The organism is Aureimonas sp. AU4 (assembly GCF_001463765.1).
Classification (GTDB): Bacteria; Pseudomonadota; Alphaproteobacteria; order Rhizobiales; family Rhizobiaceae; genus Aureimonas.
The window spans coordinates 1-55,612 of the sequence record NZ_BBWK01000019.1 but is presented as its reverse complement, the minus strand read 5'-3'; the positions used below and the strand labels follow the sequence as shown (position 1 = coordinate 55,612).

The 55,612-nt window shown below is 71.0% G+C and carries 51 protein-coding genes and 1 pseudogene (1 of these 52 cut by a window edge); 23 read left to right on the top strand and 29 right to left on the bottom strand.

Translation table 11 applies throughout. The annotated features are described in order from the left end of the window. The 4 genes from AUL35_RS07265 to AUL35_RS07250 all read right to left on the bottom strand — a co-directional run. A protein-coding gene (locus tag AUL35_RS07265) for a carbohydrate ABC transporter permease (RefSeq protein ID WP_062013528.1) crosses the window boundary here: on the bottom strand, positions 1-259 show its 5' end (the start). The gene continues 584 nt to the left of window position 1, outside the view; the window shows 259 of its 843 coding nt (coding positions 1-259); it begins with the start codon at positions 257-259; its stop codon lies beyond the left edge, outside the window. A gap of 10 nt (positions 260-269) precedes the next feature. Continuing rightward, positions 270-1,211 carry a carbohydrate ABC transporter permease gene (locus AUL35_RS07260; RefSeq protein ID WP_062013526.1) on the bottom strand — a complete coding sequence of 314 codons (942 nt, stop codon included), beginning with the start codon at positions 1,209-1,211 and terminating at the stop codon, positions 270-272. A 44-nt stretch (positions 1,212-1,255) separates the two neighbouring features. Further along, positions 1,256-2,542, bottom strand: a complete 1,287-nt coding sequence (locus AUL35_RS07255; protein WP_082666175.1) for a sugar ABC transporter substrate-binding protein — start codon at positions 2,540-2,542, stop codon at positions 1,256-1,258. Positions 2,543-2,615: 73 nt separating this feature from the next. After that, a complete protein-coding gene (locus AUL35_RS07250; protein WP_192847063.1) occupies positions 2,616-3,653 on the bottom strand; it encodes a LacI family DNA-binding transcriptional regulator in 1,038 nt (345 codons plus the stop codon). Between the two features lie 320 nt (positions 3,654-3,973). Here AUL35_RS07250 and AUL35_RS07245 point away from each other — a divergent pair, with 320 nt between their 5' ends. The 10 genes from AUL35_RS07245 (at position 3,974) to AUL35_RS07200 (ending at position 13,985) form a co-directional block, all read left to right on the top strand. Further along, a complete protein-coding gene (locus AUL35_RS07245) occupies positions 3,974-4,501 on the top strand; it encodes a CYTH domain-containing protein (protein ID WP_062013520.1) in 528 nt (175 codons plus the stop codon). Between the two features lie 85 nt (positions 4,502-4,586). Beyond that, on the top strand, positions 4,587-4,784 hold the full coding sequence (locus tag AUL35_RS07240) for a hypothetical protein (protein WP_062013518.1): 198 nt from the start codon (positions 4,587-4,589) through the stop codon (positions 4,782-4,784). 666 nt (positions 4,785-5,450) lie between these two features. Then, positions 5,451-6,563 (top strand): iron-containing alcohol dehydrogenase, encoded by a 1,113-nt coding sequence (locus AUL35_RS07235; protein WP_062013516.1) that lies wholly within the window; start codon positions 5,451-5,453, stop codon positions 6,561-6,563. Positions 6,564-6,611: 48 nt separating this feature from the next. Continuing rightward, positions 6,612-7,646: an aldo/keto reductase gene (locus AUL35_RS07230; protein ID WP_062013514.1), complete on the top strand. Its 1,035-nt coding sequence runs from the start codon at positions 6,612-6,614 to the stop codon at positions 7,644-7,646. Positions 7,647-7,776: 130 nt separating this feature from the next. Next, positions 7,777-8,631 (top strand): amidohydrolase, encoded by an 855-nt coding sequence (locus AUL35_RS07225; RefSeq protein WP_082666174.1) that lies wholly within the window; start codon positions 7,777-7,779, stop codon positions 8,629-8,631. A 49-nt stretch (positions 8,632-8,680) separates the two neighbouring features. Beyond that, positions 8,681-9,406 carry an SDR family oxidoreductase gene (locus AUL35_RS07220; protein WP_062013512.1) on the top strand — a complete coding sequence of 242 codons (726 nt, stop codon included), beginning with the start codon at positions 8,681-8,683 and terminating at the stop codon, positions 9,404-9,406. Beyond that, positions 9,396-10,904: a sugar ABC transporter ATP-binding protein gene (locus AUL35_RS07215; RefSeq protein WP_062013510.1), complete on the top strand. Its 1,509-nt coding sequence runs from the start codon at positions 9,396-9,398 to the stop codon at positions 10,902-10,904. The genes AUL35_RS07220 and AUL35_RS07215 overlap by 11 nt, the downstream gene beginning before the upstream one ends. Further along, positions 10,901-11,854 carry an ABC transporter permease gene (locus AUL35_RS07210; RefSeq protein WP_062013509.1) on the top strand — a complete coding sequence of 318 codons (954 nt, stop codon included), beginning with the start codon at positions 10,901-10,903 and terminating at the stop codon, positions 11,852-11,854. Before AUL35_RS07215 ends, AUL35_RS07210 begins: the two co-directional genes overlap by 4 nt. A 14-nt stretch (positions 11,855-11,868) precedes the next feature. After that, positions 11,869-12,813 (top strand): ABC transporter permease, encoded by a 945-nt coding sequence (locus AUL35_RS07205; RefSeq protein WP_062013507.1) that lies wholly within the window; start codon positions 11,869-11,871, stop codon positions 12,811-12,813. A 68-nt stretch (positions 12,814-12,881) separates the two neighbouring features. After that, complete coding sequence (locus AUL35_RS07200; RefSeq protein ID WP_062013505.1) at positions 12,882-13,985, top strand: substrate-binding domain-containing protein; 1,104 nt, start codon at positions 12,882-12,884, stop codon at positions 13,983-13,985. Positions 13,986-14,057: 72 nt separating this feature from the next. On the opposite strand, the gene AUL35_RS07195 is transcribed toward AUL35_RS07200, so the two are convergent. After that, positions 14,058-15,311 carry a D-amino acid dehydrogenase gene (locus AUL35_RS07195; RefSeq protein WP_062013503.1) on the bottom strand — a complete coding sequence of 418 codons (1,254 nt, stop codon included), beginning with the start codon at positions 15,309-15,311 and terminating at the stop codon, positions 14,058-14,060. 157 nt (positions 15,312-15,468) lie between these two features. Then, complete coding sequence (locus tag AUL35_RS07190; protein ID WP_062013501.1) at positions 15,469-15,867, bottom strand: RidA family protein; 399 nt, start codon at positions 15,865-15,867, stop codon at positions 15,469-15,471. A 192-nt stretch (positions 15,868-16,059) separates the two neighbouring features. Between AUL35_RS07190 and AUL35_RS07185 the strand changes: the two genes are divergently transcribed. After that, positions 16,060-16,638, top strand: coding sequence for a TetR/AcrR family transcriptional regulator (locus AUL35_RS07185; protein ID WP_062013499.1), 579 nt, complete (start codon positions 16,060-16,062; stop codon positions 16,636-16,638). Between the two features lie 26 nt (positions 16,639-16,664). On the opposite strand, the gene AUL35_RS07180 is transcribed toward AUL35_RS07185, so the two are convergent. From AUL35_RS07180 to AUL35_RS07150, 7 genes are all read right to left on the bottom strand, one after another. After that, positions 16,665-18,740, bottom strand: a complete 2,076-nt coding sequence (locus AUL35_RS07180) for a methyl-accepting chemotaxis protein (protein ID WP_244493689.1) — start codon at positions 18,738-18,740, stop codon at positions 16,665-16,667. Between the two features lie 94 nt (positions 18,741-18,834). Continuing rightward, a complete protein-coding gene (locus tag AUL35_RS07175) occupies positions 18,835-19,614 on the bottom strand; it encodes an SDR family oxidoreductase (RefSeq protein WP_062013495.1) in 780 nt (259 codons plus the stop codon). A 5-nt stretch (positions 19,615-19,619) separates the two neighbouring features. Next, positions 19,620-20,768 (bottom strand): galactonate dehydratase, encoded by a 1,149-nt coding sequence (gene dgoD, locus AUL35_RS07170; RefSeq protein ID WP_062013493.1) that lies wholly within the window; start codon positions 20,766-20,768, stop codon positions 19,620-19,622. After that, positions 20,765-21,658 carry an aldose 1-epimerase gene (locus tag AUL35_RS07165; RefSeq protein WP_062013491.1) on the bottom strand — a complete coding sequence of 298 codons (894 nt, stop codon included), beginning with the start codon at positions 21,656-21,658 and terminating at the stop codon, positions 20,765-20,767. The genes dgoD and AUL35_RS07165 overlap by 4 nt, the downstream gene beginning before the upstream one ends. A gap of 5 nt (positions 21,659-21,663) precedes the next feature. After that, positions 21,664-22,614 carry an L-arabinose ABC transporter permease AraH gene (gene araH / locus AUL35_RS07160; protein ID WP_062013490.1) on the bottom strand — a complete coding sequence of 317 codons (951 nt, stop codon included), beginning with the start codon at positions 22,612-22,614 and terminating at the stop codon, positions 21,664-21,666. Between the two features lie 6 nt (positions 22,615-22,620). After that, positions 22,621-24,132: an L-arabinose ABC transporter ATP-binding protein AraG gene (gene araG, locus AUL35_RS07155; protein ID WP_062013488.1), complete on the bottom strand. Its 1,512-nt coding sequence runs from the start codon at positions 24,130-24,132 to the stop codon at positions 22,621-22,623. Positions 24,133-24,203: 71 nt separating this feature from the next. Next, on the bottom strand, positions 24,204-25,187 hold the full coding sequence (locus AUL35_RS07150; RefSeq protein WP_062013486.1) for an arabinose ABC transporter substrate-binding protein: 984 nt from the start codon (positions 25,185-25,187) through the stop codon (positions 24,204-24,206). Between the two features lie 161 nt (positions 25,188-25,348). Here AUL35_RS07150 and AUL35_RS07145 point away from each other — a divergent pair, with 161 nt between their 5' ends. Continuing rightward, the gene (locus AUL35_RS07145) at positions 25,349-26,080 is read left to right on the top strand and encodes a FadR/GntR family transcriptional regulator (RefSeq protein ID WP_062013484.1); all 732 of its coding nucleotides are present in this window, start codon (positions 25,349-25,351) and stop codon (positions 26,078-26,080) included. A gap of 15 nt (positions 26,081-26,095) precedes the next feature. On the opposite strand, the gene AUL35_RS07140 is transcribed toward AUL35_RS07145, so the two are convergent. Together AUL35_RS07140 and AUL35_RS07135 are read right to left on the bottom strand one after the other, a co-directional pair. Continuing rightward, positions 26,096-26,575, bottom strand: a complete 480-nt coding sequence (locus AUL35_RS07140) for a nucleoside deaminase (RefSeq protein WP_062013482.1) — start codon at positions 26,573-26,575, stop codon at positions 26,096-26,098. A gap of 84 nt (positions 26,576-26,659) precedes the next feature. Further along, positions 26,660-27,628 (bottom strand): sugar-binding transcriptional regulator, encoded by a 969-nt coding sequence (locus tag AUL35_RS07135; protein ID WP_062013480.1) that lies wholly within the window; start codon positions 27,626-27,628, stop codon positions 26,660-26,662. Positions 27,629-27,746: 118 nt separating this feature from the next. Here AUL35_RS07135 and AUL35_RS07130 point away from each other — a divergent pair, with 118 nt between their 5' ends. Genes AUL35_RS07130 through AUL35_RS07120 form a run of 3 tightly spaced genes read left to right on the top strand, consistent with a single transcriptional unit; the run spans position 27,747 to position 30,203 of the window. Continuing rightward, the gene (locus AUL35_RS07130) at positions 27,747-28,433 is read left to right on the top strand and encodes a transaldolase family protein (protein WP_062013478.1); all 687 of its coding nucleotides are present in this window, start codon (positions 27,747-27,749) and stop codon (positions 28,431-28,433) included. Beyond that, the gene (locus tag AUL35_RS07125) at positions 28,430-29,218 is read left to right on the top strand and encodes an L-iditol 2-dehydrogenase (RefSeq protein WP_062013476.1); all 789 of its coding nucleotides are present in this window, start codon (positions 28,430-28,432) and stop codon (positions 29,216-29,218) included. The genes AUL35_RS07130 and AUL35_RS07125 overlap by 4 nt, the downstream gene beginning before the upstream one ends. 52 nt (positions 29,219-29,270) lie before the next feature. Then, positions 29,271-30,203: a carbohydrate kinase gene (locus AUL35_RS07120; protein WP_062013473.1), complete on the top strand. Its 933-nt coding sequence runs from the start codon at positions 29,271-29,273 to the stop codon at positions 30,201-30,203. Between the two features lie 9 nt (positions 30,204-30,212). Here the strand turns inward: AUL35_RS07120 and AUL35_RS07115 are convergent, their stop codons facing one another. Continuing rightward, positions 30,213-31,100 carry a LysR family transcriptional regulator gene (locus tag AUL35_RS07115; protein ID WP_062013471.1) on the bottom strand — a complete coding sequence of 296 codons (888 nt, stop codon included), beginning with the start codon at positions 31,098-31,100 and terminating at the stop codon, positions 30,213-30,215. A 173-nt stretch (positions 31,101-31,273) separates the two neighbouring features. On the opposite strand from AUL35_RS07115, the gene AUL35_RS07110 reads away from it, so the two are divergent. Together AUL35_RS07110 and AUL35_RS07105 are read left to right on the top strand one after the other, a co-directional pair. Beyond that, positions 31,274-31,747, top strand: a complete 474-nt coding sequence (locus AUL35_RS07110) for an AtaL-like protein (protein ID WP_062013469.1) — start codon at positions 31,274-31,276, stop codon at positions 31,745-31,747. A gap of 62 nt (positions 31,748-31,809) precedes the next feature. Further along, positions 31,810-32,478, top strand: a complete 669-nt coding sequence (locus AUL35_RS07105; RefSeq protein ID WP_062013468.1) for an NAD(P)-dependent oxidoreductase — start codon at positions 31,810-31,812, stop codon at positions 32,476-32,478. 10 nt (positions 32,479-32,488) lie between these two features. Here the strand turns inward: AUL35_RS07105 and AUL35_RS07100 are convergent, their stop codons facing one another. Then, positions 32,489-33,382: an AraC family transcriptional regulator gene (locus AUL35_RS07100; RefSeq protein WP_062013467.1), complete on the bottom strand. Its 894-nt coding sequence runs from the start codon at positions 33,380-33,382 to the stop codon at positions 32,489-32,491. A gap of 160 nt (positions 33,383-33,542) precedes the next feature. On the opposite strand from AUL35_RS07100, the gene AUL35_RS07095 reads away from it, so the two are divergent. Continuing rightward, a complete protein-coding gene (locus AUL35_RS07095) occupies positions 33,543-34,511 on the top strand; it encodes an SDR family NAD(P)-dependent oxidoreductase (protein ID WP_062013466.1) in 969 nt (322 codons plus the stop codon). A gap of 16 nt (positions 34,512-34,527) precedes the next feature. Here AUL35_RS07095 and AUL35_RS22545 read toward each other — a convergent pair whose 3' ends face one another. The 6 genes and pseudogenes from AUL35_RS22545 to AUL35_RS07070 form a co-directional block, all read right to left on the bottom strand. After that, complete coding sequence (locus AUL35_RS22545) at positions 34,528-35,016, bottom strand: class I SAM-dependent methyltransferase (protein ID WP_280137329.1); 489 nt, start codon at positions 35,014-35,016, stop codon at positions 34,528-34,530. A gap of 4 nt (positions 35,017-35,020) precedes the next feature. After that, a pseudogene (locus tag AUL35_RS23175) lies at positions 35,021-35,224 on the bottom strand (methyltransferase domain-containing protein); the annotation flags it as partial. Between the two features lie 122 nt (positions 35,225-35,346). Continuing rightward, a complete protein-coding gene (locus AUL35_RS07085; RefSeq protein WP_062013464.1) occupies positions 35,347-35,775 on the bottom strand; it encodes a hypothetical protein in 429 nt (142 codons plus the stop codon). 116 nt (positions 35,776-35,891) lie between these two features. Next, a complete protein-coding gene (locus AUL35_RS07080) occupies positions 35,892-37,919 on the bottom strand; it encodes a GAF domain-containing protein (RefSeq protein WP_062013463.1) in 2,028 nt (675 codons plus the stop codon). 167 nt (positions 37,920-38,086) lie between these two features. Then, a complete protein-coding gene (gene arsC, locus AUL35_RS07075; RefSeq protein WP_062013461.1) occupies positions 38,087-38,500 on the bottom strand; it encodes an arsenate reductase (glutaredoxin) in 414 nt (137 codons plus the stop codon). Positions 38,501-38,582: 82 nt separating this feature from the next. After that, complete coding sequence (locus tag AUL35_RS07070; RefSeq protein WP_062013459.1) at positions 38,583-39,962, bottom strand: diguanylate cyclase domain-containing protein; 1,380 nt, start codon at positions 39,960-39,962, stop codon at positions 38,583-38,585. Between the two features lie 222 nt (positions 39,963-40,184). Here AUL35_RS07070 and AUL35_RS07065 point away from each other — a divergent pair, with 222 nt between their 5' ends. Further along, positions 40,185-41,342: an NAD(P)/FAD-dependent oxidoreductase gene (locus tag AUL35_RS07065; RefSeq protein WP_192847062.1), complete on the top strand. Its 1,158-nt coding sequence runs from the start codon at positions 40,185-40,187 to the stop codon at positions 41,340-41,342. 40 nt (positions 41,343-41,382) lie between these two features. On the opposite strand, the gene AUL35_RS07060 is transcribed toward AUL35_RS07065, so the two are convergent. Continuing rightward, entirely contained in the window at positions 41,383-42,393 is a 1,011-nt protein-coding gene (locus tag AUL35_RS07060; protein WP_062013456.1) for a UDP-glucuronic acid decarboxylase family protein, read from the bottom strand. Between the two features lie 353 nt (positions 42,394-42,746). On the opposite strand from AUL35_RS07060, the gene AUL35_RS07055 reads away from it, so the two are divergent. Further along, positions 42,747-43,493 (top strand): Crp/Fnr family transcriptional regulator, encoded by a 747-nt coding sequence (locus tag AUL35_RS07055; RefSeq protein WP_192847061.1) that lies wholly within the window; start codon positions 42,747-42,749, stop codon positions 43,491-43,493. 23 nt (positions 43,494-43,516) lie between these two features. Here the strand turns inward: AUL35_RS07055 and AUL35_RS07050 are convergent, their stop codons facing one another. Together AUL35_RS07050 and AUL35_RS07045 are read right to left on the bottom strand one after the other, a co-directional pair. Then, a complete protein-coding gene (locus AUL35_RS07050) occupies positions 43,517-44,776 on the bottom strand; it encodes an AGE family epimerase/isomerase (protein WP_192847060.1) in 1,260 nt (419 codons plus the stop codon). 169 nt (positions 44,777-44,945) lie between these two features. Next, complete coding sequence (locus AUL35_RS07045) at positions 44,946-46,805, bottom strand: right-handed parallel beta-helix repeat-containing protein (RefSeq protein ID WP_062013451.1); 1,860 nt, start codon at positions 46,803-46,805, stop codon at positions 44,946-44,948. Between the two features lie 432 nt (positions 46,806-47,237). On the opposite strand from AUL35_RS07045, the gene AUL35_RS07040 reads away from it, so the two are divergent. The 3 genes from AUL35_RS07040 to AUL35_RS07030 are packed head-to-tail and all read left to right on the top strand — an operon-like array spanning position 47,238 to position 51,223. Beyond that, positions 47,238-48,266 (top strand): NAD-dependent epimerase/dehydratase family protein, encoded by a 1,029-nt coding sequence (locus AUL35_RS07040; RefSeq protein WP_062013449.1) that lies wholly within the window; start codon positions 47,238-47,240, stop codon positions 48,264-48,266. Between the two features lie 36 nt (positions 48,267-48,302). Next, positions 48,303-49,736: a sugar transferase gene (locus tag AUL35_RS07035; protein WP_062013448.1), complete on the top strand. Its 1,434-nt coding sequence runs from the start codon at positions 48,303-48,305 to the stop codon at positions 49,734-49,736. Between the two features lie 59 nt (positions 49,737-49,795). Further along, positions 49,796-51,223, top strand: coding sequence for a UDP-glucose/GDP-mannose dehydrogenase family protein (locus AUL35_RS07030; protein ID WP_082666171.1), 1,428 nt, complete (start codon positions 49,796-49,798; stop codon positions 51,221-51,223). Positions 51,224-51,308: 85 nt separating this feature from the next. Here AUL35_RS07030 and AUL35_RS07025 read toward each other — a convergent pair whose 3' ends face one another. The 3 genes from AUL35_RS07025 to AUL35_RS22535 form a co-directional block, all read right to left on the bottom strand. Further along, positions 51,309-52,631: a lipopolysaccharide biosynthesis protein gene (locus tag AUL35_RS07025; protein ID WP_062013446.1), complete on the bottom strand. Its 1,323-nt coding sequence runs from the start codon at positions 52,629-52,631 to the stop codon at positions 51,309-51,311. After that, positions 52,628-53,980 carry an O-antigen ligase gene (locus AUL35_RS07020; protein ID WP_062013444.1) on the bottom strand — a complete coding sequence of 451 codons (1,353 nt, stop codon included), beginning with the start codon at positions 53,978-53,980 and terminating at the stop codon, positions 52,628-52,630. Before AUL35_RS07020 ends, AUL35_RS07025 begins: the two co-directional genes overlap by 4 nt. Beyond that, on the bottom strand, positions 53,977-55,612 hold a 1,636-nt coding region (locus tag AUL35_RS22535), incomplete at its 5' end, for a hypothetical protein (protein WP_062013442.1). The genes AUL35_RS07020 and AUL35_RS22535, both read right to left, overlap by 4 nt.

Genomic DNA, 55,612 nt, shown 5'->3' with positions numbered 1-55,612 from the left:
CGACCACCGCGATCACCGTGGAGTTCCAGGCCCAGTGGAGGAAGGGCATGGCGTCGAGGGCGGCGCGGAAGTTCACCCAGACCCAGCCGGTGGGAGCCAAGCTCGTTTCGCCCGAGAAGATCTCGTCGGCCGGACGGATCGCGGTCGCGAACATCCAGTAGACCGGGAAGAGCATGACGAGGGCGCCGGCCGCGAGCAGGAGCCAGAGGCCGAAGCGCTCGGCGCGGCGCGTGAGCGGACTTGCGTTCGAGACGATCATGGGGCGCTCCTCAGATGAACTGCTCGGTGCGGCGGTTCACGCGCCACTGGATCAGCGTGAAGACGAGCACGAGGGCGAAGAGCACGACACCCATGGCGCTGGCGTAGCCCATCTCCGAGGTCACGAAGGCGGCCTGGTAGATGTACTGGACGAGCATCGTCGTGGAGAAGCCCGGTCCACCGCCGGTCATCACGAAGATCAGGTCGAAGACCTGGAAGGAATGGATGACGTTGAGGATCAGGAGCAGGAACGTGGTCGGGCGCAGGAGCGGCCACGTGACGTAGCGGAACTGCTGCCAGCGCGTCGCGCCGTCGATGCGGGCTGCCTCGTAGTAGCTGGGCGAGATCGACTGGAGAGCCGCGAGATACACCACCATGCAGAAGCCGATGCGCGTCCACAGCGTGGTGATGATGATCGAGGGCAGGGCCCATTGCGTGGTGGAGAGCCAGGCGACGGGGCGGATGCCGAGATGGCCGAGGATGGCGTTGATGACGCCGTAGTTGTCGTTGAACAGCCACGCCGCGATCACGGCGGTCGCGACGCTGGAAATCACCACGGGCAGGAAGAAGGCGCTGCGCAGGAGCGTCCGGGCGAACAGCTCGCGGTTGAGCCCGATTGCGACGCCCAGGCCGATCGCAAGGCTCGTCGGCACGGTGGCGAGCGAGTAGAGCACCGTGTTGCCGAGCGCCTGCCAGAACTGCCGGTCGCTCAGGAGGCGCTCGTAGTTCTCGGTGCCGGTGTAGAGCGGCGTGTCGATCAGCGACCACTCGTGGAAGCTGATGAAGAAGGCGTAGAACAGCGGAAAGAAGATGAAGACGCTGAACAGGACGAGGTTCGGCGCGATGAAGACGTAAGGCGTCGCGCGCGCCTTGAAGCGTTGCCACCGGACGCCTTGGCGTCCGGTGGTGCGGGTTCCGGCCCGCTCCATGTCGAGTGTCGTGGCTTGCGTCATGGAGCGGTCCTTCCTCCGGTCGTTTGCGCGGACGGCTCTTGGGATCAGGCGACGAGGATGCGGCCTGCGTCGGCCGCGATGGTCTCGGCCGTTTGTTCGGGCGACTGGCCCGACGTGAAGGCAAGGTCGAGCTGATCGGCAAAGCGCGGGTTGAAGCGCCCCCAGGTCGGCAGCGTGACGGTGCGCACGAGGTGCTCGGGGATGGTCTTCGTCATCTCCACGAAGACGCGCATCTCGTCGGGGCGCAGCTTGTAGTCGATGCCCGCATCCACCAGCTGGCGGCGCACGGGCAGGAACTGCGCCTCGTTGACGAAGTCGCGCATGTTCGCCTCGTCGGTCAGAAAGCGCAGGAAGGCCGCCGCCGCCGCCGGGTCCTTGGCGTCGCGCGAGACCGCGACGCAGGTTCCGCCGAGATCGTCCGCCATCGCCTTGTCGCGCGGCAGATACGTGACGCCCCACTTGAAGCGGCTCGCCTGCGCCTGGACGAAGGGGATCTGCCAGTTTCCGTTCAGCATCATCGGGATGGTGCCGTTCACGAAGAGGTTCTGGATGCGCTCCGAGCTCTTGAGCGAGGTCGAGGGCGGCACGAGCCCGTCCTGGAACCAGCTCTGCGTCCAGCGGATCGTCTCGATGCCCGCGGGCTCCTGGATCGCGGAGGCCGAGAGGTCGTCGCTCAGGAGCTTGCCGCCGTGCTGGTAGAGATAGACCAGCCAGCGGTGCACCGCGCCGTTCTGCCAGCTCATGGCGAAGGGGTAGGAGCCGAGCTGCTTCTCCTTCAGCGCCTTGGCGTTCTCGATGAACCGTTCCCAGGTCCAGGCGTCGTCCAGCGACGTCGGCAGCGCGATGCCCGCCTGATCCAGCATGTCCGCATTGTAGTAGAGCGCGAACGTATCGGTGTGGTGAGGCAGCGCGAAGTGCGCGCCGTTCACCGAGACCGCGCTCCAGACCGCGGGCGTGAAGGACTCGCCCGTGTTGGCCTCCAGATAGGGGCTGAGGTCCACGGCGGCCTTGCCGGAGGCGTAGCGGCCGACCTGCTGGTAGGTGACGCGGAAGAGGTCGGGGGCCTGGCGACCGGCGAGCCGCGTGTCGACCTGCTGGTAGAACTGGGCGAAGGGCATGACGTCGAGGCGGATCGTCGTGCCGGGATTGGCGGCCTGATATTTTGCGATCACCGCATTGTAGGCTGCGACCTCGGCGTCGCTGCCCCAGACCGCGAACGTCATCTCGCGGCTCTGCGCGAGCGCCGGACGGGCCAGGCCCCCCGTGGCGAGGCCGGCGCCCAGCGCCAGGCTGGATTTCAGGATGCTGCGTCGATCGATCAATCGTGTCATGGGCTTCCTCCCGAAGCGTTCAGATGAAAAGGGTCGGGGCCGCCGCTTCCCCCCGGCGGGCCCTTGCGTCGTCTCAAGGGGCGGGATGCTCCAGCGCCCCGCAGGAGCCGCGCACCATGAGGCGCACGGGCAGGCGATGGGCCTCGCCGACGGCGGCGCCCTCTTCGATCGCGCGGATCAGCGTCTGCGCGGCCAGGCGCCCGAGCGCGCCGCGCGGGCTGTCGACCGTGGTCAACGGAGGCGCCGTGAAGGCGCCGATCGCCAAGCCGTCGAAGCCCACGACGGCGAAGTCGCCGGGCACGCGGAGCCCTCTCGCGCGGAGTTGGGACAGGACGCCGACCGCGAGCTGGTCGTTGTAGACGAAGGCCGCGGTGGGACGCTCGCCCCCCGCCAGCAGCAGCCTGTCGAGGGCCGCCGCGCCGCCTCCCATCGAGTTCTCGGTGACCACGACGAGATCGCCGTCGAAGGGAATTCCCGCCTCTTCCAGCGCCCGCCGGTAGCCGTCCATGCGGCTGCGCCCTTCGGCGGCAGGCCGCAGCCGCTCCGTCACGTGGCCGATGCGGCGGTGCCCGAGGCCGACGAGATGGCGCGTGGCGAGGTATCCGCCCTCCGCCAGGTCCACGCTGATCGAGCTGATCGCCGGATCGGGGCTCTCCTCCTGCAGGACGGCGACCGCCAGCCCGCGGGCGCGCAGGAGATTCAACTCCGGGGACGAGCAGTTGTCGTGACCGGCCACGATGATGCCGTCGCAAGCGGCGCCTTGAAGGAGGCTGGAGACACGAAATTCCTCGCCGGCCCGGATCGGAATGACGGCGACGGCGTAGCCGCTTTCGCGCGCGGCCTCCTGCGCGGCGTTCACGACGTCCGAGAAATAGGGATTGTCGATGGTCGGCAGAATCAGTGCGATCAGCTTCGTGCGGCGCTCGCGCAAGCTGCGGGCGGCGTGGTTCGGGGTGTAGCCAAGCTGCCGGGCCGCCTCGATGACCTTGTCGCGCGTATCGGGCGAGATGCGCGTGACGCCCGCCTTGCCGTTCAGGACCTGCGAGACCGTCGTCTGCGATACGCCGGCTAGACGCGCGACGTCAGCGCTGGTCGGCGCTCGCTTCGTCACGGATCGGGGTCTCGGCTTCATCATTTCGCGCTGCAGCATTGCTAAAACGTATTAGCAAGGTTGATGGAGCCCACGAGCTTTGTCAACTCACCAGCGCGCGAGACCGGATCCACCGGAAAGAAGGCCACCCCTCGTCGGGTCGGCGCAGGGCGAAGCGTGGCGCAATTTCGCTCGCGGGTTTGGATCAGGCGCCCACCCGACGCGTTGGGGTCGGCGGCGGCGACGGACTAGAGGAGGGGAGACTCCCCGGACCGTTCCGTCCCGTGTTAAAGACGCAGGCCGACTTTCGGCATTTCGGCCGGTACGGAGACGATGGCGGAATGCATTTGGAAATCGAGCGCAAGTTCCTGGTCACGGGCACCGGATGGCGCGAAGGGGCGACGAGCCGCAGGGCCTTGCGCGACGGCCTCGTCAGCCAGGGGGCCAACGGCAAGGTGCGCGTGAGGCTCGACGGCGATCGGGCCTGGCTGACCGTGAAGGGCGCGCGATCGGGCATCAGCCGAACCGAGTTCGAGTACGAGATCCCGGTCGCCGATGCCGAGCACATGTTCGCCAATGTCTGCAGCGGCTCGATGATCGAAAAGACTCGCTTCCTCGTGCCTCATGCGGGCCATGAATGGGAGGTGGACGTCTTTCAGGGGCCGCTCTCCGGGCTCGTCTGGGCCGAGGTCGAGCTCGAGAGCGAGACGCAGGCGATCACGCTGCCGCCCTGGGCCGGCCGGGAGGTGACGGGCGACCCGCGCTTTCGCCACGCGAACCTCCTGATGCTCTGCGCCCATGATCGCGGGCGGATCGGCCTGTCGGAGCTCCTGCGGGAAACGGGCGAGCGGCGCATGCGAGCGTCCTGACGGTCCCGCCGACGGGGCGGCCTTCATCGCGTTGTCATGGGGCTCAGGCATGGAGCCGCCTCACGCGAACCATCCAAGGCCCGTCATGCTCCGTCACTTCCTTGGCTTGTCCCTCCGCCCCTTCGGCGTCCGGAGCAACGGTCGCGGCCGGAGCGCGCACGAGCAGCATCTCATCGTCTCGATGCTCGACGAGGGCTGCTCCTACGCCGTGATCCGGCACCGGCTCGATGTACCGAGCTCGGCGATCGACGTCGCGATCCGCCATCGGGGCGACCGAGGCTGACGGGCACGGCGCAGACGCGAAGCCTTGGCCGGCGCGCCGCGCGGCGCGGGATCGGGCACCGCGCGCGACGGGCCTGAACGTCGCAAAGCAGATCGCCGGTGCCGCGAGAACAGCTCGGCAGCGCGCATCGACGGTCGGCAACGGGTTCGGGGCGAGGCGTCGGCGACGCGGCGGTTGCCGACGTTCCGGGCCCCGCCGTTCGTGCCGGGGATACGGGTCGAGAACCGCCACCGACGTCCGCCATATCGCACCCGAGGCCATCGTCCCGTTTTCGTGGTGAGAGCCGGGCGTCGGGCCGGGCCGGACACGCGTATAGCCATCACGCCTCATATATCTGTTCGGCCTTGGACGGTGACCTGATGATCAGGCGCGCCAACAGTCGGATGCTTGCAGTGCGGATCTGACACAACGAGTGTTCGCCAAACTCATATATCGGTTGACGATGTCAGCCGGGATTCGATACGTGTTGCGACAAGGCGGAGGGGAGGCCGCCAGCTCGAGGTCGAGACGGGGCATGGACCGCTCGGCGACCCGATCAGACCCCCGGAAATCGACGATGCCGAACGCGCGGGTCTCCCGCCGCGACGGTCTCCCCACGCTCCGGGCGACGCCCCGCAGGCGACCGTCCGCGCCCCTCAAGACAAGCCGATCCGAAAGCGTCTCGCCATGGCCCTCATCACGTACCTGACCCGCATCGAGTTCGACGAGGGCGCAATCTCCCGGCTTCCCGAAATCCTCGCCGGGCTCGGCGTGACGCGCCCGCTCGTCGTCACCGATCGGGGCCTCGTGGCGAGCGGACTCGTGGAGCGCGTGCTCGCCCTCTTCGCCGCGCGCCCGGCGGTGTTTTCCGAAACGCCCGCCAACCCGACCGAGGCTGCCGTCGATGCGGCCTTTCGCCAGTACGGTGCGGACGGGTGCGACGGCATCGTGGGCCTTGGCGGCGGCTCGTCGATCGATCTCGCCAAGGCCGTGCGCCTCCTGACAGGCCACGAAGGGCCCCTTGCGCAATACACGGCGGTGGAGGGCGGAGCCGCCAGGATCCACTCTCGCATCTGCCCGCTCGTCGCCGTGCCCACCACCTCGGGCACCGGCTCCGAGGTGGGGCGCGCGGCCGTGATCATCACGGCGGAGGGGCGCAAGCTCGGCATCGTCAGCCCCCACATGCTGCCGACCGTCGCGCTGTGCGATCCCGAACTGACCTACGGCCTGCCGCCCTTCCTGACGGCGGCCACCGGCATGGACGCCATCTCCCACTGCCTCGAGACCTTCATGGCCCCGTCCGTGAACCCTCCGGCCGACGCCATCGCGATCGACGGCCTGAAGCGCGGCATGGGCGCGATCCGCGAGGCGGTACGCGACGGCTCGAACCGCCAAGCTCGCTGGGACATGATGATGTGCGCGCTGGAGGGCGCGATGGCCTTCCAGAAGGGGCTCGGCGCCGTTCATGCCCTGACCCATCCGCTGGGCGCCTTGCGCGAGCTGAACCTTCACCACGGCACTCTCAACGCCGTGCTCATGCCAGCCGTCCTGCGCTTCAACCGCGAGGCGATCGGTGCGAAGTGGGAGGTCCTGTCCGGGATCCTCGGCGGCGAGCCCGACCGGGTGATCTGCGACCTTTCGAGAAGCATCGGCCTGCCGCCGGGCCTCACGGCCATGGGCGTCACCGAGCCGATGATGGAACGCGTTTCGGGCGAGGCGCTGAAGGACCATTGCCACGGTACCAACCCGCGCGTGCCGACCCGCGAGGAGTATCGCGAGCTTCTGCGCCAGTCGGCATGATACATCGGCCGAGACCGTTGATTCCCGCTTAACCCTTCGCAAGGCCGTATCTCCATGAAGGCATCCGACAAGCGACCGCTGAAGCGCGCCGGCATCGAGCTGACGGCGCTGGGCATGGGCACCGCGCCGCTCGGCGGGCTCTACGCGCCGGTCGCGCTCGCCGACGCGCGCGCCGCGCTCGACGCCGCCTGGGAGGCGGGCATCCGCCATTTCGACACCGCGCCCATGTACGGGCTCGGGCGCTGCGAGCACCTGACGGGCGGCTTGCTGCGCGAGGAGGACCCGTCGTCCTTCGCCGTCTCCACCAAGGTCGGCCGCCTCATGACCTTCGAGCGGCCGGGCCGCACGCTGCCGCCCGAGCCCCCGAAGAACGAGTTCGATTCGGGCTGGCACAACGGCCTCTCCTTCCGGGAGGTCTTCGACTACTCCCGCGACGCGATCCTGCGCTCCTACGACGACTCGCGGCAGCGGACGGGGCTGTCCAAACTCGACATCCTCTTCGTCCACGACATCGGCCGCGTCACCCACGGCGCGCTCCACGACCATCACTGGAACGCCTTGACGAAGGGCGGCGGCTTCCGGGCGCTGGAGGAGCTGCGCGCGGCGGGGCTCATCGCGGGCTTCGGCCTCGGCGTCAACGAGAACCAGGCCATCCTCGACGCGATGGAAGAGGCCGACCTCGACGTCTGCCTGCTGGCCGGCCGCTATACGCTGCTGGACGGGTCGGCCACGGACGCGCTCTTGCCCAAGGCTCTCGAGCGGGACGTGGCGCTGGTGGTCGGCGGCGTCTTCAACTCCGGCATCCTTGCCTCGTCCTCGGGCCGCAAGAAATACAACTACGTCGACGCGCCGGCCGAGATCGTCGCGAAGGCCGAAGCGCTGGAGGCAGCCTGCGCCGAGCATGGCGTGCCGCTCGCGGCCGCCGCCATCCAGTTCCCGATGCGCCATCCGGCCACCGGCAACGTGGTGATCGGCGCCCGGAGCGCCGCGCAGGTCCGCCAGAACGTCGAGTGGTTCGAGCAGCCCATTCCCGATGCCCTCTGGACCAGCCTCGAAAACAAGGGTCTGATCCCCTCGGCCTGAGTCGGGATCGCGTCTGGGAACATGCCATGCTGAAGACCATCGATCCGCCGCCCGGCGCCGTGTGTCCCGCCTCCGCCCAAGCGGGGACGGCAAGGCTTTCGCGGCACCGGCACGCGGGAGCGTTCCGCCCGTGAGCGCCCCGGCCGAGCCTTCCACGATCGACAGCCACCAGCATTTCTGGCGCGTCTCGCGCGGCGACTACGGCTGGATGGGCGAGCATGTGAAGCCGCTCCTGCGCGACTTCATGCCGGGTGACCTCGAGCCGCTCCTGCGCCGCGCCGGCATCGGGCGCACGATCATCGTCCAGGCGGCGGCGACCGAGGCCGAGACCGACTTCATCCTCGACATCGCCGCGCGCACCCCCTTCGTCGCGGGCGTCGTTGGCTGGCTCGACATGGAGGCGGACGACTTCGTCGGGCGCCTCGCGCATTACGGCCGCAACCCGCACTTCCTGGGCCTGCGGCCGATGCTGCAGGACCTGGACGACGACCGCTTCATCCTGCGCCCGCGCGTCCTCGACAACCTGAAGCGGGTCAGCGAAAGCGGGCTCGCCTTCGACATCCTGACCTTTCCGCGCCACCTGCCGCACGTCGCCGAAGCGCTCCACGAGGTGCCGGGGCTCCGCGCCGTGGTGGACCATCTCTCCAAGCCCTCGATCGCGGACGGGACGCTCGATCCCTGGCGCGACGACATCGCCGCGATCGCCGCCTTCCCGAACGTCTCCTGCAAGGTGTCGGGCATGGTGACCGAGGCGCGGGGCGACTGGGCGCTCGAGGACCTAGCCCCTTACGTCGACCACGTCGCCGCCTGCTTCGGCGAGGACCGGCTCCTGTTCGGGTCCGACTGGCCGGTGGCGACCCTCGCCGCGACCTACGGCGAGGTCGCCAACGCGGCGCGTGCGTTGCTCGGCCGCCGCTTCGGGCCGGAGGGCATGGAGAAGATCTTCGGCATCAACGCTCGTCGCTTCTATCGCCTGCCCGACTGAGGCGGGCGGGCAGACGGTTCAGGGGAGGAGTGACCGGGAGGGGATGGCAATGGGTTTCGAGGGCAGGACCGCGATCGTCACGGGCGCGGGCAAGGGGATAGGCCGGCGCACCGCCGAACTTCTGGCCGAACGGGGCGCGAGCGTCGTCGCGCTGTCGCGCTCGGCCGAGGATCTCGCCGCACTGGAGCGGGCGATCGACGCGCGGGGCATCGCCGTTGACCTCGCCGACGCCGCCGGGACGCGCGAGGCGGCGAGCCGGGCCCTGCCGGCCGACCTTCTCGTCAACTGCGCGGGCATCAACATCCTGGAGCCCTTCCTGGAGATGCGCGACGAGAGCTTCGATCTCGTCCAGGGCGTGAACGTGCGCGCCGCGGCCATCGTCTCGCAGGTCTTCGCGCGCGATCTCGTGCGGCGCGGGCAGCCGGGGGCCATCGTCAACGTCTCCTCGATCTCCTCCTTCCTCGGCTTTCGCGACCACGCCGCCTACTGCGCCTCGAAGGGGGCGATGGACGGGCTGACCCGCGTCATGGCGAACGAGCTCGGTCCCCACGGCATCCGCGTCAACTCGGTCGCCCCCGGCATCACGCTGACGGATCTGGCCCGCGTCGCCTGGGAGGCGCCGGAGAAGGGCGGACCCATGCTCGCCCGCACCCCGGTCGGCCGCTTCGCCGAGACCGGCGACGTCGCCGAGGTGATCCTGTTTCTCCTCAGCGACGCGGCGGCCATGATCGCCGGCACGACGCTTCCGATCGACGGAGGCTTCCTTGCCGTCTGAGCGCGTGCCGCTGGTCGCGCTGCGCGGGATCGAGAAGTCCTTCGGCCCGGTCTCCGTGCTGAAAGGGGTCGAGTTCGACCTCTATCCCGGCGAGGTCCACGCCCTGATGGGCGAGAACGGGGCCGGCAAGTCCACGATGATCCGCCTCATGTCGGGCGCCCACCAGCCCAACCGGGGAACGGTCGAGATCGACGGTGCGCCGACGCGCCTCTCCACCCCCGCCGACGCCAAGGCGGCGGGCATCGCCGTGGTGCACCAGGAACTCCTGCTCTTTCCCGCCATGACGGTGGCCGAGAACATCTTCCTCGGCCATGCGCCGCGCCGGGGCGGCGACCTTCTCGACTGGGGCGAGATGCGCCGTCGCGCCAGAGCCCTCCTCGACCGGCTCGACTGTCCCGAGCTCGACGTCGACGAGACGGTCTCGCGCCTGTCGGTCGCCAACCGGCAGCGCGTCGAGATCGCGCGCGCCCTGTCGCGCGATGCGCGCGTCCTGATCATGGACGAGCCGACCGCAGCCCTCGCCGAGGCCGACGTGCGCCGCCTTCTCGACGTCGTGCGCTCGCTCCGCGCGCAAGGCGTCGGCATCGTCTATGTCAGCCACCGCATGAACGAGATCTTCGAGATCTCGGATCGCGTCACGGTGCTGCGAGACGGGCGCACCATCGACACGCGCCCGACGGCCGAGGTGAGCGAGGCGAGCCTCGTGTCGATGATGGTGGGCCGCGACATCGATCAGCTCTTCCCCAAGGAGGCCGTGCCCGTCGGCGACACCGTCCTCGAGGTGCGAGGGCTGACGCATGGCGCCAAGGTTCGCGACATTTCGTTCAGCGTCCGGGCCGGCGAGATCCTCGGCATCGCCGGGCTCGTCGGCTCGGGCCGCACCGAGCTTGCCCAGACGATCTTCGGCGTGACGCCCGCGACCTCTGGCGAGATTCTGATCGACGGCAAGCCCGTCTCGGTCGGCAGCGTGAGGGAGGCGATCGACCATCGCATCGCCTACGTGCCCGAGGACCGCGCCCAGCACGGCCTCGTGCGGCCGCAGTCGATCCGCGAGAACGTCTCCATGGCGATCCTCGACCGACTGACGCGGCGCAGCGTGGTGGACACGACGCGCGAGCGCGAGCTCGCAGAGGATGCCATCCGCCGCTTCGCCATCCGGGCGCGGGGCCCCGGCCAGGTCGTCGCCCAGCTCTCGGGCGGCAACCAGCAGAAGGTCGTGATCGCCAAGTGGCTCGCCACCGACCCGCGCATCCTGATCCTCGACGAGCCGACGCGCGGCGTCGACGTCGGCGCCAAGACCGAGATCCACAAGCTCATGAACCAGCTCGCGGCCCAGGGGCTCGCCATCGTGATGATATCGAGCGAGCTGCCCGAGGTGCTCGGCATGAGCGACCGGGTGCTCGTGATGAACGGGGGACGCGTCTCGACGGTCCTCGACCGCGTCGATGCCACGCCCGAGACGGTGGGTGCCGCCATGATGACGGGGCACGCGGCATGAACGGGCCCTCGCTCGCCCGACGCCTCGCGGGCTCGGGTCAGGAGCTCCTGCTCCTCTTCGCCATCCTTGCGATCTTCCTCGTGGTCGGATGGCTCAATCCGCGCTTCGTCTCACCCAACAACCTGACCTCGATCTTCGTGGGCAACGCCTATGTGGCGGTGGCCGCGATCGGCATGTCGATGGTCATCATCTCCGGCCATATCGACGTCTCGGTCGGCGCCCTGATCGGCGTGCTCGCCACGATATCGGGGCTGCTCGTCACCAACGGCTATCCGGTCTGGGTGGCCTGGCTCCTGCCGGTCCTGATCGGCGGCCTCTGGAACGCCGGGCTCGGCGCCGTGATCGCCTATCTCAAGGTCCCCTCGATCATCGCGACGCTCGCCGTCCTGTCGATCCTGCGCGGCGGGCTGATCACGGCGACCGGCGGCGCCTGGATCTCGGGTCTTCCGCCCGAGTTCCAGCTCGCCCAGTTCCGCCTCCTCGGCGTTCCCTCGCCGGTGTGGTTCATGGTGGGCATGACGGCGGTCGCGGCCTTTCTCCTGCGCAACACCGCCTTCGGGCGATCGATCTACGCGGTGGGCGGCAACGGCGAGGCGGCCGAGGCCGAGGGCATTCCCTACAAGCGGACGATCGTGAAGGTCTTCGCGATCCACGGGCTGATCGCGGGCGTCGCCGCGATCCTCTTCGCCACGCAGCTCCAGGTCATCCAGTCCACCGTGCCGAACGGGCTGGAGCTCCTGATCATCACGGCCGCCGTGGTGGGCGGCGTGTCGATCCTGGGCGGCATCGGAACCGTGACGGGCGCGGCGCTCGCTGCGATCCTGTTCGCGGCGATCGGCTCCTCGCTGATCTTCCTCAACGTCTCGGCCTACTGGCTACGCGCCGTCCAGGGCGTCCTCATCCTCGGCACCGTGCTCATCGACATGGCGCGGCGCGGGCGAACCGGCTGAGAGGGGAGAGACCCATGACCCTGCGCTCCATGCTGCGCCACGAGACGCTTCTGGCCCTCATCCTCGCGGTCGCGCTCGCGATCCTCGCCTTCAACAACGACCGCTTCTTCACCGGCGCCAACCTTCTGAATCAGGGCCGGCTGATGACCGAGGTCGGGCTCATCGCCGTGGTGATGACCTTCGTCATCGTGACCGGCGGCATCGACCTGTCGGTCGGCTCGATCCTCGGGCTCTGCGCCATCCTGGTCGGCGTCTTCTGGAAGACGCTCGGCCTGCCGCTGCCGCTCGCCATGGCGCTGTGCCTCGTGGTCGGCACGCTGGCCGGCTTCGTGAACGGCGTCATCATCACGCGCTTCCGCGTGCCGCCGCTGATCGCGACGCTCGCGACCCTCGCGCTCTACCGGGGGCTTGCCGAGGGCATCAGCCAGGCGCAGTCGATCCGCGGCTATCCCACGTGGTTCTTCACGCTGGGCCAGGGCAGCGTCTTCGGCGTTCCCACGCAGCTCTGGCTGCTTCTGGCCACCGCGCTTCTCGGCTTCTTCATCCTGCGCTTCACCGCCTTCGGCCGGGCGACCTACGCCATCGGCAACAACGAGCGGGGCGCCGAGTTCTCCGGCATCGACGTCACGCGCACCAAGCTCCTGATCTACTCGGCGTCGGGCTTCATGTCGGCGCTGGCGGCGCTCGTCTTCGTCAGCCGCGTCTCGACCACGCGCTCCGACATGGGCTCGGGCATCGAGCTCGACGTCATCACCGCCGTGGTCCTTGGTGGTACCTCGATCTTCGGCGGGCGCGGCCTCGTGGTGGGTACGCTTCTCGGCCTCTGCCTCGTCCAGGTGCTCAAGAACGGCCTCGCCTTGTCGGGCGTGCGCGGCGACGGCACCATCGTCATCATCGGCGCGGTGCTGATCGCCGCCGTGCTGATCTCGAACTTCCTCAGTCGCTATTCCGGCGACTGAAGGGCGGCGCGCGGCCGGGAGGGCCGCGCGAGCGAAACGTCACTGTCTCAGGGAGGACACAAGACCCCATGCGCACCCTTCTGGCATTCCTCGTCGGAACCAGTCTTCTCACCGCACCCGCCATGGCGCAGACCGCCTGGACCGGCGGCGACGACCAGCCCGCCAACCCGCTCGCCTGCGACGCCTCGGTGTCGGCGGCCGCGCCCGGCGAATACAACGGCGGCATGCCGACCAACGCGCCCGACCGCAAGGGCAAGCCGCTGCGCGTCGTCGACATCCCGAAGCTCGTCGGCGTCGGCTACTTCGCCTCCACCGCGGCCGGCATCCAGGAAGCGGCCAAGGAGATCGGCTCCATGACCGTCACGACCGACGGTCCGACCAAGGCCAATATCGACGAGCAGATCACCTTTATCGACAACTACATCACGTCCGGCGTCGACGGCATCCTGTTTGCCGCCAACGACCCGGTGGCGATCGCCCCCGTGCTGAAGCGCGCGCTGGAAGCGGGCATCAACGTCGTCGGCTACGACGCCGAGGCCGAGGCCGACGCCCGCCAGTGGTTCGTCAACCAGGCCGAGCCGAACGGCGTCGCCAAGGCGATGATCGACCAGCTCGCCTCCGAGATCGGCGAGGAGGGCTCGTTCGCCATCGTCACCTCCACCTTCACCACGCCCAACCAGGCGCGCTGGATCACGGAGATGAGCGGCTATGCCGCCAAGTGCCACCCGAAGCTGAAGTTCCTGGAGACGGTCGAGGCGCAGGAAGACAACATCCTGTCCTTCAACCAGGCCCAGACCCTGATCAACAAGTACGGCGACGACCTGAAGGGCATCCTCGGCATGACCTCGGTCGCGACGCCGGCAGCCTCCGAGGCGGTGCAGCAGAACAAGCTGTGCGACAAGGTCTCGGTGGTGGGGCTCGCGCTGCCCAACGCGATGAAGCCCTACGTCAACGGCGGCTGCATCAAGTCGACGATCCTGTGGTCGACGGTCGACCTCGGCTACGCGGCGGGCATGGCGATGCGCGCGGTGGCGGACGGGACGCTGAAGCCCGGCGACAAGACCTTCAAGGCGGGCCGCCTCGGCGAGCTCCAGATCGTCAACCAGAGCCAGATCCTGCTCGGCGCCCCGAAGGTCTTCACCAAGGCCGACATCAACAACTTCGACTTCTGAGGAAACGAGGCGCCGCCCCCTCGGGCGGCGCTCGCATCGGTCGGGGCCGCGACGCGCGTCGCGGCCCCGACCTCAGCGACCGTAGCGCGCCATGCCGAGATCGCGCGCGTCGATGGCGGGCGCATGCGCCGAGACGAGGTCGGCGAGAAGCTGTCCCGAGCCGCAGCTCATGGTCCAGCCGAGCGTGCCGTGGCCGGTGTTGAGGAAGAGGCCCGGCAGCTTGGTCGGGCCGATCACCGGGGTCCCGTCCGGCGTCATCGGGCGAAGGCCCGACCAGAACGCCGCGCGGGACAGGTCGCCGCCCGGAAACAGATCGCCGACCGAGTGCTCCAGCGTGCGACGCCGTCGCTCGGGCCGGTCGTTGGTGAAGCCCGAGATCTCCGCCATGCCGCCGACGCGGATGCGGTCGCCGAGGCGCGTGATGGCGATCTTGTAGGTCTCGTCCATGACGGTCGATTCGGGCGCGCGCGACGCGTCCACGATCGGGATCGTCAGCGAGTAGCCCTTCACCGGATAGACCGGCAGGCGGACGCCGTGCTCGGCGACCAGCCCCGGCGAATGGGAGCCGAGCGCCACCACCACCGCGTCGGCCTTCACCGTGCCCGTATCCGTCTCGACGCCGCTCGCGCGACCGCCGTCGCTGAGGATGCGGCGCACGCCGACCCCCCATCGGAAGGCGACGCCCCGGTTCTCGGCCATCTCGGCCAGCGCGTTGGTGAACTTGAAGCAGTCGCCGGTCTCGTCCTGCGGGGTCTGGAGGCCGCCCACGAACTCCGCGCTCGTGTATGCCAGCGCCGGCTCGGCGCGGATGCAGCCGTCGCGGTCGAGGACGGCGAATGGGATGCCGTCCGCTTCCAGTGCCTTCTGGTCCTTGAGCGAGGCGTCGAGCTGCGCCTGCGTGCGGAAGAGCTGGAGCGTGCCCTTCATGCGCTGGTCGTAGACGATGTTGGTGTCGCGCCGCAGCTCGGCGAGGCACAGGCGGCTGTAGTCCGACAGGCGCAGCATGCGGCTCTTGTTGCGCGCATAGGCCGAGGAGGTGCAGTTGGCGAGCATCTGCGCCATCCAGCGCAGCATCGCCGCGTCGAGCTTGGGCCGCAGGACCAGCGGCGCATGCTCCATCATCAGCCACTTGATCGCCTTGCGCGGGATGCCCGGCGCGGCCCAGGGGCTGCAGTAGCCGAACGAGACCTCGCCCGCATTGGCGAAGCTCGTCTCCAGCGCCGGCCCCTCCTGCCGGTCGAGGACCACGACCTCGTGCCCCGCGCGCGCCAGATACCAGGCCGACGTGACGCCGATCACGCCGGCGCCCAGAACTACGACCTTCATGCCATGCCCTCCGACCGCTCGCGTCCGGAACGGAAGTGCCGAAGAGGCGCCGACAAGCGTCTCGGATCCGGCCCCCGCGAACCTCTCCCCCGGACGCGACCGGCTATCGATGGACCCGGGCGAGCGGCCGGGTCAAGACCGCCCGCAAGGGGCCGGCTCAGGCTCCTGTGGGAATTCGCGCGACGACCTTGATCTCGAAGTCGAAGCCCGCGAGCCAGGTGACCCCGACCGCCGTCCAGGTCGGGTAGGGAGCGTCGGGAAAGGCCTTGCTCTTGGCTGCCATCACGGCCGGGAGCTGTGCCTGCGGGTCGGTGTGGAACGTCGAGACGTCGATCACGTCGTCGAAGCCGCAGCCCGCGGCGGCGAGCACCGCCGCAAGGTTGCGGAACGCCTGCTCGACCTGGGCCTCGAAGCCCTGCACCGGCTCGCCGTCGAGCCCGCTGCCGACCTGGCCGGACACGAACAGGAGATCGCCGGACCGGATCGCGGCGGAATAGCCGTGCTTCTCGTAGAGCGCATGGCGGCCTTCGGGGAAGATGGCGTCGCGCTTTGTCATGTCGTGTCTCCGCTCGGCCGTCGGTTCGCGCATCGTGGCGCGCCGAACCGAAACGGCTTCGGTTTCGAATGATCTCGCGAAGTGATATACGAGGCGTATGTGAGATATTCGCATACGAAACGTATGTCAATTCGCATACGGGGCGTATGCCAACCGAGAGTCGATATGGCACCTAGCCGCCGAGCCGAAACGATGGGGGAAAACCGGGCGAGGCTTCTGGCCGCCGCGCGACGGGCCTTCGCGGCGACGGGCTTCGCCGCCGCCTCGATGGACGAGCTGACCGCCGAGGCAGGGCTGACGCGCGGCGCGCTCTATCACAGCTTCGGCGACAAGCGCGGTCTGCTCGCCGCCGTCGTGGCCGAGATCGACGGCGAGATGGCGGCGCGCGCCCGCGAGGCGGCGGCATCGGCGCCCAGCGCCTGGGACGCTCTGCTGGCGGAAGGGTCGGCCTATATCGGCATGGCGCTCGACCCGGAGGTCCGGCGCATCGTCCTTCTGGACGGACCGGCGTTCCTCGGGGACCCCTCGCAATGGCCGAGCCAGAACGGTTGCCTGGATCTGACGCGCCAGGCCGTGGCGCAGCTCCTGCGGGACGGGATCCTGCGCCCCGTCGATGTCGAGGCGGCCGCGCGCCTCCTGAACGGCGCCGCGCTCAACGCCGCGCTCTGGGTCGCGGCGAGCGACGCCCCGGAGGCGGTGCTGCCGCGGGCCGACGCGGCGTTTCGCCTGATGGCCTCGGGTCTCCTGCGCGAGCGGGATGGGCAGGGCTAAGGTCGCCCGCCTGCCCGCGCGGGTGCTCAGGCGCTCATGCGCTCGAAGCCGCCGTCGCCGTCGAGGTCCAGCGCCATCCCCTTGTCCGGCCCGGCCAAGGCTGCGACCGGCGGGCGCGCCGCGGGACGGTGCCGCTCGCCGAAGGCTGCGACCTTTTCCTGCAGGACACGCACGGACTCGCGCCGCTCGGCGGGTGGCTGGGCGGGCCGTGCCAGGGTCGCGGCGCCGATCCGGAAGAAGCCGGCGCGCTCGGTGAGGCGCGCGGCCTCGGCGGAGAGCTGGGTGGCGGTGGCCGACATCTGCGTCGCCGCGCCCGCATTGGCCTGCGTCACCTGGTCGAGCTGCTGGATCGCCTGGTTGATCTGCTCGGCGCCGACCGACTGCTCGCGGCAGGCCGCCGAGATCTCGGCCACCAGCTCCGAGGTGCGGCGGATGTCGGGCACGAGCTGCTGGAGAAGGGCGCCGGCCTCCTCGGCCACATGCAGCGTGTTCGAGGACAGGGTGCCGATCTCGCTCGCCGCCTCCTGGCTGCGCTCGGCGAGCTTGCGCACCTCCGAGGCCACGACCGCGAAGCCCTTGCCGTGGGAGCCCGCGCGCGCCGCCTCGATCGCGGCGTTCAGCGCGAGGAGGTCAGTCTGGCGCGCGATCTCCTGCACGATCGTGATCTTGTCGGCGATCGTGCGCATGGCCTCCACGGACTTGGCGACTGCCTCGCCCGAGCGCTCGGCGTTCAGCGAGGCCGCGCCCGCGATCCGCTCCGTCTGCGTCGCGTTCTCCGAGGTCTGGCGAACGTTGGCGGTCATCTGCTCGACGGCCGCCGAGGCTTCTTCCGAGGCCGCCGCCTGCTCGGTGGAGCCGGACGACAGGCGCTCGGCGGTCGCCGCCGACTGCGAGGAGCCCGAGGCCACGAGATCGGCCGAGGCTGCGACGTCGGACACAATCTCCCGCAGCTTGGCGGTCATCGACGCCATGGCGCGCTGGAGCTCGGACACCTCGTCGCTGCCCTTGGCCGCGATCTTGAGCGACAGGTCGCCCGTGCTGATCGCGTTGGCCGCCTCCACCGCATGGCGCAAGGGGCGCGCGATCATGCGCCGGCTGAAGAAGGCAAGCAGCGCGACCACCACGACGAGGCACGCGGCGACGCCGGCGAACATGGTGAGGGCCTGCCGGTCCGCCGGGCCGATGATCGCCGCCTGCGGCACGTCCACGACCATGATCCAGCCCGCGCTCAGCGCCGGCATGTCGAAGGGCAGGAACAGCCGCTGGAAGACCGTCCCGTCCGTGGCGACGAGCCCTTCCGCCGTGGTGGCGGTCCGGCTCTGGATGGCGGCCCGCAGCTCCGCGCTGCCGGCGCCGTCGCCGTAGGGCTTGGCGCGAAGGCCCGCGTCCGGGTTGCTGATCCAGTCGCCCTTGCCCGACAGGAGGGTGACCGAGCCGACGCCGAAGGGCTTCAGGGCGAGAAGGCGCGTGGACAGGCCGCCGAGGTCGACGTCGAGCCCGATGAGGCCGATCATCTTTCCAGCGGAGGAAAGCGGCATGGAGAGCGACGAGATCATGACGCCGCGCCCGGTGGAGCCTTCCACATAGGGCGAGGAGATGGCGAGCTTGCCGGAGTTCGCGGAGGCCGTCCACCAGTCGGCCTTGTAGTCGTCCTTGAAGGTCGAGAAGCTGACCTTGGTGGCGTCGTCGCGCGTCCAGTAGGCAGCGAGGATGCCGTTGGCGTTGGCGCCCAGCTCCTTGTTGTCGCGCACCTCGTCCTGGCGTCCGTCGAAGGCCTTGGGGCTTTCGATGAACCAGCTGCCGAACGCCGTCGGGAACGCTTCGAGGTTGCGCTTCAAGGCGACGAACAGGCCGGGGCGGTCGAGCTGGCCGCTCTCGAGCCGCTCGCCCAGAAGCGTCGAGGCCGAGCCGAGGCCGCCCGCATACTGGTAGAGTTCGGTTTCCACCACGTGGGCGGCGCTGGTGGCCTCGCCGAGGATCGTGCGCTGCGCGCTCGCCACCGCGTTCTCGCGCGTGGTGCTCGCCAGATAGGCCGCGCCCGGGAGCAGCGTCACCGCAAGGCCTGCCCCGACGCAGGCGATAAGCTTCATGCTGAGTTTCATGGTGTCGTCCCGACCGGCGGCTCTACCGAAAGATCGGGACACATTGTATCGAGCGAAGTCTTAAGGCGGCCTTCCTCTCGGGAAGGCGACGGCGTCACGCCGGGTGCTGCAGGACGCTGAGGCCGCCGTCGACGGTGAGGCAGGTGGCGTTCATGAACGGGCACTCGTCGGAGATCATGAACACGGCGGCGAGCGCGATCTCCTGCGGGCTCGCGATGCGACCACCCGGGTGCAGCGCGAGCGTCTCGGCCCGCGCCGCCTCGGGGTCGGGAAACGACGCCCAGTAGTCGAGCACCTTCTGCGTCGCGACATAGCCGGGAGCGAGCGCATTCACGCGTACGCCATGCCCCGCGTATTCGAGGCCGAGCGACTTCGTCATTCCCAGAAGCGCGTGCTTGGCGAGCGGGTAGGGGAAGGTATGCGGGATGATCGTGAAGGCGTGGGTCGAGGCGATGTTGAGGATCGCGCCGCCGCCCGCCTCGATCAAGCCCGGCAGCACGGCGCGGCAGCAGTTCCAGGCGCCCTTGAGGTTGACCGCGAAACAGCGGTCCCACTCGGCGTCGGTTGCGGCGAGCGGCTCGGCGAAGACGTTGATGCCGGCATTGTTGACGAGCGCGTTGACGGGGCCGATCGCCGCGCGCGCCTCGTCCACGGCACGGCCGATCGCCTCCGCGTCCGTGATGTCGGCCGCAACGGCGATGAGCGAGGCGCCGGCGGCCCGCAGCCCGGCGGCGGTCTCGGCGAGAAGCGCCTCGTCGCGGTCGACGAGGAGGAGCGCCGCGCCCTCGCGCGCGAAGGCCTCTGCCATCGCCGCGCCGATCCCCTGCGCGGCACCGGTCACCATGATGCGCTTGCCCGAAAGACGTCCCGCCATGTCGCTCACCACTCCGCGAACGACCCGTCGGCATGGCGCCAGACGGGATTGCGCCAGCGGTGCCCCTCGCTCGCGCGCCGCACCACGTACTCCTCGTTCACCTCGACGCCGAGCCCGGGCCCTTGCGGGATCGCCACGAACCCGTCCTCGTAGGCGAAGACCTCCGGGTTCGACACGTAGTCGAGCAAATCGTTGCCTTCGTTGTAGTGGATGCCGAGGCTCTGCTCCTGGATGAAGGCGTTGTAGCTGACGGCGTCGATCTGAAGGCAGGCGGCGAGCGCGATGGGCCCGAGCGGGCAATGGGGCGCGAGCGCGACGTCGTAGGCCTCGGCCATGGCCGCGATCTTGCGGCACTCGGTGATGCCGCCGGCATGGCTGAGATCGGGCTGGATGATGTCGACGTAACCATCCTGCAGCACGCCCTTGAAGTCCCAGCGCGAGTAGAGCCGCTCGCCGAGCGCGATGGGCACCGAGCAGTGCTTGGTGATCTCGGCCAGCGCCTCGCGGTTCTCCGAGAGCACCGGCTCCTCGATGAACATCAGCTTGTAGGGCTCGAGCTCGCGCGCCAGCACCTTGGCCATCGGCTTGTGGACGCGGCCGTGGAAGTCCGCGCCGATGCCGACATGGGGGCCGACCGCCTCGCGCACGGCCGCGACGGCGGCGACCGCGCGCTCCACCTTGTCGAACGTGTCGACGATCTGGAGCTCCTCGCAGCCGTTCATCTTCAGCGCCTTGAAGCCGCGCGCCACCGCCTCGCGGGCGTTCTGCGCGACATCCGCCGGCCGGTCGCCGCCGACCCAGGAATAGACCTTGATACGGTCGCGGCACTGGCCGCCCAGCAGCTGGTGGACCGGCTGGCCGAGAGCTTTGCCCTTGATGTCCCAGAGCGCCTGATCGATGCCCGCGAGCGCGCTCATGTGGATCGCGCCGCCGCGATAGAAGCCGCCGCGGTAGAGGACGTTCCAGTGGTCCTCGATCAGCATCGGGTCGCGGCCGACGAGGTAGTCGGCCAGCTCGTGGACGGCGGCCTCGGTGGTGAGCGCGCGCCCTTCCACCACGGGCTCGCCCCAGCCGGTGATGCCCTCGTCGGTCTCGATCTTCAGAAACAGCCACCGCGGGGGAACGATGTAGGTCGTGAGCTTGGTGATCTTCATGGGCGGCTCGGGCTCCCCGGCGGCAGAGGAAAGGGCGAGAGGCGGATCGCGCCCGACAGGCTTTCGCCGGGGGAGAGCGCGACGAGGCCGCCGCCGTCGGCGTGGTGGTGGGCGCCGGCGCGGTGGTTCATGGGCTCCAGGCAGAACCACTCGGCCTCCGGCGCGCGGGCCCGGTCCGGCAGGAACAGGAAGGCGTGGGCAAACAGCGGGCCGGCCTCGACGAGGAGGCCCGCCGAGCGTTCGGGCCACAGAATGCGTGCCCGCCCGTCCCAGTCCTCGAGGCCGTTGTTGACCCAGCGCCCGGGCAAGGGCGCCCCGGCGGAGAAGTCGAGGTCGAAGGGCAAGAGGGCGGCGTCGCCCGGCAGATGGCCGGCACGCTCCTCGCGAAAGCCCCGCGCCCGCATCTCGAGCCGCGTGCCCGGCGTGCGCGGGAAGAAGGGATGCCAGCCGAGGCCGAAGGGCAGGGGCCGGTCGCCCGCGTTGCGCACGCCGAGCGCGAGGTGGAACGCGCCGTCCGCGATGCGCAAACTCTGGCGCGCCTCGTAGCGGAACGGCGAGCCCTCGTGCCGGAAGACGAGTTCCGCCGATGCGCCGTCGAACGCCTCGACCTGCCAGCCGCCGAGCCATCCGTCGCCGTGAAGGTAGGACGGGTCCTCGGTGTTGGGAGCGAAGGTGTATTCGTGCGCCCCGAAGCGGAAGCTGTTGCCGGGAAGGCGGTTGCCGAAGGGCACGAGCGGAAAGGCCGAGCGCGTGCCGGGACCGGTCCGCTCGTCGGGATGGAGAAGCGGAACGGCCCGCCCGTCGAGGTGCCAGTCGAGCGAGAGGACGCGGCCGCCTTGCGGCGAAAGGCGCGCCTCCAGCCCCTCGGCGCGCAGCGCGAGCGTTTCCACCGAGGCTACCGCCGTCCGAGCGCGCGCGAGCGCAGGTTGTCGAGGAGCACGGCGAAAAGGAGGATCAGGCCGCGCACGACGTACTGGTAGAAGGCCTGGATGTTGAGGAGGTTCATGACGTTCTCGGCGATGCCGAGGATCAGGACGCCGACGATGACGCCGCTCATGGTCGCGCGCCCGCCCGCCAGCGATACGCCGCCCAGCACGCAGGCCGAGATCACCGAGAGCTCCAGCCCGGTCGCGGCGTTGGGCTGGCCGCTGGTGATGCGCGAGGCGAGGAGAATGCCCGCCACCGCGCAGACGAGTCCCTGCAGCGCGAAGATGCCGATGCGGCCCCAGTCGACGTCGACCCCCGCCAGCCGCGAGGCTTCCGGGTTGCCGCCGATGGCGAGCGTGTTGCGGCCGAACACCGTGCGGTTGAGCACGAAGGCGAAGACCGCGAACAGGATCGCCATGATCCAGACCGGCGTCGGCACGCCGAGGAAGCGGCTCAGCGCCAGCGCGTAGAAGGCCGGGTCGTTGATGCCGACGGCTCGCCCGTCCGACGCGATCAGCGCGAGGCCGCGCACGATCTGCATGGTGGCGAGCGTCGTGATCAGCGCGTTGATGTGGAGCTTGGCGATCACGACGCCGTTGACGAGCCCGACCAGCGCGCCGGCGGCGAGCGCGGCCACGAGTCCGAGCGGGATCGAGCCCGTCTCGTTCGAGACCATCACCGCGACCATGCCGGAAAAGGCGACCGTCGAGCCGACCGAGAGGTCGAAGTCGCGCGAGGCGAGGCAGAACATCATCGTGCAGGCGACGATGCCGATCGTCACCACCGACTGGAGAAGGCCGAGCACGTTACGCTCGGTCAGGAAGTTGGGAACCGTCAGCGACACGAGCGCGAAGGCGAGGACGAAGAGGACGAGCAGTCCCTGCTCGCCGAGAAGGACGCGTTTGATCGTCGTGGTCATGATGGGTCAGCTCTTCCGGGCTTGGCGGGGCGTGTCGCGGTCGGGCAGGGCGGCGGCCAGCAGCGCCGCCTCGGTGAGCGCGCCGCGCCGGAACTCGGCGGCGATGCGCCGCTCGCACATGACGAGGACGCGGTCGCAGATGCCGATCACCTCGGGCAGCTCGCTCGACACCACCACCACCGCGATGCCGCGCTCGGCCAGCGCGTAGAGGATCTCGTAGATCTCGGACTTCGCGCCGACATCGATGCCACGCGTCGGCTCGTCGACGATCAGGACCTTGACGTCGGGCTCCGACAGCCAGCGGGCGAGGATCACCTTCTGCTGGTTGCCACCCGACAGGTTCACGATGTCCTGGCGCCGCGAGGGCGTGCGGATGCGCAAGGACGCGATGAAGCGATCCGCCGTTTCGGCCTCGCGCCTGGGCTGGACGATGCCGAAGGGCGAATGGTGGCGGCGCGACGAGATGGCGATGTTCTCGGCCACCGAGCGCCCCTGCACGATGCCGTCGGCCTTGCGGTCCTCGGGGCACAGAACGAGCCCGGCGCGGATCGAGGCGCGGGGATCGGAGAGGGGCAGGGGCGCGCCGTCGACGATGACGGTGCCGCCCGAGGCCCGGTCCGCGCCGTAGACGAGACGCATCAGTTCCGAGCGCCCCGCACCGACCAGACCGAAGAAGCCGAGGATCTCGCCCGCGCGCGCCTCGAAGCGCTGCGGCTCGGGGAGCTTCTCGCCCGACAGGCCCTCGACGCTCAGCCGGACCTCGCCGGCAGGCCGGGGACGCCAGCCCCAGATGTCGCTGATCTCGCGCCCCACCATCTCGGACACGAGTCGCTCGCGCGTCACGCCCTCCATGGTCGCGTGATGGGCGGCAAGCGCGCCGTCGCGCAGGACCGTGCAGCCGTCGCAGAGGCGGAAGATCTCGTCGAGCCGGTGCGAGACGTAGAGGATGACCTTGCCGGCCGCGCGCAGGCGGTCGATCAGGCGGAACAGGATCTCGCTCTCGCGCGAGGAGAGGGACGAGGTCGGCTCGTCCAGCGCGATCACGCGCGCGTCGATCATCACGGCTTTCGCGATCTCCACCATCTGCCGCTCGCCGATCGAGAGGCTGGAGACCTTGGCCGCCGGGTCGATCACGACGCCGATCTCGCGGAGCGTTCGCGCGACCTCCGCGAACAGCGCGCGGAAGCGCACGATGCCGGCGCGCGAGGGCGTTCGGCCGAGCCGCAGGTTCTCGGCGACCGACAGGTTGGGAACGAGCTGGAGTTCCTGGTGGACCACCACGACGCCGGCGTCGAAGGCATCGCGCGCCGAGCCGAAGCGCTGCTCGACGCCTTCGATGCGAATCTGCCCCTCGTCGGCGCGCGTGTCGCCCGACAGGATGCGGATCAGCGTCGACTTGCCCGCGCCGTTCTCGCCCATCAGGCCGTGGACATGGCCGGCGGGAACCGAGAAGCCGACGCCCTTGAGCGCGCGAACGCCGGGATAGGACTTGGAAAGTCCGCTGAATTCAAGAGACATCCGGCCCGTCCGTCCCGGGTGAAGGGGGACGGCGGGCCCTCAGGTCCGCCGCCGCGCGGGATCGCTTGGCGCTACTCGATGCCGAGGTCCTTGCGCACGGCCTGGTAGTCGCCGCGCTTGGCGAGCTGGCCGCTGGTCAGGATGAGCTTCTCGGGCTCCTTCCCGTCGGCGATCCACTCGTACATGTTGGAGGCCGTCTCGTAGCCGTGGCGCTTGGGGCTGATGATCACGGTGCCGAAGAAGCCCGTCTCGCTCGGCTTCTTGAACTCGTTGATGGCCGAGTCCGCGCCGCCGATGCCGACCCCGATCACGTTGGCGGCCGGAATGCCGACGCTCTCCGTCGCGCGCACCGCGCCCAGTACCGCCTCGTCGTTGAGCCCGACCGCGACCCAGTGCTGGATCTCGGGATGGGCGTTGACGACGGTCGTCGCCGCGTTCAGCGCGGCCTCGGTGTCGGTCTTGGCCTGGGGCGCGTTGAAGATGTTGGCTTCGGGCAGGCCGCTCTTCTCCAGAACCGAGGTCGCCCCCGCCACGCGGTCCACCGCGGTCGGCAGCTGGTCGTAGGAAACCTTGATCGCGCCGACCTTGGCCATGTCCCAGCCGCGCGCCTTGGCCTCGTCGGCGATCGCCTGACCGACGGCTTCGCCGATCTTGGTGGCCGAGATGCCCATGTGGGGCACCGCTTCCAGCGGCTGGCCGGAATTGTCGACCAGGCGGTCGTCGACCGTCATCACCTTCAGGTCGTTGGCGGCCGCCTTGGCGACGATGCCGGGGCCGAGCTTCACGTCGGGCGTGCAGATGATGAAGCCCTGGGCGCCCTGCGCGCCGAGATTGTCGATCGCGGCCTGGACCTTCTCGCCGTCCTCGGCGCCGATCTCGACGAGCGTGAAGCCCTTCTCCTTGGCGGCCTGTTGCGCGAAGCGCCACTCGTCCTGGAACCAGGGCTCTTCGGGCTGCTTCACGACGAAGCCGATCTTCACGTCGGCGGCGCTCGCCGAGCCGAGGGCGACGAGAAGGGCCGCGCCCGCCAACATCGTCTGCTTCCAGAACTTCATGCCTGCCTCCCGGATGGTGCGCGCCCGTTCTCCCTCGGCGCCGCCCGATTGGTAGCGCCGTCATGTCTGACGAGTCAATCGCAATGTATGACTTATTCCTGTCGTTGTCTGATGCGCGGAAATAAGCGAGAACCGTTCGATCGAGACCGGAATCCTGCCGCATGCCGCTCGCCCCCGTCGCCTCCTCCTCCGCCGCGACCCGGTCCCGGCCCCGCGTCGGCCGCGACTTCGTGGCCGCGCTCGCCCGCACGATCGTGGAGGGACAATACCCGGAAGGCTCGACCCTGCCTCGCGAGCAGGACCTGTGCGCGGAGTTCTCGATCAGCCGCACCGTGGTGCGCGAGGCGCTGAAGACGCTGGAATCGAAGGGCGTGGTGCGCTCGCGGGCGAGGGCCGGAACGCTCGTGCGGCCGCGCGCCGAGTGGAACCTCCTCGACGCCGACCTTCTCGACTGGATGGGCGATGCGGTGGTGGACGCCGAGCTCCTCGCCTCGGTCCTCGAGGCGCGGCGCGCGGTGGAGCCGTTCGCCGCCGAGCTGGCGGCGGCCCGCGCGAGCCTCAATGAGATCGCCGCGCTTCACGCGGCCTGGGAGGCGATGCGCGACGCCGAGCCCGGCGACGACGACGCCTTCACGGCGGCCGACGCCGAGTTCCACCGCATCCTCCTTCGCGCCAGCGGCAACCGTGTCTTCGTCCAGCTGTCGGGCGTGATCGATGCCGCGCTGATGCGGGCGCTCGACCGCGCCAACCGCTCGGTGGAGTCGCATCTCCATACGGTCGAGGTGCATGGCCGGCTCGTCGAGGCGCTGCGTATGCGCGACGGCGCGGCGGCTCGCCGCGCCTCGGGCGAGATCCTGGAAACCGCCGCGCGCGACCTCAGCCGCTTCGGCTGACGCGCCCCGCCGGCATCATCCCCGCTCGTTCGAGCGCCGGTGCAGATCGCGCACGCGCGTCGCCAGATCGTCCACCGGCCCGTCCACGGGCACGCCCGGCGCCACGTCCCGGATCGGCAGGGGCGCGACGGGCGAGGGGGCGGCGCCGAGCTCCCCCTGCCAGGCGGTGAGCTGCGCGGCCGACGAGGCGTAGACGATGCGGCCGAGCCCCGCCCAGGCATGGGCGGCCGAGCACATGGGGCAATGCTCGCCGGACGTATAAACGACGGCCTTCGCGCGCTGCTCGGGTGCAAGGTTCTCCGCAGCCCAGCGCGCGATCGCGAATTCGGGATGGCGCGTCGGGTCGCCCCCGCCCACTTCGTTGACGGCCTCCAGAAGCGTCTCGCCGTCTTGCGACACGAGGATCGAGCCGAAGGGCTCGTTTCCGGCGGAAAGGGTTTCCTCCGCAAGATCGACGCAGCGCTCCAGATGTCGGCGGTCCCGGCTGTCGATCATGCGATCCTCCCTGCGGCTTCCGGCCATGGCGGCCGCGTAACGGGATCTGGGGCGGGGCGGCGTTCCGGGGAAGGGGCCGTTCCGTCAGTCCCGCCCGAGCAGCGCCAGGGCCGCGCCCTCGTCGGTGACGAGCGTGTGGCAGCCGACCCGGCGGATCGCGGCGCGGATCGCGGGCGCGCGTCGCGCCCCGCCGCTCGCGATCACCACGTGGCGCGCCCTGGCCAGCGCCTCGAGGTCGACCGACATGACGCAGCCCATGATGGGATGGTCGAGCGTTCGCCCGTCGGCGTCGAGGATGTTGCACATGAGGTCGCACGTCCCGCCGGCGGCCATGAGCTCGGCGTAGACCTGCGCCGGCATGACGGCGCGCGACAGGGCGGTGGAGGCAGGCCCCACCTCGCCGACGCTGAACAGGGCGACGTCGAGCGCGCCCGCGATGCGCTCCACCCGGTCGAGACCGCAGCGCTCGCGCAGCGCCCGGCGCGTCTCGGCCGAGTCCACGAGAAGGGGCGCGGGATACAGAAGGCACGGCGCGCCGAGGCGGCTGGCGAGGCGCCAGGAGAAGTCCGTCGGGTTGTTCTCCGGCGCCTCGATGACGCCGCCGCACAGCGACACGATGCGTGCGCCCGCGTGAGTGGCGGGCCGGAGGCTTGCCAGCGACGCCGTCAGCGTGCGCCCCCACCCGACGCCGATCGACTGGCCGTCGACGAGCCCTTCCGAGAGGAACTTGCCGAGCGCCAGCCCGACCGAGCGCGCGGCGTCCGCCTCGCCCGGCGCGTGGGGCACCACGATCGCCTCGTCGAGCCCGAACTCCCGTTCCAGGGCCAGCGCGAGGTCGGTGCGCTCGCGCCCGCCCTCGTTGATCCAGACCTGAACCTCGGCGCGCTTCAGCGCCTCGTCGAGAAGGCGCGTGACCGTAGTGCGGCCGACGCCGAGCGCCTCGGCGATCTCGCGCTGCGTCATCTTGCGGTCGTAGTAGAGCCAAGCCGCGCGAAGGCGCAGCGTGGCGTCCTCGGCGATCGGGCCGGCGGGCGGTCTGCGCAGTCGAGCCATGGATTCCTCCCTTTCGCACCAAGCGCGTCGGATTGACATATGCCTGTTTGAGAAGGCATATGTCCACCACCACGCATCGCCCGCCCGGCGGCGCCCTCCCGCTACACGGACGTTTTCCATGGCCCATCGCGTCGCGCCCTCCAGCCGCACAGGCCTGCGCCTGTTTCTCGATACGGCGGACCGCGCGGCCTATGCCCGGTGGCTGCCGACCGGCCTCTTCCACGGCGTCACCACGAACCCGACGATCCTGGAGCGGTCCGGACTGCGCTCGGCGCTGCCCGTCCTGGCCGACCTCGTCGAGACCGTTCTCCGTTATCCCGTCCACGAGGTGCAGGCGCAGGCCTGGGGCACCGAGACCAAGGCCCTCGTCCAGACGGGCCGGGCGCTCGGCGCGATCGACCCGCGCGTCGTCGTGAAGGTGCCGGTCACCGAGAACGGGATGCGGGCGGTGTGCGAACTCCACGCCCTCGGCATCCGCACCACGGTCACGGCGGTCTACGCCTCGCACCAGGCGCTGACGGCGGCGGCGGCCGGCGCGGACTACGTCGCCCCCTATTTCGGTCGCATCAACGACGCGGGCCGCGACGGCGTGGCGGTGATGCACGAGATGCGCGCGATCCTGGCGACTGCGGGCGACGAAACGCGCCTTCTGGTGGCGAGCCTGCGCAGCGCCGACGACGTGGCACGGCTCGCCGCCGCCGGCTGCGACACGTTCACCTTCGGAACGGCGGTGGCGGAGGGGCTGTTCGCGGATGGCGACACGGCCGCCGCCTCGCGCGCCTTCGAAGAGGCGGCGGCCCGATGAGCGCCGTCGCCACGGACAAGCTTGCGGGCCGGGTCGCGATCGTCACGGGCGGAGCGAGCGGCATCGGCCGGGCCGTGTGCGAGCGCTTCGCGGCGGAAGGGGCGCGGGTCGTGGTCGCCGATCTCGACGCGGCGGCCTGCGAGCGCGTCGCGGGAGCCTTCGGCGCGGACGGCCTCGGCCTGGCCCTCGACGTCACCCGGCCCGAGAGCATCGAGGCGGCGGTTTCGCGCGTCGTGGCATGGGCGGGCGGGATCGACATCCTCGTCAACGCCGCCGGCATCTACGAGGTGCAGCCGATCCTCGAGATGACGCGCGAGCGAACGGCGCGCGTCTTCGCGGTGAACGTCGAGGGCCTGATCTTCATGACGCAGGCCGTGGCGCGCCGCATGGTGGAGCAGGGCCGGGGCGGGCGCATCGTCAACTTCGCCTCGCAGGCCGGGCGCCGCGGCGAGGGTCCGTCCGTCGCCTATTGCGCCACCAAGGCCGCCGTGATCAGCATCACCCAGAGCTGCGCGCTCGACCTCATCCGCCACGGCATCAACGTCAACGCCATCGCGCCCGGCGTCGTCGACACGCCGATGTGGAACGTGGTGGACGCCAAGCTCGGCGAGGCCGAGGGCCTCGCGCCGGGCGAGGTGAAGCGGCGCGTCGCCGCCGCCGTGCCGGCCGGGCGCTTCGGGACCCCCGCCGAGCAGGCCGCCATGGCCGCCTTCCTGGCGGGGCCGGACGCCGGCTACATCGTCGCCCAGTGCTACAATGTCGACGGCGGCAACGTCATGAGCTGAGCGCTCGCCGCGCTCCCCTCATCCCGCCCTTCGCTCCCCCGGAACCGCCCTCATGACCTCGACCATCCTGTGCTGCGGCGAAGCGTTGATCGACTTCGTGCCGGTCGCCTTGCGCGAGGAGGGCTCGGGCTACCGGCCCTGCCCGGGCGGCTCGCCCTACAACGTCGCCCGCGCGCTCGGGCGCCTCGACGTGCCGACCGGCTTTCTCGGCGGCATCTCCCGTGACTTCTTCGGCGACATGCTGGTGGAGGGACTGGAGGAGAGCGGGGTCGCGACGCGCTGGGTGGAGCGGCGCCGGGCGCCCTCGACGCTCGGCTTCGTCAGCCTCGACGCCGACGAGCCCGCCTACGCCTTCTATGACGCCGAGGCCGCCGACCGCGCCTGGACGAGCCTGCCGGACGAGGCGGCCCTCGAAGGCGTCGGCTGCCTTCATTTCGGCTCGATCTCGCTGATCCGCGAGCCGGCAGCCGGCGCCTACGAGGCGCTCCTGCAACGTGAGGCGCGAGGGAAGCGGCTGGTCACGTTCGATCCCAACGTGCGGCCCTCGCTCGTCGCGGACGAGGCGCTCTATCGCGAGCGCATGGCGCGCATTCTCGCGCTCGCCGACATCGTGAAGATCAGCGCGGCCGACCTCGACTGGCTTCATCCGGGCCTCGACCCGGCGGCGGCGGCCGAGCGCTGGCTCGGCCAAGGCGCAGCGCTGGTCGCGGTGACCTTCGGCGAGCGCGGCGTCGTCGGCTATACGCGCGGGCGCCGGCTGGCGATCGATGCCATTCCGGCCGGCGTGGTCGACACGGTCGGCGCCGGCGACAGCTTCATGGCGGGCCTTCTGGCCGGGCTCCACGATGGCGGTCTTCTCAAGCGCGCAAGCCTCGAGAGCGCGGGCGAGGCGGCGCTCGCCAGGGCCCTCGCGCTCGGGCAGCGCGTCGCAAGCGCTACCTGCGAGCGCCGGGGCGCGGACGCGCCGCGCCGCGCCGCGCTCTAGCGCCCCGGTTCAGTCCCCCGCAAAGGCCGCGAGCTCCTCGGGGCGCCCCTGCGGGAAGGCGTCCCGCAGATGGTCGAGAAAGGCCGAGACCTTGGCGCTCAGAAGCCGGCGCGAGGGATAAAGCGCCCAGAGCGCGATCTCCGGCTCATCCGCCTCGCCCCACAGCGCGAGCCGCCCGGCCTCGACGTCGCGGCTCACCAGCGAGACCGGCAGCCGCCCGGCACCGACGCCCGCGCGCACCGCGTCGCGCACCATGACGTGCGAGGACAGGCGCAGAACCGGGTCGATCGCAATCGCATCACCACGGCCCTTGAGACGCCAGGAGGCGGGCGCGGGCGCTGATCCCCGCAGCACCGCCGGCACGGTGCCGCCGCCCGCGGGCCGCGCGAGGTCCGGTGCCGCCACGACGGCGAGCCGGTCCCGCAGGAAGACGCGGCCGACGAGGCCCGCATCGCTCGCCGGGTCCACCCGGATCACGAGGTCGTAGCCTTCCTCCACCATGTCCACGGCGCGGTCGTCGGTCGTCACCTCCAGCCGCACGTCCGGGTGCCGGAGCGCGAACGAGGCGGCGAGCGGCCCCATCGCCGTCTGCGAGAAGAGAAGCGGCGCGCTGATGCGCAGGCGCCCGCGTGGACGCCGCCCGCCCGAGGCGACGGCGGAGGCGGCCTCGTCGAGCTCGGTCAGGAGCACGCTCGTGCGCTCGAACAAGGCGCGTCCCTCCTCGGTCAGCTTCAGCGCGCGCGCCCCGCGCTCCAGGAGGCGCAGACCCAGCGCGGCCTCCAGCTCGCCGATCCGGCGCGAAAGTGTCGCCTTCGGCCGCCCGCTGGCGCGCGCCGCCCGGCCGAACCCGCCATGGCGCGCGACGAGGTTGAAGTCGGCAAGGGCAAGGAGGTCCATCTGTTCCACCCGTGGGACGGTCTATCTCGAAATATCGTCTACCGACCCGCTCATGGATCGCACATCTTCGGCTCGTCAGCCAGCCGAACCGGCGAGCGCCCCGCCCGCCCCAAGGCTCCAAGGCGTCCGGCGGACCCGGACGGACGGCCCCGTTCCACCTAAGGAGACGACCCATGATCTACGCCACCGCCACGGTTCCGGTGAACCCGCAGGGAGCGTTGCCGCTCACCCGCTCGCAAGCCTTCGCCGGGCTCGTCCTGAAGGCGCGCGACGCGCGGCTCTTCCTGCCCGAGGGCTTCTGCACGCGCTGCGAGGTCGTGGAGGAAGGCCGCACGCACATCGTGCGCGAGGCGACCATCGCGGGCACGGACGTGCGCGAGATCATCGCCTTCGAGCCGGACAGCAAGGTCACCTTCTTCCAGGCCGGCGGCCCGCGCGAGGGCGCGATCGTCAACGAGTTGTTCGAGGACGCCGACGGCGCGCTCCATTTGCGTTTCTACGGCTATCTCGGCCTGCGCGGGAAGACGCCGAACGGGCCGGAGGAAGCGGCCGAGCAGGCCATGCTCGACGGCGACAGGGGGTATCGCAGCGCGCTTCTCTCGACGCTGGATCGCACGCGCTCGCTGCTGGCGGAAGGCCGTCTCTGAATCCGGCAAGTCGAACCGCACCGGGGCGGCCGCCCCCTTTTTTGTTCAAAGGAGTGACCGACATGAAGGACAACCAGACGCAGCCGGGCCGCCTCGCGCGGCCCAGGCTCCTCGTTCTCGGCGCGACCGGGGGCACCGGGCGCCGGATCGTCGCGCAAGCGCTGGCGCGAGGCCACGAGGTGGCCGCGCTCGTGCGCTCGCCCGAAAAGGGAGCGGGCCTCGCCGGCGCCCGGATCGTGGTGGGCGATGCGCGCGACGAGGCGGCGCTTGCCCGCGCGCTGGAAGGGCAGGACGCCGTGATCAGCGCGCTCGGAACCCCGGCCAGCCCGTTCCGGGAGGTCCGGTTCCTGTCGGAAGCGACGCGGGTGCTTGTCAAGGCGATGGCGACGGCCGGCGTCCCGCGCCTCGTCGCGATCACGGGCATCGGCGCGGGCGACAGCCGAGGCCACGGAGGCCCCCTGTTCGATCGCGTGATCTTCCCGCTGCTCCTGCGCCACGTCTATGCGGACAAGAACCGGCAGGAGGCGATCGTGCGGGCGAGCGGTCTCGACTGGGTGCTCGTGCGCCCCACCATCCTCAACAACAAGCCCGCGCAGGGCGCGGTGCGGGCGCTGGACGACCTGTCGGGCTTCCATGGCGGCTCGATCTCGCGCGACGACGTCGCGCGCTTCGTTCTCGATCAGGTCGAGGCCGACACATGGCTCGGGCGTACCCCGCTGGTGATGGGGTGAGGGCGGGCGCTCAGATCGCGCCCGGTTGTTCACCGCCTCCCAGCAGCCGGGCGGCGTCGCGCGCCGGCGGAACCCCGAACAGGCGCCGGTACTCGCGGCTGAACTGCGAGGCGCTCTCGTAGCCCACCGCGTAGGCGGCGCGGCCGGCCTCGCCGCGGCTGACCAGGAGGCGCCGGGCGGCTTGGAGGCGCAGACGCTTCTGGTACTGCAGCGGGCTCATCGCGGTGGCGGCCTTGAAGTGGCGGTGGAACGAGGCAACGCTCATGCCCGCGATCCCGGCCAGGGCCTCGACCCGGAGGGGCTGGTCGAAGTGGCGCGCGATCCACTCGATGGACCGGCGCACGCGCGACAGGCGGCTGTCCTCGCGCCCGATCTGGCGCAGCATGGCGCCGTGCGGTCCCTGAAGAAGGCGGTAAAGCACCTCGCGCTCGCGCGAGGCGGCGAGAAAGGGGATGTCGGCGGGCGTGTCGAGGAGCGCGAGCAGGAGATCGAGGGCCTCGAGGAGCTCGGGCGTGATCGGCGCGACGCCGAAGCCGGCCACCGGATCGCAACGGGGCAGCGACGGCGCTTCCGCCAGCATCGCTCCCAGCGCCTCGCGGTCGAGCGTCAGGCCGGCACCGATATAGGGCCTGTGCGGGGAAGCCTCGACGATCCGCCCGCTGGCGGGGAGGTCGAGCGAGGCGACGAAGGAAGTCGCCGCGTCGTAGCGCAGCACCGTGTCCCCGATCAGGGCCTCCTTGGCGCCCTGCAGCACGACGCAGACCATCGGCTCGTAGAGGCCGGTCGAGGGAGCGCCCGGCTCGGTGCGAAGGGCGAGGCCGACGCGCGGCAGCGCGGTCTGCGTGCGCACGGCGTCGGCATGGCGCCGGGCGCGACGGATCAGGCGGTCGAGTATCTCCTGCATGACATCAGGATCGGCGATCGGGCGCCGTCCCGCAAGACGGCTGATAGGAATAGGCAAGAGTTCGATCCGATCGAGCACGGGCCGGCGGCGTCGCCTCGCCATATCGGTAGCGAGGCCGGCCGGACGTCGGCGCCCTCGTCGTTTCAGCAGGAGCCGTCCCATGACCCACGATTCCCTCGGTGCCACCTCCACCGCCGACGAGGTCCTGGCCGGCCTGGATCTCAAGGGGCGGCGGATCCTCGTCACGGGCGTCTCGGCGGGGCTCGGGGTCGAGACCGCCCGGGCGCTGGCGGCGCGCGGCGCGGACGTCCTCGGCGCCGCGCGCGACCTCGGCAAGGCCGAGCGCGCGACGGCTGCAGTGCGCGAGACCGCCGCCCGCAGCGGCGGCAGCTTCCGCCTCGTCGCGCTGGACCTTGCCTCGCTCGCCGGCGTGCGCGAGACGGCAGGCCGGCTCCTGTCCGAAGGCGACCTCCTGGACGCGGTGATCTGCAACGCCGGGGTCATGGCGCCGCCGCTCGGGCGCACGGCGGACGGGTTCGAGACGCAGTTCGGCACGAACCATCTCGGCCACTTCGTCCTGGTGAACCGGATCGTGCCGCTGATGCGTGCAGGCGGGCGCGTCGTCGTCCTGTCCTCGGCGGGCCACCGCTTCGCCGATGTCGATCTCGAGGACCCGAACTTCGAACGGACGCCCTACGACCCCTGGATCGCCTATGGCCGGTCGAAGACCGCCAACGCGCTCTTCGCGGTGGAGTTCGACCGGCGGCACCGCGCGAGCGGCATCCGGGCGAGCGCGGTGCATCCCGGCGGCATCCAGACCGAGCTCGGGCGCCACCTGACGCCGGAGGCCATGGCGGCGCTCGTCGAGCGGCTCGACGCGGCCGCGCGCGCGACGGGCGGACCGGCCTTCGCGTTCAAGTCGATCCCGCAGGGCGCGGCCACCTCGGTCTGGGCGGCCGTGGCGGCGGATGCGGAGGAGGTGGGTGGTCGCTACTGCGAGGACTGCCATGTCGCCGCCGTCCGGCAGGGCGAGGGCATCCGGGACGGCGTGCGGCCCTATGCCGTCGATCCCGAACGTGCCAAGGCGCTCTGGGCGGTGAGCGAGGCGCTCGTCGGCTGCGGGCGGTGACGGGCGCCTCGTCCCCTCAGGCGGCGCCGGCCGTCACGACCCAGGTCGCGGCCCGCAGGCTGACGCCGCCGTCCACGGCGCGCCCGGCCAGCATGGCGCGGACGCGCGGCTCCGCATCCCGCCGCAGGTCCGGGCGGTCCCGCAGGATGCGGCCGAGCGCGCCGACGCGGGTCACGACGCGCAGCGTCTCCTCGACGCCGCCGCACGAGACCGGCACGTCGAAGGGGGCGATCGAGGACGGGCCGAAACCCGCCCGCCGCAGCGTGTCGCGTATCGTGCCGGGATCGGCGAAGCCGAGATGCGGGGCATTCTCGAACGCGAGGCCGGCAGCCTGAACGGGCGCGTGGTCCAACTCGTTCTCGCCGGCCGCGCGCCAGCACACGAAGCCGATCCGGCCGCCCGGGCGCAGCAGACGCCGCAGGTGGCCGAAGGCCGCCACCGGGTCGTCGAAGAACATCACGCCGAAGCGCGAATACACGGCGTCGAGGCTGGCGGGGGGGTAGATCCACCACCGCCGCGTCGCCCTGGACGAGCACGGCCTGGGAGAGATGCTTCAGGCGCTCGCGCGCGATCGCAAGCACATGCGGGGCGATGTCGATCCCCGTGACGCGGCCCGACGCTCCGACCCGCGCCGCCAGCTGCGCCACGGTCCGGCCGGTGCCGCAGCCGACATCCAGCACCTTCCAGCCCGCGCGCGGACCGAGCGCCTCCATGGCGGCCCGTCCGAGCGGGTCGAGCTGGAGGTCGACCGGCGCGGCGAGCTCGGCCCGCATCCGGTCGGCGCGCTCGAACGACGTCTCGGCCTCGGGCATGGGATCCCGGCGCGCCGCCTGCGTCAGCCGGTGCGGGACGTCAGGGCGAAGGGCTGCGAGTTCGCCGCCGCGGGCGGCTGGCGCGTGGCGACGGCGCGCCAGCGGCGCATCGAGGCACCCGGCTCCAGCGGGGCGAGGCGCAGGCCGAGCCCGTCATGGTCGAGGCTGACGTACCAGCCCTTCATCAGCGCGGCGGCGAGGCCGAAGGGAATGCCGAAGCGCGACAGGCAGGACGCCATCTCGGCGGTGCCGTCGCGCCGCACGACCCGGGCGCAGCGCGTCGTGCAGAGCGCCAGGTCGAGGTCGTGGCCGCCGCCCGGCCAGCGGGCTTCCAGCGATTGGCCCAGAAGATCGATGGCCTCGTCCGTTCCGCTGGCCCCGAGCACCGAGCGCAGCCCCTGCGCGACCAGAACCGAGCGCAGCTGCGAGAGCTGATGATCCGTCCAGAACAAGGCACCCCCGATCCATCGTTCGTCCGAGATGCGTGCATCTATCGCCCGCTCGCGCCCCGGCAACGGTCTGGCTGACGCGTGTCTTGCGCCGTTCCCGGGCCGTCGGCGCCAAGGAGTCAGGCGTCGCCGCGCCCCAGCTCGAAGCACAGGCCCGACGGGGCGAAGTCGAGGCGTCCCGTACCCTCGAAGTTGGCCGCGACGACGCGCTCCAGAAGCTTCGAGCCGAAGCCGCGCCGTTCGGGTGCTGCCACCGGCGGCCCGCCCGTCTCGACCCAGCGAAAGGCGAAGGCCCCGTCCTGCGCCCCCCAGGAGACCGACACCCGGCCGGTCTCGTTCGAAAGGGCGCCGTACTTGGCGGCATTGGTCGCGAGCTCGTGGATCGCGAGCGACAGGCCGAGCGCCTGCTGTGCGCTCAGCCGGAAGCTCGATCCGTCGAGCCGGATGCGGTCCTCCTCGCCGCGATGGGGGCCGATCGCCGCCTCCACGACATCGGCCGCGTCGGCCTCCTCCCAGGAGGTTCGCGTGAGGATGTCCTGCGCGCGCGTGAGCGCCGCCAGGCGGCTCTCGATCGCATGGCGCGCCGCCTCGACGCCTGTGGCCTGGCGCAGGGTCTGCGAGGCGATCGCCTGCACCATGGCGAGCGAGTTCTTCATGCGGTGCGCGAGCTCCTGGTTGAGCGTGCGCTGCTGCTGCTCGGCCTGGATGCGGGACAGGGCGGTCTGGGTGCGGTCGGCCACCTGCTGGACGAAGAGGATGTCCTCGGGCGACAGGGGGCGCAGCTCCGCGAAGTGGACGAAGGCGACCAGCACGAAGCGGCCCCGCTCGATCACCGGGAAGTTGAGAAGGACGCGGATGCCGATCGTCGCCATGGCCTGCGCGCTGGCGCTCGTGCGCGGGTCGGTGGTCACGTCCTCGACGATCACCGTCTGGCCGCGCTTCAGCTCGTCGATGAACGAGCCGTAGTCGCGGAAGCGGAACGACCCCTCGACCGGCACGGCCCCCTCGCGGCACCAGTTCGGGTGCATGAGGACGCTCTCGCGCTCGGGATCCACGGTGCCGATGCCAGCGCGCGTCGCGTTGAGGGCCGTCGCCAGGATCTCGGCGGCCGCGCGGGTCACCTCCTCGGGCTCTGCGAGCGTTCGCAGCCGCTCGCCGAGATCGGCCAGCGCCGCCTGGCGGCGCACCTGCAGCACGTGTTCCGTCACGTCGTAGCCGATCGTGAAGATGCCCGTGACCCGCCCCTCCTCGACGAAGGGCTGGTAGAGGAAGTCCAGGAAGTGCTCGATCGCCGGCCCGGCAGGGTCGGGCCGGGCCGAGAAGGGGGCCGCCTTCATGGAGAAGGCCTCGCCGGTCCGGTAGACCCGGTCGAGAATGTCGGTATAGCCCTGCGCGGTCGCGTCCGGCAGCGCCTCGCGAACGCCAAGGCCGATGAGGTCCCGCCCGCCCACGGCCTCGCGATAGGCCGCGTTGACCATCTCGTAGACATGCTCCCGCCCGCGCTGAAGGGCCATGAAGCTCGGCGCGTTGTCGAAGAGGGAGGCAAGGCGCCGGCGGCCCTCGGCCGCATCGTCGCGCGCGACGCGCAGATGCTCCACCAGCTCGTCGCGCTGCGCGAGCAGGCGGCGCATCTCGATCTGCGCCACGACCTCCCGTGCCAGATGGCGCAGGATGTTGCGCTGCTGCTCCGTCAGGCCGCCGGGGCGGGGCACGGTGTCGATGACGCAGAGCGCCCCCAGCGAATGGCCCGCCTCGGTGACGAGCGGCGCGCCCGCGTAGAAGCGGATCGCCTCGGGTCCCGTGACGAGCGGGTTGGCCGCGGTGCGGGGGTCGCGCGTCAGGTCGGGAATGACGAGGACCTCGCGCCGGTCCAGCGTGTGGGCGCAGACGGAGCGGTCGAGCGTCGTCTGGTCCGGCTGGAATCCGACCCGCGCCTTGAACCACTGCCGGTCCTTGTCCACGAGGCTGACCAGCGCGATCGGCGTGGCGCAGACCTCGCTCGCGATCGAGACGATGCTGTTGAAGCCTTCCTCGGGCGGCGTGTCGAGGATGTCCAGGGCGTCCAGGGCCGCGAGACGCTCGGGATCGTCGAGCGCCGAGCCGGAGAGAGGATCGCGCGCGGGATCGATGGGTGAGGAAAGGGTCATGGGAAGAAGGTATCCGGCGAAACGCCCGCGACGGCCGCGCCTGCTTGGGTTTGCGAAAGACGTCTTGGCGGAATTCGACCTGGCGCGAAAGTCCTAGCTCCCTGATTTCGCCGCAGGATCGGGCGCCGGGCGAAGATCCGGAGCGGCGGCTGCGTCCGTCCGCCGTCTCACGCGCCCGAGGCTGTCGCCCCCACCACCTCGCCGTTCTCCTTGGTGAAGGTTTCGACCGGCCGGTCGAGGAGGTCCAGCACCTTCTCGGACGGCCGGCAGAGCGCGGCGCCCTTGCCGGTCACCACGATCGGCCGCTCGATCAGGATCGGGTGCGCCGCCATCGCCGCCAGGAGTTCCTCGTCCGACAGCTTCGGGTCGCCGAGCCCGAGCTCGGCATAGGGCGTGCCCTTCTCCCGCAGGATGTCGCGCGGCCGCAGGCCCATCATGTCGAGAAGCTCGGCCAGCACCTCCCGGCTTGGCGGCGTCTTCAGATATTCGATCACCTGCGGGTCCTCGCCGGAGCGGCGGATCATCTCCAGCGTGTTGCGCGAGGTTCCGCAGGCGGGATTGTGGTAGATCGTGACGGTCACGACGGGTCTCCGGGGCACGGGCGATCGTGACGACTATGCGAGGCTTTCGCCGCGCTTCAAGGGGGCGGGCCGCTCGATTCCCTCAGGCGGTGAGCCGTCCGGCGACCGGTTCGGCGTGGAAGCGGACCTCGCCCTTTGCCTGGCGCTTGCCGAGATAGAGCGCCTGGTCGGCATTGCGCAGCAGCGTGAGGGGGTCGGCGCCGTCGGCCGGCGCGAAGGTCACCCCGACCGTCGCGCTGATGCAGGCCCGCTCGCCGTCGCCGACCATGATGGGCTGCTCGATCGCCGCGATGATCCGTCGACCGACGGCGAGCGCCTCGCGCGGGTGCGAGAGGCCCGGCAGGATCACGGCGAACTCGTCGCCGCCCAGCCGCGCCGCGAAGTCGCGCGCGCCGAGGCTCGCCTCGAGGCGCCGGGCGACCTCGCGCAGGACCTCGTCGCCCGCCTCGTGGCCCCGGCTGTCGTTCACCGCCTTGAACCCGTCGAGGTCGAGATAGCCGACCGCGAAGCCCTCGCCGCCTGCGGCGAGACGCCGGGACGCCCGGTCGAGGCGCTCGAACAGGAGGACGCGGTTCGGCAGGCCGGTCAGCGCATCGTGCGAGGCCCGGCGCTCGCTTTCGGCGACGGCGCGTGCGGCCGAGCGCGTCTGGCGGACGAAAAGCGCGGTCAGGGCGCCGAAGGCGAGGGCCACCGCGGCCCATCCGGGCACGGCGAGTTCGAGCAGACGGTCGCCGGGGCGCGCGCCGTCCCAGGCGAGCGCCGCCACGAGCCGTCCGTCGGCGCTCACGAGCGGCACGGACGCCTCGCCCTGCGGTGCCGGCGCGAGATGGAGGCCGGGCAAGCGGTAGACATGGGCGACGCTCGCGATCATCGTCGGATCGACCACGTCCACGAAGACCAGCTGGTGCCTCGGCGTCGCGTCGGTCGCGTCGGCGAGTTGGGGGCGGATCGGAACGATCACCGCGATCGCCGGCTGGCCCTGCGCCAGAACGAGCCCGGCGGTCGCGCCCTCCGACCCGCGCGTGCGCTGGTGGGCGAGAAGCGTGTCGAAGCCGCCCGCCAGGATGTCGGAGACCGGCCGATCGAAGGGCTCGCCCCGCACCACGGCGTAGCTCGCCGTCCCGTCGGGCCGCACCACGAAGGTCATGTCGAGGCCGTAGGTCGCCTGTGTCGACGCGCCGATGTTCTCGTCGCTCCACGCCCGGTCCGGATGGTCGACCAGCTTTTCGACGGCCTCGTCCCAGGCCCCGTAGTCGGTGGCGACCTTCTCCATCTCCTCGCCCCGGACGGCGAGGGCGCTCTCGGCGAGACGGGCCTGTTCCTGCTGGGCGACCGAGGTCTGGTATCCCGCGACGAGCCACAGAAGAACCAGAAGGCACAGGAGCGACAGCCCGACGAGAACGGCGGCGGGCATGGTGACCCGCGCGACAAGCCGTCCGTATCCGGTCTGCGATCCTTCCATGGGCCCCGGCTCCAACGCACCGTTTCGATGATGCGCCAGGCGGCTGAAGAAAGCGTTCGAATCGATGCTTCGATGCGGTCAGTCGGAAGCTCCCTTGGCGGGATCGCAATCCGGCGCAAGGCCGAGCCGCTCATGCTCCTCGGGAGTACTCCCCGATCGGTGCTGCCAAGGCGCGTCCCCTGACGCAGGATGCCGCGGGGTCCGATGGGGGAAGAAACGAACATGTTCGACGTGGCGCTCGTGGGCGGTGGCCTGGCCGGATGCCTGTCGGCCTCGCTCCTGGCGCGGCGCGGCTACGAGGTCGTGCTGATCGACCCGAACGACGACGTTCCCGCCGACTTCCGGTGCGAGAAGATGGAGCCCGGGCATCTCGACCGGCTCGCCCGCCTGGGTCTTGCCGGCCCACTCCTTGCCACCGCGACGCAGCTCGACCACCTGTGGGTCGCGCGGTTCGGCCGGCTTCTCGACGTCATGCCCTTCCGCCAGTGCTCGTTCCGCTACGAGGGGCTCGTCACGGCCTATCGCGCCGCCCTGCCGCCGTCGGTTGCGCGCAGGGCGGCGCGTGTCGTCGACATCGCGGCGGATGATCGTGGGCAGAGCCTTCGTCTTTCGGACGGCTCGAGCCTCGACGCGCGCCTCACGGTGCTCGCGACGGGCCTCAGCCAGCCGCTGCGGACCGCGCTCGGCGCCCGCCGGCGGGTGAGCCACCGGGGGCATTCCATCACGATCGGCTTCGACATGGCGTCGCGCGAGCCCGGCGGCTTCCTGTTCCCGGCCCTCCAGAACAACCCCGAGCGCCACTCCGTGGGGGTCGGATACCTGTCGCTGTTCCGCCTCGGAAGCGTCATGCGGGCGAACCTCTTCGTCTACCACGACATGCGCGACCCCCTGATCGCCGCCTTCCGGGCGCAGCCCGCCGAGACGCTCGCCCGCGTGTTTCCGCACCTGCGCAACCTCACGGGCGACGTCGAGATCGTTTCGCCGGTGCGCGTCCGCTCCACCGACCTCGAGGACGAGTGCCGCCCGCGCGTGCCGGGCGTCGTCGCGATCGGCGACGCCTTCCGTCCGGCCTGTCCCGCGACCGGGCTCGGCACGATGAAGGTGATGACCGACGTCGAGCGGCTCTGCGAGGTTCATGCGCCCCGCTGGCTGGCCGAGGGGGCGATCCCGGCCGCGCGCGTCGACCGCTTCTATGCCGACCCCGCCAAGGCGGCCTGCGACCGGCTGGCCTGGCGCCGGGGATTGCGGATGCGGGCCTTGGCCACGCAGACGCGGGCCGACTGGGCGGCGCAGCGCTGGCTGCGCTTCGGCAAGCGGGCCGGCCGGGGCTGGCTGCGCCGCGCGCTCGAACCCCAGGCGGCGCGGGACGGCCTCGCCTGACCGGGGAAGCCGGAGCGAGGCCGCTCCGGCTGGACCGTCCTTACTCGGCCGCCATGAGGAGGTCCGGCGCCGACAGACGCGCGTCGAAATGCCGGATCGTCAGGGCAAGGCCCTCATCCAGCGTGACCGTCGGCCGCCAGCCCAGAAGCGAGCCGGCCTGCGTGATGTCGGGGCAGCGCTGACGGGGGTCGTCCTGCGGCAGGGGACGGTAGACGATGCGCGCGCGCGATCCCGTCATGGCGACGACGCGCTCGGCGAGCTCTCCGACCGTGATCTCCATCGGGTTGCCGAGATTGACCGGACCGGCCGGCGCCCGGTCCAGCGCCATGAGGCGCAGGAAGCCCTCCACGAGATCGGAGACGAAGCAGAAGGAGCGGGTCTGCGAGCCGTCGCCGTAAAGGGTGATGTCGGCGTTGGTGAGCGCCTGGACGACGAAGTTCGAGACGACCCGCCCGTCGGCGGGGCTCATGCGCGGCCCGTAGGTGTTGAAGATCCGGGCGAGCCGCGCGTCGACGCCGTTCTGGCGGATGTGCTCGTAGAACAGGGTCTCGGCGCAGCGCTTGCCCTCGTCGTAGCAGGCGCGCGGCCCCCAGCTGTTGGCGTGGCCCCAATAGGCTTCCGTCTGGGGGTGGACGGCCGGGTCGCCGTAGATCTCGGACGTCGAGGCGTGGAAGATCGGGGCGTCGTTCTCCTGCGCGAGCGCCAGAAGGTTCAGCGCGCCCAGGACGCTCGTCTTGATCGTGTGGAGTGGATCGCGCTGGTACTGCGGCGGCGAGGCCGCGCAGGCCAGGTTGTAGATCGCCGACACGCGGAGCGAGAGCGGCTCGGTCACGTCGTGCCGCAGGAAGCGGAACCGCTCGTTTCCAAGGAGATGCTCGACATTGCCGAGGCTGCCGGTCAGGAGGTTGTCCAGGCACAGGACAAAGTGGCCGCGCCGCAGCAGCTCCTCGCACAGATGCGAGCCCAGGAACCCCGCGCCGCCGGTGACGAGAACGGGAAGGGAGCCGGGAGCGCGCTCGCGCGCCGCCGCGGGGGAAAGGGGTTCGTTCACCGCTGATCTCCATGAAGACCCGCCCCGGTGGCGAGCGACAAGGAGGTTGGTCGCAGGAAGCGGGGCCTGCGGTCCTTGACGGCGATCAAGTATGCGCGGTGGCAGAAGCAGTAACCTTCTCAGATCGAAAGGGCATCCGACCGGCCGGTTCCGATTGGATGTTGACGTGCGCGGCGCTTTACTACCCAGCACGGATAATTGCCCGAGAGCAAAAAGAAGATAGATGAAGAAAGGGATGAGTCCGGTCGCGGGCGAACCTGCCGCCGGGCGCCGCCGGGCATGGACCGGCCATGGGGTGAAAGGGGTCCCGCGGGGACATGGTCGTGTTCGGTCCCTCTTCGCGCAGGGAGGCGATGTCCTTGATGCCGGCACCGGTGAACCACGCGCCGCGCCTTCCCGCCCGCCCGACCCTCGCCGACGCGATCCGTCAGCGATACGACGCGGACGAGGCGGCGGCGGTCAGCCTGCACGGCACGGTCGCCAACGTTCCGGCGGGCAGCGAGATCATCGCCATGAACGCCGAGCCGAAATACGTCATCTCGATCCGCGACGGGCTGGCGATCCGGCACCGCGAGAACTCGGACGGCAGCCGCCACATCCTCGGCTTCCTGCTGCCCGGCGACATCTGCAATCCCAACCCGTTTCCCAGGGCGCCGGCCGACCACGTCGTGGCGGCGGTCACGCCGGTCGTGGTGGAGCGCATTCTCATCAGCCACCTGCAGATCCTGTTCCTGCAAGGGGGCGCGGGGCAGGTCGTCCTGTGGGAGGCGGCGGAGCGGGAATGCGCGGGGCTGCGCGACCGGGTGGGCATGCTGGAGCGGCGCGACGCCCGGGTGCGGGTGATCGAGGTCCTCGGCGATCTCGTGGCGCGCATCGTGGCCTACAAGGGCACGGGCGGCGCCATCCGGCTGCCGCTGACCCAGAGCCACCTCGCCGACGCCGCGGGCCTGACGCATGTCCATGTGAACCGCATCCTGCGCGGCCTGCGCGATCTCGGTCTCGTCGCCACGCAGCGCGGATCGGTGGTCGTGCGCGACGCGGAAACCTTTCTCGCCCTGGCGCGGGCCAACGCGCATGCCGGCCCTCACGAGAGCGCCTGAAGGGACGGCCCGGGCGGCGCCGCTCAGTGCGCCGTCTGCGCCTCGCGTTCGAGGCGGGGCGCCGGAAGGCGGCGGGCGGCCTCGCCCTCGCTGCCGGCATAGGCGAGGATTTTGCGGATCGCGCAGGCGATATGGTAGAGGGAACTCGCGGGCGCGGGCTCGGCTGCGAAGCTGCCGGCGGGCTCCATGACGTCGTGCCAAAGGCCCGCCGTCGACGGCCGGAGATAGAGAAGCAGCGTCTCGGCCGCCTCGGCCGCCTTGCGCTCGGCTTCCTCGACCGCGCCGGCGCGGCTTTCCTCGGCGAGGGCGAGCCAGGCCTTGAGACGCTCCGTCTGGGGCCAGAGGCGGGCGCGCGCGTCGGCGCTCGAGCCGTCGTGCCAGACCGCGTTCACGGCGACGCGCCGGACGGGGTCGACGCCGTGCGTCTCGGCGAACCGGATCAGCGTATGGGGCAGGTCGCCCGCCTCGCCGCCGGCCAGGCGCTCCCAGCGCATCAGGAGCCAGGCCCACTCGAAGTTGTGGCCCGGCTCGACGCGGTACCGCCCGCCCTCGGCGAGCGGCTTGCCGGCCAGGTCGAACGCTTCCAGGACGGCGCCGTGTCGGCGATCATAGAAGCATGTCGAGAAGAGGTGGACGATGCGGTTCGCCAGGGCGTGCCATTGCGGGGCGTCGTCGATCTCGATCCAGGCGAGGGCCGCCTCGAGAAGGTGCATGTGCGGGTTGGCGAGGATCGGTCCGCCCGCGTCGAGCCGCGTCGCGAACGCCCCGCCGCCGGCCGGGAAACGGGCCAGGATCTGGCGCAGGAGCTCGTGCGCCCGGGCGCACGCCTCGCCGCCGCCCAGAAGCCGGTGGGCATGGGCATAGGCCAGAAGCAGGAAGGCCTGGTCATAGAGCTCGTGCCCCCCGTCGCGCAGCGAGCCGTTGCTCTCCAGCGAGTGGAACAGGAAGCCGTGGGCCGACGTGTGGCCGCACAGGAACCGGTAGCCGTGCCGCACGCAGGCACGGGCCGCCATGCGGCTCCAGCCCAGTTCCTCGGCGACCGCGAAGGCATAGACCTGCCGCGCGCTGACCCGCACCCTGCGCGGTCCCGTCCCGGCCCGGCCGTCCGGTTCGATGGTCTCGGCGAATCCGCCCTGCGCATGGTCGAGGCCGACCACCGCCCAGAGCGGCAGGATGTCCTCGAAGAGGCAGCGCGCCAGGGCCTGCGCCGCCCGCGCGACGGGGCGTCCGGCTTGCGGGGCTGGGGGCGGCAAGGGGCGGGCGAAGGGTACGAAAAGGTTCACGGCTCGTCGCTCCTCGGACACGGATCCTGCTCCGAGGATCGACCGGGAGCCGCCCTTGTCCTTGCCTTGGATCAATCAAGCGACGTCCCCAAGGCGGTAGCCCGGTCGAGGCCCGCCCTTTGGAGAAGGGCGGAACCCCGACCGGGCCGTCAGCGGGACGGACCCGACGTCAGCCGAGCAGGAAGAAGTCCGAGTGCAGCGGCGACAGGGACAGGTTCTCGATCGTCATCTCGTGGGGCGCCGGCGTGGCCGCCGACGCGGCTCCCGACGCATCCTGGGCGAATGCGAGATGGCCCTGCGACAGGAACGACATGTCGTGCTGGTCGGGCAGGAACGACAGGTTCGCTCCCCGGTCCGCGCCCCAGTGCGTTCCGAAGTGGAACGTGTCGGAGGCGGTTCCGCCCGTCGCGGGCTGGCCCGCACCCATGCCGTCGGCCGGGGTGGCCGGGGCGTCCGGCGTGGTCGGCGCCGGCGTTGCGGGCGTCGTCGGGGTCGCCGGCGCGCTCGGGTCCGCCGGGGTGACCGGGGCGGCCGGGTCCGCCGGGGTGACGGGATGCGCCGGATCGGCCGGCGGGGTGTCGGCGGGCGGCGGGGTCTCGCCGCCGGTCACGGGAGGGGTGGCCTCGGGCGCGGAAGCGGCCGGCGCCGCGCCCAGCCAGGCGGAGGTGTCGGTCGTCGGCGCGGCGAGCGTCGAGCCGTGCTCCTGGCCGGACGCGGCGACGAAGGAATCCCAGTTGGAATCGTTGATGTTGCTGCCCCAGCGCCAGTGGCTGCCGTCGGACATCTCGTAGGTGTTGTTCGCGAAGCTGTTGTTGTTCAGAAGGGTGCTCTCCTGGTAGTCCGCCACGCCCCCGTTCAGGCCCTCGCCCGACTGCGAGACGACGAGGTTGTCGTGGACGTTGTTGCCGGTCGTCAGGTGGTTCCCGAGCGGGCCGTCGCCGCGATCCTGCTGGATCAGGGCGATGCCGTTCACGCCGCCCGACATGTCGACGCGGTTCCCCGAGACCTCGACGTTCTGCGAGTTCTGGACCTGGATCTGGGCGCCCCAGAGCCAGTCGCCGACATGCGCGCTCCCGTTGCCGACCAGCGTGTTGTCGCGGATCGTGGCGTCGTAGGAGATTTCGTGGCTGATGCCGCCGCCGTCGTTGTTCACCACGAGGTTGCCCTCGTAGTCGACGTTCTTGCTGCTCTCGTCGGTCCACAGGCCGTAGCCGTGGTTGTCGTGGGAGTAGTTGTCGCGCACCACGAGGTCGGTCGCCGCCCCGAACTTCGAGCCGCCGCCTTCCCAGTTCGGGTTGATGCCGGACCAGTAGCCGTTGTGGCCGAGCTCGTTATGCTCGACGGTGATGTGCGTGCCGGTCGCGCCGACGCCCATCTGGCCGTTGTCGTGCGAGTTGTTGCCCGAGATCACGCCGTCGTTGCGCACCGTGATGCCGACGCCGTAGTTGAAGCGCACCTCGTTGTTCTCGACCGTCCAGCCCGGCCCGTCGCCCCGGATCGCGCCGTACTGCGTGGGCGAGTTGAAGTGCTCGACGACGAAGTTCGAGACCGTCACGTTGCTGGCGTTGGACTGGAACGCGGCCGGGCTGCGGCCGGCCTCGACGACGTGGCCGTTCGGGTCGTCGGCGAGGTAGATCTTGTCCGCCCCGTAGTCGAAGAAGAAATGGCCGGACTTGAGATCCGCCATGTTGTCGACCGGGGTCAGCGGCTTGCCGTCGACGAAGACCGTCTCGGGGTATCCGGCGCGCTCGGCGCCGGGAGCGCCCTGGTCGGTCGCGTAACGTTCCCCTTCCTGCGTCTGGTTCGAGGCCACGAAATGCGACCCCTCCTGCGTGAAGTCCTTCAGGACCGTGCCGCCGTCCAGGACGGCGCCCTTGGCGCCGATGAAGGTCTGGCCGTCCTTGGGGACGATCGGGCTGCCGAGGTGGTAGGTGCCCGCCTCGAACCAGAAGGTCGAGCCGTTGGGCGATCCCGAGACGATGGACTGGACGTCGGAATTCGGCGTCAGGACGATCGCGCCTGAAGGCATGGCATGGTCCGTCTGACCGAACGTGTCTGCTTTGGTAACTGCCAAAATGAGTGCTCCGTTTGAGGCACCCCCCTTAGATTTTCGAAAATCGGGCAAAGATGGGCATCTATTTAAGTAAAATTGACTGATTAATTCGTTTTTGGAATGTTTTTGATTGAGATCAACTGCATGATTGATCGGCGTAACATGCGGTGGCGGCAGTCTTTTCAGAAGCCGCGACGCCGGGCTCCGGCCCGCGCGGTCGCCTGCGGGACCCCGCAGGTTTGATCGGGATCAAGCGCGAATTTCCCGAGCGAGGGGGTGGGGTGATGCGGATCGGGAACACCTTTTCCGCGCGGCAGCGAGAATGAGGGTACTCCGATTGCGAAAGGTGACTTCGCCGGACGCCGCTTCTCAAGATGACGCCGTTCCCACAAAGGAAGGCCCGGACCCATGCCGACACGCTCATCGACGTCTCTGCGCATCCTCGTCACCGGCGCGGGCGGCTTCATCGGCCACCATCTCGCCACGCGCCTCAAGGCGGAGGGGCACCACGTGCGCGGCGCCGACATCAAGCGCCCCGAATACGAGGCGACGGCCGCCGACGAGTTCCTGCAGGTCGACCTGCGCGATCCCGCCAACTGCGCCGCGGCGGTCGAGGGGATGGACCAGGTCTATCATCTCGCCGCCGACATGGGCGGGATCGGCTACATCAGCCAGTCCCATGCCGAGATCACGCTCAACAACACGCTGATGGACCTCCACATGGTCGAGGCCGCGCGGCGGGCGGGCGTCGTGCGCTTCCTTTATTCCTCGTCCGCCTGCGTCTATCCCCAGCACCTCCAGCGCGACGCCGACGTGCGGCCCCTTAAGGAGGACGACGCCTTTCCCGCCCAGCCCGAGGAGGGCTACGGGCTGGAGAAGCTCTATGCCGAGAAGTTCTGCCAGTACGTGCGCGAGGATTTCGGCATGGAAACGCGCATCGTGCGCTTCCACAACGTCTACGGCCCGCTCGGCACCTATGACGGCGGGCGCGAGAAGGCGCCGGCCGCGATCTCGCGCAAGGTCGCCATGGCCGAGCCGGGCGGCGCGATCGACATCTGGGGCGACGGGCAGCAGACCCGCTCCTTCATGTATATCGACGATTGCGTCGAGGGCCTCGTGCGCCTCATGCGCTCCGACCACCGCGCGCCGCTGAACCTCGGAACGGACGAGCTCGTGACGATCGACGAGCTCGTCGACATCGTCTGCGAGGCCGCCGGCAAGACGCTCGTCAAGCGGCACGACCTCGCCAAGCCGCAAGGCGTGCGCGGGCGCAACAGCGACAACAGCCTCCTGCGGCAGGTGCTCGGCTGGGAGCCCGGCATCCACCTGCGCGAGGGGATCGTGCCGACCTACCGGTGGATCGACGAAGAGGTCGGCGCGCGCGCCGCCCGGCCGCTCCGCCCACAGGCCGCCGCCGCTGCCGCCCCGGCGCGCTGACGGTCCCCTTGGCGGCGAGGCGCGGGGTTTTTCGTCATGTCGGATGCGAGCTTTCTCACGGCCGAGCGGGCCGGGCCGGGCGCAAGCGCGCGGCGGGCGATCCGCACCGGCGCGCTGGTCGCGGCGGACGTCGCGGCGGCCACGCTCGCGATCGCGCTTCTTGCGGCCATCCTGCGGTCGACTGGCCTTGGTCCCGGCGCCGGCTCGCCCGGCGACTGGCTGATGCTGGCGCTGGCCTGGGGCGCGCTGCTCGTCGCGCTTCACAAGGCGATGGGCTTCTACGCGGTCGGTCGGCGCGGGCCGATCGAGCAGTTCCGCGACCATGTCCTGGCCTGCGCCCTCCTGTCGAGCATGGCGGCCTTCGCGCTTGCGGCCCATCTGGCGGCGCCGGCCCTTCTTGCGTCGTGGCTTCTGGTGTTCGGGCTCATGACCGTTCTCGGGCTTCTCGCCCGGGGTCTGGTGCAGGAGGCGCTGATCCGCCTCGATCTCTGGCGCGAGCCCGTGGCGCTGGTCGGGCCGGCCGGCGCGGTCGGGCCGCTCGCCGCCAGGCTCGAGGCCGAGCCCCGGCTCGGCCTACGGCCGGCGCTCCAGGTCGCGATGGACGCCGCGCCCTCGATCGGCGCGGCGCTCGGCGAGGGGTTCGCCGAGCTGGCCCGGGCGGGCGAGCCGGTGGCCTGCGTGATCCTCCTGTCCACGGGCGACGGCGAGCGGGACTGGCGGATCGCGGCCGACCTGCCGGTGCCGAGCGTCCTCGTCCTTCGTGACGCCGGCTCGCTCCAGACGCTCTGGATGCAGCCGCGCGCGGTGGGAAGTGCCGTCGGCTTCGAGCTGCGCCACGGCCTGCTCCTGCCCGGCAACCTCCGGCTGAAGCGCGTGTTCGACCTCGCGCTCGCCCTGCCGCTCCTCTGCCTCGCCGCGCCGCTCGTGCTTCTCGCGGCGCTCGCGGTGGTGGCGGTCGATCCCGGCAACCCGTTCTACGCCCAGCCGCGCCAGGGCCACCGGGGGCGTACGATCCGCGTCCTCAAGCTGCGCAGCATGTACCGCGACGCCGAGGCGCGCCTCGAGCGCCACCTGGCGGAGAACCCGGAGGCGGCCGCGCAATGGGCGCGCTCCTTCAAGCTGCGCTCCGACCCGCGCATCCTGCCGCTGATCGGGTCGCTCCTGCGCCGCAGCAGCATCGACGAGCTGCCGCAACTCCTGAACGTCGTCCGGGGCGACATGAGCCTGGTGGGGCCGCGCCCCTTTCCGTTCTACCACCTCGAAGCCTTCGAGGCGGGCTTTCGTGACCTGCGCGCGAGCGTGATGCCGGGTCTGTCCGGCTACTGGCAGATCAGCGCCCGCAGCGACTCCGACCTCGAGGCGCAGCGCCGCCTCGACGTCTTCTACATCCGCAACTGGTCGGTCTGGCTCGACCTCTACATCCTGGTCCACACGCTGCCGGCCGTCCTCCTGGCGCGCGGCGCGCGCTGACCGCCGCCCTCGCGCGCACCGCGCCTTCCATCGCCGTTCAGCACAGGAAGCACCCTCCCATGTCGAACATCTGCATTCTGGGAACCGGCTATGTGGGCCTCGTCACCGGCACGTGCCTGGCCGAACTCGGCCACGCGGTGGTCTGCGTCGACGTCGATCCGGCCAAGGTCGAACGGCTTCGGCGCGGCGAGCCGCCGATCTTCGAGCCGGGCCTCGAGCCCCTGGTGCGCCGCAATCTCGATGAGGGACGCCTCGGCTTCACCGGCGACCTCGGCGCGGCGCTGCGACCGCGGGACCTCGTGCTGGTGGTCGCCGTCGGCACGCCGTCCGCGCCCGACGGCTCGGCCGACCTGCGCGGCTTCTTTGCCGCCGTGGACGAGGCCGTCCGCCTTCGCGCGGCGCAGTCTCCCGAAGGACGGCTGACGCTCGTCGTGAAGTCCACGGTTCCGGTCGGCACCTGCCGCTGGCTCCAGGCGATGGTCGGCGCGCGGCTGGAGGAGGGGCGCTTCGCGGTCGTGTCGAACCCCGAGTTCCTGCGCGAGGGCTGCGCGGTGGACGACTTCCTCCGCCCGGACCGCATCGTGGTGGGGTGCGAGGACGCGGATGCCGCCGCCGCGATGCGCGAGGTCTACCGCCCCCTGACCGAGCGCGGCACCCGGCTGATCGAGATCGACACGCTGGAAACGGCGGAGATGATCAAATACGCGGCGAACGTCTTCCTGGCCACGCGGATCGGGCTTTTGAACGAGTTCGCGCGCCTGTGCGAGAGCGTGGGCGCGGACGTCTCGGCGCTGGCCGAAGCGGTGGGCGCCGACCGGCGCATCGGCCCGGCCTTCCTGAAGGCGGGACCGGGCTTCGGCGGATCCTGCTTTCCCAAGGACCTGGCGGCCCTCACGCGCTTTGCGGCGGGCGGCGAGGACGGCGCGGGGATCGCCGCGGCGGTGATCGAGGCCAACGAGCGGCACAAGCGCGCCATGGCGCGCAAGGTCGCCGAGGCGCTCGGCGGTTCGCTGGAGGGACGGCGCGTCGCTCTCCTGGGCCTCGCCTTCAAGGCCGGGACCGACGACGTGCGCGAGGCCCCGGCGCTGGCGGTGGCGCTCGCGATGACGCGTGCTGGCGCCCGCGTCGTCGCCTTCGACCCGGTGGCCGGCGCGCAGGCGCGGCGCGAGTGCCCCGCCATCGAGCTCGCGGGAAGCGTCACGGAAGCACTTGTGGGCGCCGACGCGGCGGTGGTCGCGACGGAATGGGCCGAGTTTCTCGCGATCGACTGGGCCGAGGCGCGCCTTGCGATGCGAACGCCGGTCGTGGTCGACCTGCGCAACATGCTCGACGCCCGCTGTCTCCTGCGGCTCGGCTTCGCGTATCGCGGCGTCGGCCGCTTCGCCTCGCCCGCGCCGCGGCCCATACTGGCCGCGTCGACGGGACCGGCCGACCGTCGCCCCTTCCAGCGGTTCGAGGACCAGCCGCTGGCGCAGGCCGCCGAATAGGCCGACCCCGGCCCGCCTCCTCTCGAGCCCCGCCCTCCCGGGCGGGGCTTTCGCGCGTCCGCAAGTTCCAGAACGCGAGGCGCCGTCAGAACCGGTCCATCGCCGCGATGGTGGGGGACGACGGGGCCGGACGGTCGCGCTCCTGCGCGAGACGGCGGGCGACGACGGCGGTCATCCAGGCGGTGCGGGCGACGAGGCTGAGCGCCGCCGCGACGCAGGCGCCGAGGAGGCCGAGGGCGCCCACCAGCGGAACCGCGGCGGCCAGCACCGCAAGGCCGGTCGCGGCATCGCCCGCAAAGGCGATCCGACCGTCGCCGGAGCCGTAGAGATGGGCCCCGGCACCGGCCGCGAGGAAGCCGAACACGGCGCCCACCGCCATGATGCGCACGGCCTCGAACAGGACCGGATCGGCGAAGCTGCGGGCGTAGACGAGATCGAGAATCCGCTCGGGCGCTAGGATCATGCCGAGCGACAGGAGGCCGACGATGGGAAGGCCCGTCGCGATATAGGGAAGCGACAGGCGTAGCGCGGCGCGCGCGCCCCCGCTCCGGCCGCGCGCCGCCGCCTGCGGGATGACGTTGGCGATGCCGATCACCACCGGGTTCGCGACGTTGACGACATTGACGGCGAGCTGGAAGGTTCCCGCTGCGACCGGCCCGTGGAACGAGGCGAGGAGCCAGGGCAGGACGCCTCCGCGCAGCGCCAGAAGGGCGTTCGATCCGAGCGACCAGCGACCGAGCGTCCAGTAGTCGCGCAAGGTGGCGCGGACCGGCCAGACCGGGCCGGGGTCCCGCCGCCAGAGGCCGATCTGGACGGACTGGAGAAGGGCGCCGACGACCGAGGTCGCGGCGGCGGCATAGAGGGCGACGGCCAGATCCAGCGCCGCGACGCGCGCGAGCGCCACGACCAGGAGCACCTGGCCGAGATAGCTCACCGCGTCCCCCATGATCGCCGCGCGGTGCCGGAAGGCGCACAGAAGCCCCCGCCGGGTGCATTCCTGGATCTGGCTCGACAGGAGAAGGCAGGCCGAAGGCAGGAGGAGCGCCGGATCGACGAAGCATCGGTTCACGATTCCGAAGAGAAGGGCGAGCGGCGCGCCGGCGAGGAGCGTCAGCTTGAAGGTGGCGCGGATCAGGCGGCGTCGCTCGGGCTCCGGCAGGACGGTGGCTCGCACCGACAGGGGGTAGAAGATCACCGCGTTGCCGAAGGTCTGCGCCAGCGGCAGGGCGCTGACGAAGAGCGCGTAGGTGCCGAAGGTCTCCAGGGACAGGCTGCGCGCGAGCGCCACGCTGAGAAGAAAGGTGCCGAGGCTGAGGACGGCCTGGTCCGCCAGGACCCAGGTCGCGCGCGGCCAGCGCAGCCAGCGCGGGCGCAGCGCCAGGACGGCCGCGGCCGGCCCGGAAATCATGACGGCGCCAGCCGGTCGTAGACCATCGCGCTGCCGATCCCCGCCCCGAACAGGACCCAGAACACGACGCCGACCAGCGGCCCCTCGAGCGCCACGTCGAAGCTCGCGTCGATATAGGCCGACAGGAGGTAGGCGAACAGGAAGATGAACCAGTGCGACCAGTCGCGGTCGCTCGCCCGCCTGGCCTTCACGACGTACCACAGCATGGTCGCGAACCACGAGACGAGGATCGCGACCCAGATCGCCAGTCCCGGCACGCCCGCGCGCGCCAGAATGGTCATGTTGCCGTTGTGCGGACTGCGCAGCAGGGGGCCGTCGGCCACGAACGTCGTGAACCCGTCGTCCAGCGCGAGGTTGATGCCGAAACCCTTGCCGGTCCAGAAATAGTCGCCGTGCAGGGTGTAGCCGAAGATCTTGTCCCACCAGGCGAGGCGCCAGGCCTTCGTGTCGTCGAGCCCGCTGTCGCCCGACGACCCGGCGATGCTGACGACGTTGTCGACGAGCTGCCCGACATCGACCGAGCGCTTGATGCCGGGCAGGGCGATCTCGGCGCCGGTCGCATAAAGAAGGGCCAGAACGGGGAGGATCACGAGCGCCGCGTTGACGAGGGGGCGCACGCGACCCGACAGGGCCACCGCCGCGAGCGCGGGCAGCACGATCGAGACGAGGCCGCCACGGCTGAGCGAGGCGACGAAGGCGACGTCCGCCGCCAGGAGCGCGATCCAGACCGGGTGAAAACGCCGGAAGCCGAGAAGCGCGAAGACCACCGCCGCGCACAGGTGCACGCCGATCTCGCCCCCGCGCACCAGAAGGATCGGCGCCCCCGACAGCGGCCAGACCGGCATGCCCTCGCCGATCGCCGTCTCGAACGCGTAGATCGGGACGATCACCAGGGCGTAGAAGAAGACGAAGGTCCCGATCCACCGCACGGCGTTTCCGATCCGTCTCGGACGCTCGAGGAGGAGATTGGCGGTGACGATCGCGAACAAGCCGTAGACGAGGATGACGCTGTCGCGCAGCGCGTCGATCCCGTAGAGCGACAGGAAGGGCAGCGTCCGAAGCACCGTCCAGATGATGCCGGCCAGCATCAGCGCCATGGGCAGGCTGAACAGGGGCAGCGTGCCGGGCCGGGGCCACGCAAGCGTCGCGAGCCCGACGCCCAGGAGCATCTCGGCCGGAAACAGGGGCGGGATGCCTGCATAGGCGAAGCCCTTGCCGAGCGTCGCATAGCCGGCGATGGCGAGAAGAAGGGCCGCGAAGTAGCGGTCGCGCCACGAGGCGGCACCCGCCCCGGACCAGGAGGTCCAGGAGGCGGCAGTCGGCTCCGGCGCCTCGAAGGCGCTCGTCACACGCAGTCTCCCGCCATGGCCCGCGCCGAGCCCCTGGCGCGGCGCGACAGGAGCCGGTTCTGGAAGTAGAGGCTGTCGCGCGGCCCGAAGGCGTCGTGGCGCTTCAGGTCGACCTGCGTGAACACGAAGGCGAGCGCGGCGGCGGGTCGGGGCAGGGCGGCCAGCTGCCGCACGGCGAGGGCGAGCGCGGCGCGCGGCGTGCGATGCCAGGCGAGCGTCAGCACGAAGACGTCGGCGGCCCGCGCGAGGATCGCGGCGCGCGGATCGGTGAGGATCGCCGGCGCCTGCACCAGAACGACGTCGCAGGGGCCCGCATTCGTATCGAGCCAGTCGAGAAGCTGCGCGGGCTCCTCGAACGAGGGCACCACATGCCCGCCCGCTTCCGCCTCGGCCGCCTCCTCGCCGACCGTGCGCGCGATCGTCGTCGCGATCATGCCCTTGGGCGGCGCGTCGGCCGGGGAGGCGGCGGCCCCGGCGGGCGTGGCCGTGGGCTCCACGAGCACGACGCGGCGCCCCGCCTCGGTCAGGATCAGCGCGAGCTCGCGCACGAGGCCCGTCGCGACCTCGCCGGGCAGCGCCGCGCCGAACACGATGAAGCGGCGGCCGGCCGCCGTGTCCGACAGGCCGAAGCGGTTGATCAGCCCGCGCAGGGCGATGTCGCGCAGCTCGCGCTCCTTCGGGATGGCGGAATGCGCCCGTCCCGGAAGAAGCCCGACGCAGGCCATGCCGAGGCCGCGCTCGGCCGGCGCGACCTCGGCATATCCCGTGTCTCGCGCCTCGCGCGCATAGACGAGCGCCAGGCCCGAGGCGGCCCCGCCGAACAGGCCGATCAGGAGCGCGGTCACGAGGCGTTGCGGCAGGGAGCGCTCCAGCGCCTCGGCCGGGCTGACGACGACGGCGCCGACCGGACCCGACCGGCCCGCCGCCCGCGTCTGCTGGAGCTGGGCGCGCAGCTGGTCGAGGCTGGCGACGGCGGACTGCCAGCGTGCCTGGAGCCGAAGCGCCTCCTGATGTCCCGGACCCTCGCCGACCGCGAGGCCCTGCATGCGCGTGATGTCGGACAGGAGCGAGCGCTCGCCGATCTGGGTGCTGAGGAGATCGCTCTGCGCCAGCGCCAGCGCGTCCGTCACGGCGCGGGCGCGGTCGGTCTCGAGAGCCTTCAGGGCGGCTTGCGCCTTCTCGTAGCGCGGATGAAGGGGGCCGAGGCTCGTGCGCAGGAGGGTGAGGTCGCGGCGGGCCATGAGCTCGGCGTCCACCAGGCGCTGGGCCTCGCCCGCCCCGTCGAGGTCGCCGGCCAGGGGAACGGTGCCGCGCTCGGCCGCCTGGCGCAGCCGTTCGACGCGCAGTTCCTTCTCGCGCCGCACGCCCTGGCGCACCGCGAGCTGGGCGAGAAGGTCGCGCAGCTGCTGGTCGGTCGCCGAGACCGCGCCCGCGGCCGGCAGCGACAAGGCGGTCTGCTCGGCAAAGGACTGCAGCGCCCGTCCGGCCTCGTCGGCCTCGCGCTCGGCCTGCGCGATCTGCGCCGCGATCTGGGTCACGCGCTCGTCCTTCGCGCCCGCCTCCTGTTCCGCGCGCGTCGCCCGGTAGGCGTCGGCGAAGGCGTTGGCGATCGTGGCGGCGGTTCGCGCGTCG

Excerpts from the sequence above, each read along its gene's own strand:
- AUL35_RS07140 (WP_062013482.1), bottom strand. The coding sequence starts at position 26,575 with ATGATCGACAGCCGGGACCGCCGACATCTGGAGCGCTGCGTCGATCTT.
- AUL35_RS07040 (WP_062013449.1), top strand. The coding sequence starts at position 47,238 with ATGCCGACACGCTCATCGACGTCTCTGCGCATCCTCGTCACCGGCGCG.
- AUL35_RS07130 (WP_062013478.1), top strand. The coding sequence starts at position 27,747 with ATGGCCCATCGCGTCGCGCCCTCCAGCCGCACAGGCCTGCGCCTGTTT.
- araG (WP_062013488.1), bottom strand. The coding sequence starts at position 24,132 with ATGTCTCTTGAATTCAGCGGACTTTCCAAGTCCTATCCCGGCGTTCGC.
- AUL35_RS07190 (WP_062013501.1), bottom strand. The coding sequence starts at position 15,867 with ATGACAAAGCGCGACGCCATCTTCCCCGAAGGCCGCCATGCGCTCTAC.
- AUL35_RS07210 (WP_062013509.1), top strand. The coding sequence starts at position 10,901 with ATGAACGGGCCCTCGCTCGCCCGACGCCTCGCGGGCTCGGGTCAGGAG.
- AUL35_RS07105 (WP_062013468.1), top strand. The coding sequence starts at position 31,810 with ATGAAGGACAACCAGACGCAGCCGGGCCGCCTCGCGCGGCCCAGGCTC.
- AUL35_RS07245 (WP_062013520.1), top strand. The coding sequence starts at position 3,974 with ATGCATTTGGAAATCGAGCGCAAGTTCCTGGTCACGGGCACCGGATGG.
- AUL35_RS07055 (WP_192847061.1), top strand. The coding sequence starts at position 42,747 with ATGTCCTTGATGCCGGCACCGGTGAACCACGCGCCGCGCCTTCCCGCC.
- dgoD (WP_062013493.1), bottom strand. The coding sequence starts at position 20,768 with ATGAAGATCACCAAGCTCACGACCTACATCGTTCCCCCGCGGTGGCTG.
- AUL35_RS07235 (WP_062013516.1), top strand. The coding sequence starts at position 5,451 with ATGGCCCTCATCACGTACCTGACCCGCATCGAGTTCGACGAGGGCGCA.
- AUL35_RS07200 (WP_062013505.1), top strand. The coding sequence starts at position 12,882 with ATGCGCACCCTTCTGGCATTCCTCGTCGGAACCAGTCTTCTCACCGCA.
- AUL35_RS07080 (WP_062013463.1), bottom strand. The coding sequence starts at position 37,919 with ATGACCCTTTCCTCACCCATCGATCCCGCGCGCGATCCTCTCTCCGGC.
- araH (WP_062013490.1), bottom strand. The coding sequence starts at position 22,614 with ATGACCACGACGATCAAACGCGTCCTTCTCGGCGAGCAGGGACTGCTC.
- AUL35_RS07145 (WP_062013484.1), top strand. The coding sequence starts at position 25,349 with ATGCCGCTCGCCCCCGTCGCCTCCTCCTCCGCCGCGACCCGGTCCCGG.
- AUL35_RS07070 (WP_062013459.1), bottom strand. The coding sequence starts at position 39,962 with ATGGAAGGATCGCAGACCGGATACGGACGGCTTGTCGCGCGGGTCACC.
- AUL35_RS07260 (WP_062013526.1), bottom strand. The coding sequence starts at position 1,211 with ATGACGCAAGCCACGACACTCGACATGGAGCGGGCCGGAACCCGCACC.
- AUL35_RS07220 (WP_062013512.1), top strand. The coding sequence starts at position 8,681 with ATGGGTTTCGAGGGCAGGACCGCGATCGTCACGGGCGCGGGCAAGGGG.
- AUL35_RS07195 (WP_062013503.1), bottom strand. The coding sequence starts at position 15,311 with ATGAAGGTCGTAGTTCTGGGCGCCGGCGTGATCGGCGTCACGTCGGCC.
- AUL35_RS07185 (WP_062013499.1), top strand. The coding sequence starts at position 16,060 with ATGGGGGAAAACCGGGCGAGGCTTCTGGCCGCCGCGCGACGGGCCTTC.
- AUL35_RS07110 (WP_062013469.1), top strand. The coding sequence starts at position 31,274 with ATGATCTACGCCACCGCCACGGTTCCGGTGAACCCGCAGGGAGCGTTG.
- AUL35_RS07135 (WP_062013480.1), bottom strand. The coding sequence starts at position 27,628 with ATGGCTCGACTGCGCAGACCGCCCGCCGGCCCGATCGCCGAGGACGCC.
- AUL35_RS07095 (WP_062013466.1), top strand. The coding sequence starts at position 33,543 with ATGACCCACGATTCCCTCGGTGCCACCTCCACCGCCGACGAGGTCCTG.
- AUL35_RS07115 (WP_062013471.1), bottom strand. The coding sequence starts at position 31,100 with ATGGACCTCCTTGCCCTTGCCGACTTCAACCTCGTCGCGCGCCATGGC.
- AUL35_RS07120 (WP_062013473.1), top strand. The coding sequence starts at position 29,271 with ATGACCTCGACCATCCTGTGCTGCGGCGAAGCGTTGATCGACTTCGTG.
- AUL35_RS07150 (WP_062013486.1), bottom strand. The coding sequence starts at position 25,187 with ATGAAGTTCTGGAAGCAGACGATGTTGGCGGGCGCGGCCCTTCTCGTC.
- AUL35_RS07065 (WP_192847062.1), top strand. The coding sequence starts at position 40,185 with ATGTTCGACGTGGCGCTCGTGGGCGGTGGCCTGGCCGGATGCCTGTCG.
- AUL35_RS07175 (WP_062013495.1), bottom strand. The coding sequence starts at position 19,614 with ATGGCGGGACGTCTTTCGGGCAAGCGCATCATGGTGACCGGTGCCGCG.
- AUL35_RS07240 (WP_062013518.1), top strand. The coding sequence starts at position 4,587 with ATGCTCCGTCACTTCCTTGGCTTGTCCCTCCGCCCCTTCGGCGTCCGG.
- AUL35_RS07125 (WP_062013476.1), top strand. The coding sequence starts at position 28,430 with ATGAGCGCCGTCGCCACGGACAAGCTTGCGGGCCGGGTCGCGATCGTC.
- AUL35_RS07100 (WP_062013467.1), bottom strand. The coding sequence starts at position 33,382 with ATGCAGGAGATACTCGACCGCCTGATCCGTCGCGCCCGGCGCCATGCC.
- AUL35_RS07205 (WP_062013507.1), top strand. The coding sequence starts at position 11,869 with ATGACCCTGCGCTCCATGCTGCGCCACGAGACGCTTCTGGCCCTCATC.
- AUL35_RS07035 (WP_062013448.1), top strand. The coding sequence starts at position 48,303 with ATGTCGGATGCGAGCTTTCTCACGGCCGAGCGGGCCGGGCCGGGCGCA.
- AUL35_RS07045 (WP_062013451.1), bottom strand. The coding sequence starts at position 46,805 with ATGCCTTCAGGCGCGATCGTCCTGACGCCGAATTCCGACGTCCAGTCC.
- AUL35_RS07180 (WP_244493689.1), bottom strand. The coding sequence starts at position 18,740 with ATGAAACTCAGCATGAAGCTTATCGCCTGCGTCGGGGCAGGCCTTGCG.
- AUL35_RS07255 (WP_082666175.1), bottom strand. The coding sequence starts at position 2,542 with ATGACACGATTGATCGATCGACGCAGCATCCTGAAATCCAGCCTGGCG.
- AUL35_RS07030 (WP_082666171.1), top strand. The coding sequence starts at position 49,796 with ATGTCGAACATCTGCATTCTGGGAACCGGCTATGTGGGCCTCGTCACC.
- AUL35_RS07025 (WP_062013446.1), bottom strand. The coding sequence starts at position 52,631 with ATGATTTCCGGGCCGGCCGCGGCCGTCCTGGCGCTGCGCCCGCGCTGG.